Genomic DNA, 56,163 nt, shown 5'->3' with positions numbered 1-56,163 from the left:
ATGAGCCGCGGCTCCTGGAAATTCCGGACCTGGGCCGCCGGCCCAATGGTGGTGATCAGTGCACTGCTCGCCCTCAATCAGCTCGGGTCCAGCCACGGATGGGACCCGGTGTCGTTCTGGCTGTACACGGCCTTGTTCATCATCAGTGTCATCCAAGTGCTGTATCTGCTCCGGGTCCGAAGGAACGACGCACCCTTCTGGGACGAGGACGAGGCCCGCAGAGATGACTGGGACCGGCGCGGACGAAGGCTGTAGCAGATGCGCGCGGGAGAGAAGATGGCGCCATGGGCGAAGAAGGGCAGGCACCGATGAACGAACTCACCCTCAAGCCGACACCCCGCAGCCTTGTCGAGAAAGTCTATGACGCAAATGTCCCGCTATTTCTGGCGGTAGTGCTGCTCATGCCGCTGGTATTGGGCCCTCTTACGGACGCGCTTGGCTATTGGCCCGCCGTTGGCATCGGCGCCATTCTTATCGCTGTCGTGTCGGTGATTCTCAGCCTGCCCGTCATCCCGCTGAGAAGGCGGCGCGTGGGACGCGACGCAGAACAGGGGATCTTCGAGTGTGTGCACAGGGAGCAGGGCACGGCGCTGAAAGGGAGATGGGCCCGGGGGTACGCAAAAGCTGAACCCGGCAGACTCCTCTTCCAGGCTAAGACCGGACTGGCCGGCTCTCTGACCGGTTCCATCGAAATCTACGCCGCGCCGGCTCTGGTCGGTGTGCCGGTCAAGGCCCCATGGTCTGCCTTCCCAAGGGGAAGGATCGCGACCCTGAAGACCGACAGGGGCACCGTCGATCTGGCCGCGACTCCCGCAAGCATTGATCTGCTGGTCAATCGCTTTTTAGGGGGCGGGACTGAGCAGCCGCCGGTGGCGGTAACAGCAGCGGATGGGAGGAGCACGATGGTCGAAGCGGAAACCAAGCGGAGCCTGGGTCGCTACTGGACGCTCGTCCTTGTCGCTTTCGCAGGGGCGTTCGTCGTCGGGTTGGCAGTTGCCTATCTATCGGTCTGGATCATGGGCGGCCGGATGGGGGAGATCCAAGGCGTTGGAAAATACGTCGCGATCGTAGTCTCACTCGTCTGCGCATGTGCTGCGTACGCCATCGTTCTGCGGCAAGCGTTCAAATTCAAGCCCACAAAATAGCGGGCCGCCAGCGCCGAGCAACTAGGCGAATCAGGACCGATGGGCGCTCCGGGATTATCTGTTGGATGAGTTAGGAGGTGGTTCCATGGGCCGAATGGCAACAGCAGTTTCGCGGGCGTCTTGGTGGCAAGTCGCCTTTCTCGTCGCAATGGCCATCGTGAGTTTGCTGGATTTGACCCTGCCACGCGTGGTGGGTGGAGTCGTATTGCTGGCCCTGGCCCTGGTGGTCACTGTGTGCAAGCTTCTTGCCCTGCGTGCGCGGGACGATTTGAGTAGTCCAAGAGGAGAGAGATAGTGAGTGACTTTTGGCCGGGTCCACAAGAGGCAGCCGTTGCCAGAAACGCGGCCAGGAAGATGCCGGCGTCATCAAGAAGACCCACACGCTGAAGGCCGGCCAGCGCTGACCGGGGGTCGCTGGCACGACGCCGCCAGGGCGCTGTCATGGTGGGGGGTCATAAGCACCGGAATTCCGGGGGAGTCGCCGGGGCTTATGACCCCGTGCCGAAAAACCCCGGATTTCCGCGGAAGTTATCCCTCCCGTGCGCTCGATTGCTCCGGGCACCCGGAGAGTACCCGGAGCAATCGAGCGGTTCAGAGCGGTGTCTGAGAGAGGCCGCCGAGACCACATTGCCGACGAGCTGCGCTGGCGACGGGGTCATAACCTCGGCTGGCATTCAGCAAACGATCGCGCCACCGCTATGCGTTGACCGTCAGTGTGACGGGTGACGCTGTCTCCGGCCCGCCACATCCGACTGTTCTGCCGGTCTGCTGCCACGCCAAGGACGTCTTTTGCTCAGCGAGAGTCTTTCCTGTTGAGTCGAGAGCCCGGACGGTCACTGTCCCGGGGGAGTCCATCTCGAACCCAAACCGCCAACTGTCCGAGACGATCTTCTCGACCAGGATGCGACGCGCGGTGGGACCGCCACCGGGCGCGAAACCGAGACCGTTGGCCCCGGTTGGAGTCGCGGTCGCGGATGGAAGTACATCCTGCGCTGCTGGGCTCTCCGTCGCCCGGGAACATGAGTCCGGGGTGCACAACTGAACCCAGGACACGTTGCGGGTGTCTCCATCCAGGACCACAGTCACGAAGTTGGCCCATGCGATGGTCGGGCAAACCCTCGCGCACCCGGCAACCGGCACCAGTGTCGGCAGCAAGACTGTCAGCCAGGCAAGGGACCGCAGGAGTGTCATGCGGCCAGCATAAGTCCGGGTCACGATTAGAAGCTATGCCACTAGGTGGCGGCGCTACACCTCGCTAGGCTGGCGCCATGACAGGCAATGAATCGTCTCAGCCGCCTCGTAAGCGTTGGGCCTATGCAGCGCTAGCCGTTCTTGCTGGCGCCCTTGGTCTATTTCAGATGTCCCAGTTCCTCCACGGGGGACGCCCGGCGGAGGAATACTGGGTGGCGCTAGCCTTGGGCGTGATCTACTTTGCCCTGTGTGGTCTGTTCACTTGGACGTGGCGGACCACCAGCAGGGGCGGCTCCGGATCATTCACCTGACAGGCTACGACGTCGCCGGGGCACCAGCGTGAAGGCGGGGGCATAACACCGTCAATCTGCGGGGTCACCGGGGGCTTATGACCCGGTGCCGAAAATTCTCGGTTTTCCGCGGAAGTCATCGGCTCCCGTGCGCTGAATTGCTCCGGTCACCCGCAAATTACCCGGAGCAATCGAGCGGTTCCGAGCGGTCGGTGCCAGGGTTCGCACGAACCCGGCCCTGATGCGTTACAGGGAGGTTGACCTACCGAGGCATGGAGGGATCAGGTGGACCTTCCAGTTCCTTCCGCTCCTGCCGTGCGGCACGACCGACAGGTATCAGTGCCGCGACCATGATCACGCCCAACAGGATCGTGGTAGGCCAGAAGCCCAACCAGGGTCGAAGGATGGTGGCCACGATCATTGCACCTAAGAAGAGCCAAAGGCAGGTCAGGGCCAGCCGCTTCATTTTCGGCGGAAGGTTCCTGTACTCCTCGGAGCTGCTCATGCCCCACGATAACGCGCAGAAGGAGCGGACGGCGATGGTGGTGTGACCCTGGCGCTGATGCGTTACAGGGCGGTTGACCAGAAGATCAGCAGCAGCGAGGCGGCGGCAAGGGCGAACAGGAGGGCCAGCCCCTTCCCCGCAAGAGAGTATTTGGGGTCACGTACCCACTTCCCCGCACTTTGGTAGAGGACCACGAAGACGCCTGCCAGGCAGCCTATGGCGGCGGTCATTGCCGCAAGCGCAGCCGGACTGAAGCGGCTCGCAACGACCAGGGCAATGACTGTGCCCGCCATGAAAACCCAGCACACGACGATGGCTGCCTTCATGAACCTGGCCACGGGCTGGCGGGCGCGTGCGGTGAGGCTGGTCTTGGGTTCCATCAGCCTCACCCTACCCATTCGCATTCTTGAAAACGATGGGAACACGAGGGCCTATCCAACCCTGAGCGGCCAGCGGAGGTAGTGCGATCTCCCAAACGGGATTAGGCTTCGGCGATGGGGAACATGGGTGAGCGGCCGGTCCCGCTGAATTGGACTGTTTAGTTGTGGCTATTTGCATCGGTCCCGGTTGGTCTGGGCGTCACTTGGATAGTAAGAAACTTCAGCCCGGTAGCTCCGGACGCGCTGTCGATCCCTGTTGCCTGCGCCGTCGTCTTTACGATCGCTGGAGCAGTCTCGTCTCGCAGGGGACCAAGAAGGCTGAGCGGCGATGCGGATTCCACCTCTATGGAGCCGCGGCAAGAATAGGCTGTTGCCTACCGTCTATCGCCAGGGACATTGGTCGAGGGAGACGGGTCAAGGGGTCGCATGCTCCCGGGCAATCGAAAACTTGTTCACATGTGGACAACCCTGTTGAGAACGTGTGTTCGATAAATGTCCAGCATTCGATCTAAAATTGAGCCGTGATCAAGGCTGGCTCTCCCGAGGACATGGACCGGGTGATGGCGCGCATGGACGCCGACAAAGGCCGCCCGATGGATGACCGCTCTCCGATTCGGGACTTCCCGAAGTACGGGCGGCCTCTGGTGCAGGTCGGCAGCATCTACGGCAAAGCGGTGGCCTGGTCACGCAGCTACGGCCTGATCGAGTGGCTGGATTCCTCCGGCAAGTACCACCTGGGCTGGGCGCAGTCAGCGAGCATCAAGCGCGTGACGGCGGAGGAGTGGAAGGGCAACACCGGGCTCTAGCGGGTTTGGTCTACGGCAATGCCATCTTCGGATTTCCACCCGCCTAGCTTTTCCTGCCGAAGATACGTGTGATGGTCTCCCGCTGCCGTTGCTGCTGCAACTCTTGGTTAGGATCCCCGAACAGGTCACTCCGGTGGTCCCGTTACAGCCGCGGATTTAGTCGGCCAGATCCCACAAAATGTCCCCGGCGCCCGGCACCCAAAGCACGCCCCGGGCCGATGAGCTCCCGGGTCCGAGATGCCTGACCTGTGCTGGGCTGGTCGACTCGGGATTTGTGGGTCTTGCCCTGCCATATCATCCGTCCGGGGTGATGCTGGATGAGGTGGATCGGAACATAGTTTAAGCTGACGGTCTTTCGGGTGGGTGCCATGTGGAAACGTGGCGTAGCCGAGGTCGACGTGAATCGCGAAGCACCGGCCCGCGCCGCCGAAAGTGTTACTCGATTGATGGTGGTCGGGGCGAACCCTCATGTGACGGTTGCGAACGTGGCCCCACCGGTCCCGGCCGCACCAGGCAGGATTGATGCTTGGATTCCTCAGGGTTCATCACGACGTTGACCACGATCCCAGGCCGGTACGGGATGGTGAACGGCGGCCACCCTCTAGTGGCCGCACCAAGCTCCGCGGGGAATGCTCGAACCGGATGGCCGGATCAGCCATTCTCTCGTAGGGAGCGTTTGATGCGCGGCGTTCGAATCGGCCAACCAGCGCCGTGGGCCCGCGACGGATCCTCGATTAGTCGGCCGCGGACGACGAAGGCCAGTGGGGGGTCCACCAGGAGGTTTAGTTATGTATGAGAGTAAAGAGCAGAACCATCGCCCGGTGATCGACGGCGGGGGTGAAAGTGCGGACCCCGCCCGCGCGTCAGGACTAGGAATCGACCGTCGCAGGGTCTTGGGATCGGGTCTGGCGATGGCCGCCACGGCGGGTCTGTTGGCCGGTGTCGCTCCTCGGGCAAGCGCGGCAGCCCCCGGTGAGGGTGGCGCGTTCCAGGAAGTCAGCGGCCATGCCTTGTACCTCTTGCCGCAGGACCACAAATGGCACACGGGCGGAATCTACGACACCGGCCATTTCCAGGAGTGGCACTACTGGACCGGCTTCTTCACGGACGACGACACCGGGGAAAAGTTCGGCATTTTCTACAACATCACGAACAACCCGAGTGCTCCCGGGGGCCCTCGCTGTGGCAGCAAGGCGTCAGCTTCTCGTTCGGGGACTTCGCCAAGCAGGAGTTGATCTGGGCGCACGAGCCGACTGCTGTTGGCTCATTGCAGGGGACACGGCCGCCGGACTCGACCTCGCCGGACGACTTCCAGTACAACGCCAAGGGCCAGAACGTGGAATTCACCACGACGTATCGTGCCGAGCCGGACACGTGGCGCTTCCAATTCACTGGCGTTGCCGCAAACAACAACAAGTCACCCATCGTCATGGACATGGAGAACACGGCCCAGTCACCGTACGGCTACATGCCGGTAGGCCTTGGCGGCTTTGAGAACCAGAACATCCCCTGGAACGGGCAGAACCTGGATCCGGCCACCATGTACGCACTGTCCTACTACTACACAGCTCCGATTTCGAAGAGCAAGGGCACCGTCACCATCGGCGGCAAGACCCGCCATCTCACCGGCACGATCTGGTTTGAACACCAGTGGGGGAACTTCAACTCCGTGCAGCAGCCATGGACGACGGCGTATACCTGGGGGGCGCTGACGTTCAACAATGGCACCGTCTTCACCTGGCGCCAGTGGTACGGCGCACCCTACCGATCGGCTCCCCTCCAACCGATTCTGGAAATCGGCCGCAACTCGTATGGGACGCCCAACGGCACACCGGACGGCGCCCTTACCTTCCACGTGGGGAACAACGCGGAGTGGAAAGCGTTGAAGACCTGGAAATCACCGGTAAGCGGGCGCAACATCGCCACTCAGGTACAACTGACCAGCACCTTCGGGACCTGGTACCTCACGAACGTCTTCGACTACTACGAGATGCCCTGGGGCTACCCACCCTACGGGAACAATCCATACAGCTTTGTTGAAGCCGCGATGTGGATCCATACCGGCTCGGTCGACGGGCCGATTGTCGGCCACGCCTTCGAGGAGCAGGCCAACCAGTTCACCCTGTACCAGGGTGTAGTTCCCGGGTAGCGACTGCGGCCGCCTCGCTCGTAGCGGCATCCTTGCTGCACCCAAGGATGCCATCGCCATACTTCAAGCTGTTCAAATCTCGCTACACCGCCACCGGGGGGGGGGCTTGACCGGGCGTGAAATTTCTCGCTCGTCGCGGGAGGTGTGCTTGGTGCGTGCGAGGCGGTAGGAGTCGGTGCCGGTTTCGATGACGGTGCCGTCGAAGGTCAGACGGTGCACGATCGCTGCGCACAGGCGCGGGTCTGTGAAGGTTGAGTCGGGGGACTGACATGCGGCCGGCTGCCGTCAGAAGATTCAGGGAACATTGCAAGCCGAATAAGGACTCACAAGCGCATATCCATTTTTTTGGCCATGGCTTTATGCATGCGGATATGTGAAGCGCACTGAACCCGTATTCGCCCGGCTCCGGCCGGCGTCCGTCCGAACTCGCCGGCCGGCAGCCCATGGCGACAGAAGCGATCCAGCAGGGAACGGGTTGCACGCCAATGGGGACAGCCCAGCTTTGAGCTGTGCGGAGGGCTCCACCTGTCCACAACGGGCGCAACCTTCCGGTCACCGCCGAGGAGGGCGGCCCCTGGTCCTTCCGGCCTGCCAACCGGGAACGGCGGCGTCCAGAAGTTTGACCTTTTCAGCTTCGAGCTCGCCGTGACGGTGTTCTGCCGTTGGGCATGCACCCACACGCCGAGGGTGTGTTCCCGCCCAGAATCGCACTTCTTGTGGCGGGGCCAATCGTTGCCTTCCTCGCGGAAGTCCACGAGCTGGGCCAGCCGTCGGTGCCATCTGACTTCCTCTGCCGCTGTCCTGGGGTTCCAGTCCCATCCGGGGACTCGGGCAAGGCCCTCGCCGTAGCTGCGTACGGACCTGGGGTCCCGCAAGTTATAGGAAGTTCTAGGGGGTTATAGGGATTTTCGTATAACCCCCTAGAACTTCCTATAACTCGGTATAACTGCGGCCTTGGCCCTCCGAAAGCCCTGTGCTGAGAATCTGGTTTGTAGCCGCATGCCGTCCCCTATGGGGACCGCGGGCTTCCGCCCAGGCGGTTTTTTAGGAGCTGGTGCATCGTCCGCCTCGGTGACGCGAAGCCCTTGGCTGTTATGGGCCTCTCGGAGATGATGAATGCAACGGACTGAGAGGGGCCAGGCAATGTCTGATCTGGATCAGGAAGCGCGGGCGTCCAGGGAAGAAGCCATTCTGCGTATACGGAGGGGAATCCGGGCGGCCCAACTTCGGATTACCTTGGATGACCTCCAGGGACGTCAGACGCCGGAGGCGGTACTACGACTGGCTAAGCTGACACCGCCGCTGTTGCCGTCACCCTTTGTCACGTTGAGAACGCCGGACGGGAAGCTCCGAGCGGATCCGGCGTCACGGAGAGTATTGGCTCTGCATGTGCGCCGCAATATCCTGGCCACGCAGCTGAGGGTGGCCTTGGACAAGGAACGGGGCCGGGTGACTCCCGAAGCCGTGACGAGGCTGGCCCAGATGGAGCTTCCATCTCTGAGGTAAGGGATCTCGGCGAGGCCGTCGAGACAGTCGCCGTGCCTCATGCGCGTGCATTAGCATGACCGCCGCGGCAGCAGTTCCCTGAAATGTGCACCAAAAATGCACCACAAAGCTCCTGAGGATGCAGAAAACCCCCGGTCTCCCGGGGGTTTTCATTCGCGGTGACGGTGGGATTTGAACCCACGTTGGCTTTTACACCAAACAACATTTCGAGTGTTGCACCTTCGGCCGCTCGGACACGTCACCAACCTGACTAGGGTACCGGAGGCGGGCACTCATCCACAAAACGAGCCCCAGCGGCGCTCCGACATCGCCCATATCCGGGCGCGGCGGTCTTTCCACCCATCCCGGCAGGGCACTAGATTCGTAAGCACAATGACTATTTCTGAACAGCATGCCAGCGCCACCGCCTATTGGACCGTCGGCCCGGAACAGGGCGAACTCCGGAGCGAGGACCTCCCCGCTCCCGGACCCGGCGAGGCGCTGGTCCGGACCCTGTATTCCGGCATCAGCAAGGGCACCGAGCTCGTCGTCCACCAGGCCAGCGTTCCGGCCTGCGTCGCCGCGGCGATGGCCGCCCCCAACCAAGAGGGGGACTTCCCCTACCCGGTGAAGTTCGGGTACCTCACCGTGGGCGTGGTCGAAGCCGGCCCGGACGACTGGACGGGCAAGACCGTCTTCTGCCTCTACCCGCACCAGGACCGCTTCGTCGTCCCGGTCGAATCACTTACCGTGATCCCCGACGGCGTTCCCGCCCGCCGCGCCGTGCTCACCGGCACCGTGGAAACCGCCGTCAATGGACTGTGGGAAGCCGGTCCCCGGCTGGGTGACCGGGTCGCGGTGATCGGCGCCGGCCTCGTCGGCGGCATGGTGGCCAAGCTCCTGGCGGGTTTTCCGCTGGAGCGCCTGCAGCTGATCGACGTCAACCCGGCAAAGCGCGCGTTCGCGGAGGCCCTCGGCGTCGACTTCTGCCACCCCGACGACGCCCTGCCGGACTGTGACATCGTGATCCACTGCTCCGCCTCGCAGGCAGGCCTCGAACGGGCCCTGCAGCTGGTGGGGGACGAAGGGGACATCATCGAGATGTCCTGGTACGCCGACCGCTCGGTCACCCTGCCGCTGGGCGAGGACTTCCACGCCCGCCGGCTGTCGATCCGCGCCAGCCAGGTCGGGCTGGTGGCCCGGGCCCGGCGGCACCGCCGCACGAACGCCGACCGTCTCGCGCTCGCCGTCTCCCTGCTCCGGGATCCGGTGTTCGACGCCTTCCTCACCGGTTCCTCCGCGTTCGCGGAACTCCCCGGCGTCGTCCAGCGGCTCTCCGACGGGACTCTCGACGCCCTGTGTCACGTCATTGAGTACCCGCCCAGCGGAACCCAGTCCACCGAAATCTCATCCACCGTCCAGCCAACCGAAGCCACGAGGTAATCCGTGTTCAGTCTGACCGTCCGCCGTAACTTCATGATCGCCCACAGCCTCCCGCGGGAGGCCTTTGGCCCCGCCCAGGGCCTGCACGGGGCCACCTTCGTCACGGAGGTGACATTCCGCCGTCGTGAGCTCAACGACGACTCGATCGTGCTGGACATCGGCGCGGCGGGGGACGTGCTGGACGGGGTCCTCGACGGGCTGAACTATAAGAACCTCGACGAACACCCCGACTTTTCCGGCAAGCTGAGCACCACGGAGGCCCTCGCGCAATACATCGCCGACGCGGTGGCGGCGCAGGTCCGCGTGGGCGGGGACGGGCGGGCCCTGGCCGGGCTGGATGTCACCCTGCGCGAGACCCCCGACGCCTGGGCGGCCTACTCGCTCAACTTCGACGCCAGCTAGGCCGCAGATGGTGCCGGCCAGCCTCCGCCTCCGGCTCGTCGTGCCCGGCAACATCCGGCACAATTCCGGCGGGAATGTGTACAACGCCGCCCTGGCGCGCGGGCTTGCCGACCTCGGCGCCGAAGTGGAAACATGCCCGCTCGACGGCGGCTGGCCCGGCGGCAGCGCGGAGGACCGGCGCCGGCTTTCGGGACTGCTGCTTTCGGCGCCCCGGGGGTCTGTGACCCTGGTGGACAGCCTCATTGCCTCCGGCGCGCCCGAGGAGATGGAAGCGGCGGCGGCCGCCGGGCACCCGGCCTGGATCCTGCTGCACATGCCCCTGCCGGACCTTGAACGGGAGGGCCGTGCCATGGCCGCGGCCGCCGGCGTCATCTGCACCAGCGGTTCGGCCGCGGCGCGGATCGCTGCCCGGCACGGCCTGGACAATATCGGGGTGGCCCTTCCCGGCACTGCATCCGCCCCGCTGGCGGCCGGCAGCCTGGCCACCGGCTCCGGCGTCCCGCACTTCATCGCCGTGGCTGCGCTGTTGCCGAACAAGGACCAGGCGCTCCTGCTTGACGCGCTCGCCCAACTCACGGAACTGCCGTGGACGGCGTCCCTCATCGGCTCGGACACCGCCGACCCCGACTACGCCGCATGGCTCCGGGACTCCGTGCAACGTTTGGGCCTGGTGCGCAAGGTCAGTATCCCCGGCGAGCTCCGGGGCGGAGCGCTCGAGGCCGAATGGAGCGCAGCCGATCTCAGCCTGCTGATTTCCCGGGCCGAAGCATACGGCCTGGTGGTCATCGAATCCCTGGCCCGGGGCATTCCGGTGGTGGTCCGCGACGGCACGGGCGCCGTGGAGGCGCTCGCGGCCGGCGGCGGAACACCGCTGCCCGGCCGCGCCGTCGGCCTCGGAACGGACCCGGCCCCGCTCGCGGACCTGCTGCGCCAATGGCTGACCGACGCCGCGCTGCGGGCACGCTGGCGGGACGCGGCCCGGGCTGGGCGGGGCCGGCTGCCCGGCTGGGACGCCACGGCCCGGACCGTGCTGGAGATCGTGGGTGCGCACGGGCGGCCAACGGGGTGGTCGCCGCGACCGTCACAGGCTGGCTCGGCCGGCTGACGAGGCTGCGGCGTTCTCTTCCGCACGTCCTCACCCCGTGACCGGGGTGCCATTGAGCGGCACGAGGAAACGCGGGCTACGGTCTGCTGCGACCCCATCGAGACCACGCCGGCCATACCTGGACTTGCGCTGCCCCGACTGGATTGGTTGGTAGCGGTTTATGTTTCTGCAGGTGCCTCGGGTCCGACGGGCCAACGGAGCAGCGCTGCAATGGTCACCCCGTTGGGAAGTGCCGGCGCAGGAATCAGTTGGACGCGAGCGTCGGTAAGCGCCGCCGCGCGTAGCAGGGCCGGCGGTGCTGGAACTTTGCCCAGGATTTCGGCTCCTAAGGCTTGTTCCTCGGAGTTGGCTATCCATGGCTCGGCGCCCAACGCGAGCAGAGCATGTTCTGAAAGTGCTTGATCATCAAAAATCAGCACGTCCACCTGTGCTTGCTGAAGGGCTTGCACGACGGGACCGATGCCTGTTGCCGACTGCGGATTGGGTTGCCCTTCTTGTTCCGCGAAACGGTCCATGAGCTGCTGCTGATCCGCTGCCCACTGTTGGGCCACCAGGGAATCTATTTCATCGTCAAACTTTTCCCGATCGGAACCTGCAGCCAGCGTGTGGGAGTCGACGGTCCTCAAGATTGCCTTGCTGGCCTCCGACAGCTGATCCGCCACCAGCTGGCGCGCACGAATGTCGCCGGCCAGAACCAGCAGCCGGGCACGGTTTTCCCTGACCACCTTGTCGATCACTTCGACGACCTGATCGGCGTTACGCCGCCAGATCTCTTCAGTGTGATGCTGATACCGGCCCTGTGACCATCCACCGCTGGGGACTTTCTTGAGGGTTTCGTCCGACCCGTGGACGTACTGGCTTTCGTCCGTTTCCTGCTTGCCGGCGCGGTGCAACCGGATCTCGCCTTCGTCGCGGCTGACTTCAGCTACTACATAAGGGAACGCGTCCGGCTGATGGTTCATGAGCGGCAGCAGATCAGGAATGGCGTCCCTGGTGATTCGTTCGCCCCCGACGAGAGGGCCGGGCAGCAGTTCATTAATGACGGTCGCGCCGTCCCTGACAAGAACAAAGCGGCTGACAGGTGACGGCTGGCCCGTGGCAGGTTGTATGGCTTCTGCCATGGCATCCAGGTCCGGTTCGGACGCCTCCTGTGCGGTCAAGGCGTTGCGCACATTGTCTGGCTGGACCTCCGAGGCTTCCAGACTGTCAACAGTGCCCGTGCTCGCGTCGACGTATGCCAGGCACCAGGGGCCGCGTTGGCGGTAAAGATCCGCGTACTTGGTCAGCAGCTCACTCACCGGAGGCCCCTTCGCCTTCGCCGTCTGCCGGGGTGGTCGGTTTCAGTGCCTCACGGACTTCTGCTGAATCGGTCTCGTCAGGAAACGGCTCAGTCTCCCGCCCTTCTTCGACGTGGGCAGGCTGGTTGCCCCGGACCATCCCTTCGGTTTCATGCTGCATTTGATCATCCAGCTGCGATCCGTGCTTGGTGTTTCCGCGTTCAGCCACGGTAATCACCCTTTCTGATTCGTAAACGTGTTGCGTTGACATTCCGAACTGCAATTACCCGGCCGGGGGCAGCGGGTGGGCCCGCAGGGCTGTTGCGGCCGCGAAAGGATTGGCGGCCATTGTCTTGCCTGTGGACTCGGACCATTCGTGAAACCTGGAACGGCGGCCGGCACGGTGTTGGAGGGGGCAGGGGACGCCTTCAGAGTGCAATTCAATACCAAGGCACGCATGCAGTCACCCCTTCCGTTGCGTCGGCCGTCATCGCCCGTCCCGGTTTTCATCACGTTGGCCGGGGTGCCGTCGATGACCCTTTGACCCTAGCCCCGGACAATGAAATCAGAAAGGGTGCTGTGGAAATTTCGGGCATCCGGGGAGGTCGGGCCCGTCACGCCCGCCACGGCGTGAGCCGCGGCCACCACCCCGGGACGTTGCGCCGGTAGTCGAGGTACTGCGCGCCGTAGGTGCTGGTGAGGATCGGTTCCTCGTAGCCCTTCACGAAGGCGACGACGGCGGCGAGGACGATCCCGGCGTAGAGCACAAGCCCCCAGCTGCCGAACAGCAGCGCCTGGCCGAGGATGATCGTGAGCACCGCGAGGTACATCGGATTGCGCACGAATCTGTAGACCCCCGTCACCACTAGCGCCTCGGTGGGAGCGACCGGAGCGGGCGTTCCGCGGTGCAGGGCGAACAGCGCGAAGGCGTGCAGGAGGAAAGCCACCCCGATAGCGATCGCGATCCAGGCGACCGGCTCCACGGCCCAGGCCGCACCGGCCCAGTCGTACCACCGCCAGCCGGAGACGAGCCACGGGATGAAGACCGCGACGACGCCGGGCGCGAGGAGGAGGAAGACGATCGTCCCGATCCAGGCGCGTGCGGGCGAGGCTCTCTGGCCCATGTGCGTCAAACTAGCCTGATTCCTCCGACCGCGCCAGAGGAGCATGTCACTCCAGGAGTCCTTGCCATCCTAACCATCCCGTAATGGCATACCGCTGGCGGAGAAGCTGTTGGAGAATGAGCCCATGAGCACCGAGCCTGCAACGACGACGTCGGCATCGCCAGACGGGCCCGCCACCATGCCGGGACCGCGGAGTCTGACCCGGGAGCGTCTCCGGGCGTGGGCCTGGCACCGGCAGGGCCTGGACGGCTCGCTGGCCGGCTGCACGGCGGAGCAGGTTCTCGCCCGGGCAGGCTGGGCCCGGTCCGTGGGCGGCGCCAATCCCTACATCACGCTCTTCGCCCGTGCCGGAATCCGCCGCGAACAGGTGGACGCAGACGTGCTCGCGCACCGGATCCTCGAACTTCCCGCCGCCCGCGGCTGCACCTACGTCCTGGGCCGGGACGACTTCGCCTGGGCCCTCAGGCTCGGCAAGGACGCAGCCGAAGCCGTGCGCGTGCTGGGCAGGCTCGGCGTGGACCGCGGTGAAATCACGCTGCTGGAGGAGCAGGTGGTGAACACGCTCGCGGAGGCGGAGGGGCCGATGGATCCCCGGCAGCTCAAGGAGGAGCTGGGTGAGTCCGTGCGGAATCTCGGCGAAGAAGGCAAGAAGAAGGGCGCCACCACCACGCTGCCCACCGCGCTGGGGATCCTCCAGTCGCAGGGCAGGATCCGCCGCGTCCCGGCCAACGGGCGCCTGGACCAGCAGCGCTACGCCTACGCGCTCTGGGACCTGCCTCCGAGCACCCTCGACGACGACGCCGCCCGCACTGAGCTGATCCGCCGCTACCTGGGCTGGACCGGGGGAGCCACCCTCAAGCAGTCGCAGTGGTTCACGGCCTTCACCGTGGCGCAAAGTAAGGCAGCGCTCGCCGCCGTCGGCGCCGTCGAGGTGCCCACCGCGCTGACTTCAGAGGGGGGTGACGCGCTGTGGATACTGCCCGACGACGTCGAGCGCCTCGCCGCCTTCGAAGAACCCGATGCCGAACAAATCCAGCTGCTCGCGGGAACCGACTCACTGTTCCTGCTGCGCCGCAACGCGGCGGACCTGCTCGCGGAGGAGGACCAGCACAAACCGGCGCTGGAATCGCTCGCGCTGCAGGCGGACCTCCCGGACCACCCCATCCTGGACCGCGGCAGGATCATCGGACTCTGGCAGTACGAACCGGCCAAGGAGCGGATCGTGACCTGGCTGTTCCATGGCCCCACGCCCGCCGTCACGGCGCGGATTGCCGAGGTGGAAGCCTGGATCCGCGAGGACCTCGGCGATTTCCGGGCCTTCAGCCTGGACTCACCGGCCAGCCGGCAGAAGCGGATCGATGCGCTGGCGGCCTCCGCAGCCGTCTCCGCGGCGTCGTTTGCCCGCGGCGGTACGGCCAGCTAGCCGGAACGGATCAGGCGCGGTGTCCGGCAAAAAAGTCCCGCAGCAGCGCGGCACACTCCTGCTCCCGGACGCCCCCGTACACTTCCACCCAGTGGTTGAGCCGGCGCTCGCGGAGGATGTCGAACACGGAGCCCGCCGCGCCGGCCTTTTCATCCCACGCACCGAACACCACCCGTGGGATCCTGGCCAGGACCACCGCACCGGCGCACATCGCGCAGGGCTCCAACGTGACCGCCAGGGTGCAGTCCTCCAGCCGCCAGCCGTCGTCGCGCCTGCCCTCCGCTGCCCGCCGCGCCCGCAGCCGGGCGGCGGCCTCCCGGATGGCGACGATCTCGGCATGGGCCGTCGGGTCCCCAAGTGCCTCGCGTTCATTGCGTCCGGAACCCAGAACCGAACCGTCCGGTCCGATCACGACGGCGCCGATCGGCACGTCCGCCGTGGTCAGGGCCCGGCGTGCCTCGGCCAGGGCAAGTCCCATCCAGTCGGCATGGCGGGGCTCCGGGGACGTCATGGCTCAATGATAGGTTCAACCATAAGCGTGCTGTGCAGCGCAACTGGGCAGCCCCAAGCATTCGGGAGGCGGCCGTGACTACCGGAGCCGAGAACTGGCTGACGAAACACTGGGGCAAGTGGGTGGTGCCCTACGCCGCGCTGTGGATCACGATGCTCATTGGCGGCATTCTGGTGATATTCCTGGCGCTTTTCGTCGCCGAGCTCTACGACAACGTGGTGGACGACGCCGGCTTCGCGAACCTGGATAAACCCACCCTGGCTTTCATGGAACAGATCCGCAGCCCGGGGCTGGACGCCTTTGTCACCGGGTTCACCAACATCGGCGGCGGAATCGGGATGCCCATCCTGGCCAGCATCCTGACGGCATTGCTGATCTACACCTCCCGCACCTGGCGGCCGCTGATCCTGATCGGCGGTGCTGCCGCCGTCTCCATCACCGCCACGAGCCTAGGCAAGAAACTCATTGGCCGTACCCGCCCCGACCACGCCGACGCCGTGCCGCCCTACGAGAGCTCCCCGTCGTTCCCGAGCGGCCACACCCTGAACACCACAGTGGTGATCGCGCTGGTGGTCTACCTGGCCTGTCTGCAGATCAAGCGCGCGCTCGCCCGGGTGGTCCTCATCACGGCGGGGGTGCTGTTCATCGCCGCGATGGGCATGAGCCGGGTCTTCCTGGGCCACCACTGGATGACCGACGTGATGGTGGGATGGGCGCTGGGACTGGGCTGGGTTGGAATTGTGATCCTTGCCCACCATCTCTTCCATGTGCTGCGGCACCGGGAGCACGCCGGCCCCGCGCCGACCTTCGAACACCCCGCCCACCTGGGTGCGGGCGCCAACGGCACAACGACGGCCGACGGCGGCGGAACGACGGCAGGTACGAACGACGCCGATACGCCGGGACCTGCGGGACGGTCCTCGGCGCCCGGGTGATAGTTTTGACCCATGCGCACTCTCGTTGTGGACCACCCCCTGGTCGCCCATAAACTCACCGTTCTGCGGGACAAGAACACACCGTCCCCGGTGTTCCGCCAGCTCACCGAGGAACTTGTCACGCTTCTCGCCTACGAGGCCACGCGTGAGGTCCGCACCGAGCCCGTGACCATCGAGACGCCCGTCAGCACCACCGTCGGCACGGCCTTCACCAAGCCCACCCCGCTGGTGGTTCCGATTCTCCGCGCCGGGCTCGGCATGCTCGAAGGCATGACCAAGCTGGTCCCCACCGCGGAGGTCGGCTTCCTGGGCATGGCCCGCGACGAAGAGACCCTGGACATCATCACTTACGCCGAACGGCTCCCCGAGGACCTCACGGACCGCCAGATCTTCGTCCTCGACCCGATGCTGGCCACGGGCGGAACCCTGCGCGAGGCCATCAAGTTCCTCTTCAAGCGCGGGGCCTCCGACGTCACGTGCATTTGCCTCCTGGCGGCCCCAGAGGGCCTGGCCAAGCTGGAGGAGGAGCTGTCCGGCGCCAACGTGACGATCGTGCTGGCCTCGATCGATGAGAAACTCAACGAGAAGTCCTACATCGTGCCCGGCCTGGGCGACGCCGGAGACCGGCTGTACGGCATCGCCGGCTAGGGGCGGAGCTCCGCCGGGGATCTTTTCTCTGGGCCGGCGATCCCTTCCGCCGCGCCCTTCCGCATTGGCGCGGCCCGCGCTAGCCTGTGCGCCATGGACTGGAAACTTGAACTCGTGTTTGTCCCCGTGTCCGATGTGGACCGGGCGAAGGATTTCTATGTCAACAAGGTGGGCTTCAACGCCGACTACGACGAGCGCCCCACCGAGGGGCTCCGGTTCGTCCAGCTGACACCGCCGGGCTCCGGCTGCTCGATCGCCATTGGTGAGGGCCTCAACGACGCCCCGCCCGGCACGGCACCGAGCCTGCAGCTCGTGGTCAGCGACATCCAGGCCGCGCACCGCCAGCTCAAGGACAACGGCGTGGAGGTCAGCGACGTCGACGTCCAGGACTGGGGGCACTTCGTCTACTTCGCCGACCCCGACGGCAACAAATGGGCCGTGCAGTACATCCCGAACCGGCCCAACGGCTGAAACCCGGGGAGCGGGCATACGGCAGGATAGGGGCATGAGCCTTCCACCCCGACGCCTTCCCACGACCCTGACCGCGCGTGCCGTCCTGTTCGATATGGACGGCACGCTGGTCGATTCCACCAGCATCGTGGAGCAGGTGTGGACCACTTTCGCCGGACGCTACGGCCTGGACATCGGGGAGATTCTGGCCACCTCCCACGGGGTCCAAGCGATGGACACAGTCCGCAGGTTCGCCCCCGCCGGCGCCGACGTCGGTGCCCTCGCGGCCGAACTGGGCCGGATGGAGCTGACCGAGACCCGCGGCATTGTTGCGGTGCCGGGCGCGCTGGAACTGCTGGCGAGCCTGCCGCCCGATGCCGTGGCGCTCGTGACGTCAGCTTCGCGGGATCTGGCCGAGGTCCGGATGGCCGCCGCGGAGATCGCCGTGCCGGCCGCCTCGGTCACATCGGAGGATGTCCTGCGGGGCAAACCGCATCCTGAGGGATACCTCCGCGCGGCCGCCCTGCTGGGCGTCGACCCCGCCGACGCCGTGGTGTTCGAGGACGCGCCCGCCGGCATCGCCGCGGGAGTCGCCGCCGGCATCCGGACGGTGGCGGTCGGACCCAACGCCGGCGAACTGCCGGACGGCGTGCTCCACATCCCGGACTACTCCGGGGTGTCGGTGACCACGCAGGTCAGCAGCGCCGGCGTCCGCACCCTGTCCTTCACCTTCTAAGGCCCTGGGTGCGGGCGGCCCTGGATGCGGGCCGACCGGGCGGGTCCGGCCGGCATCCGCCCGCCTACCCGGCCAGCAGATAGACACTGGTCCCGCCCACCGTCTGGGCCGTGAACTTCGCCTGCACCCAGGCCGCAATCTGGGCCGCGTCATCGGATCCGCTCTCGCCCTGCATCATCCGCCCGGCGATGAAGTAATGGATCTTGCCGTCGGCCACGTACTGCTGGAATTGTGCCAGCGTCGGCGCCGGGTCCGTGCCGTTGAACCCGCCCACGGCCATCACCGGAAGCTCGGTCGCCAGCTGGTAGCCCGCGGCGTTGTTGGACCCGACGACGGCGGCAGCCCAGGTGAAGTTCCCGGCGTCCGTCTGCAGCGCGGTCACGAGGGCCGCCGACGGCGTGCTGGCCCCGAGCAGACCGCCCATGCCGCCCGCCCCGCCCGCACCCGGGCCGCGGCCGGCGCCCGCACCGTTAGCTGCGGTGCCGTTAGCTGCAGTGCCGTTGGTTGCGGTGGCACCGCCGAAGGCCCGGGGCAGGCCTGCCCCGCCCCGTCCGGACACGGCCGGACCCGCGCTGACGATCGAGCCGCTGTGGGCGCTGGCCGCCGTCGACAATGAGTACGCCAGCGGTCCGGCAAGAGCCGCCGCGACGGCCAGCACCGCCGTCGTCCGCGCCACGATCCTGGACGCTGCACCGGGCCACCTGATAGCAGGGGCGGCCAGCACCAGGCAGGCCGCGGCGAGCGAACCGAGGAGCACCACCCAGCGCAGCCACGGCACGAACGTTGCCGTGCGGCCGAGCAGTTCGGAGCCCATGACCCCGGCAGCCACGATCGCCCCGGCGAGCACCGCGGCCGCCACGGGCTGGTCCCGCCGCTGCCAGAGCAGGACGCCGCCCAGGCCTGCGAGCCCGGCGATCCCGGGGGCCAGCGCCACCATGTAGTAGGGGTGGATGATCCCGGCCATGAAGCTGAACGTCAGGCCGGTCACCGCCACCCAGGAGCCCCAGATGATCACCGAGGCCCGCACGGCATCGGTGCGCGGCGCCCGGCGCCCCAGCCAGAGCAGTCCCGCTCCGAGCACCAGCACCGAGGGCAGGAGCCAGGCGATCTGGCCACCGAACTCGCTGTTGAAGAGCCGGAACAGCCCCGGCGTGCCCCAGCCGTTGCCGCCGCCCACGCTGCCAGTTTCGTCGCCGTTCAGGCGGCCCAGGCCGTTGTAGCCGAGAGTCAGCTCGAGGATGGAGTTGTTCTGCGAACCGCCGATGTAGGGCCGGTCCGCGGCGGGGATGAGTTCGACGGCGGCCAGCCACCACCCGGCCGCGGCGGCCACCGCCGCGCCCGCGGCGAGCAGGTGCAGGAGGCGCTTGCCAAGCCCGGCCGGCGCGGCGAGCAGATAGGCCAGGGCGAAGCCGGGGACAACCAGCAGGACCTGCAGCTGCTTGGTGAGGAACCCGTTGCCCAGCAACGCCCCGGCCAACAGGAGCCAGCGCAGCCGGGCGTCCTGGATGGAGCGCACCACGGCGTAGGCGGCCGCGGTCATCAGCAGCACCAGCAGGGCGTCGGGGTTGTTGAACCGGAACATCAGCACGGCCACGGGGGTCAGGGCCATGACCGCACCGGCGAGCAGCCCGGCCCGGTGGGCCAGCCGCGCATCGGCCGTGGCGGGCGCCGCGGCCCGGCGCACGGCCAGGTAGACCAGCCAGGCCGTGCCGACTCCCATGAGCGCCTGCGGGACCAGGATGCTCCAGGAACTCAGCCCGAAGAGCCGCACCGACAAACCCATCACCCACAGTGACGCAGGCGGCTTGTCCACGGTGATGGCGTTGGCGGCGTCGGACGAACCAAAGAACCAGGCCGTCCAGTCCTGTGACCCGGCCTGTGCCGCAGCGGAGTAGAAGGCATTCGCCCAGCCGGAGACGTTGAGGTTCCACAGGTACAGCAGGGCCGTGGCCAGGAGCAGGCCCGCCAGTTCGAGCTGCTGCCGCAGCGGCCGGGCGCCTGGCCAGGTCCGCCTGGCACCTCCGCGGCGGGCACCACCGCGCAGGGCGCCGGCGGCCCGGGCGCTGGAGGTCCGGGCGCTGGAGCGGCTGGCAGACCGGAACGGCAGGGACCGGGGCCGGTCAGGCGCCTGCAGCGGCGACTGGCCAGCACGGTCCGGCGTCGCGGACGCGCCGGGAGTCAGGGTGTCAGTCATGGCTGCCTAGACCCCCAGCTTGTAGACGGTGGTGTTGCCCACGGTCTGGGTCTGGTAGTTGGCCGCGACCCAGGCTGCGACCTCGGAGTTGCCGCCGCGGCCACCGCCCATGCCGCCGCCGGAAATGAAGTAGCCGATCTCGCCGCGGTCCACCATGGCCTGGAACTGTGCGAGCGTCGGGTAGGGGTCGCCGCCGTTCCAGCCGCCGAGAGCGATCACGCTGGTGCCGGTGGCGAGTTCCAGGCTGGCGGCCTGGGTGGCGCCGGAGACAATCGCGGACCACCTGGTGCCGGAAGACTTCAGCAGGGCGGTCAGCTCTGTCGAGGTCGTTCCCTCGCCCATGCCGCCCATCCCGGCACCCGGGGCGGCGCCGCTGGTGCTGACGTTCCCGCCGTCGCGGGCCGTCCTGCCGGCAGCCCCGAAGCCGCCACCCATTGCGGAGGCCGTGGGCCCGGAGGTGGGGATGGAACCGGAGTGCGGCTGAGCCGCCGTCGCCAGCGTCCAGGCGGTGCTGCCAAGCCCGCCTGCCAGCACGGAGAGGATCACGACGCCGGCGGTGGCGGCCCTGCGGAACCGGGCAGGAAGAGCCGGCAGGCTATCCACGCGCAGGATCACGGCCGCGGCCGCGAGTACGCCCAGGACCACTACGATCAGGCGGAGCGCGGGAAGCCAGGCCGGGTCCCGGCCCAGGAGCACGGCGGACCAGATCGAGGTGGCCAGTATTGTCACAGCCAGGACCGTGCGTGCCGGCCAGTAGGCCCGGCCCCGCCACAGTTCCACGGAGCCGATGCCTGCCAGGGCTGCGACCGCCGGAGCCAGTGCCACGGCGTAGTACGGGTGCACGGTGCCGCTCATGAAGCTCAAAATCACGGCCGTGACGGCCAGCCAGCCGCCCCACAGCAGGAGTGCCGCGCGGGTTCTCGAGGTCCGGGAGTCGCGCCGGGTGAACCACAGTCCGGCGGCCAGCAGGATTAGGGCGGCGGGCAGCAGCCAGGACACCTCGCCACCGAAGCTGGCTCCGAACATCCGGGTGATCCCGGCCGCGCCGCCAAAGCCGACGTTGCCGTTGCCGCCCGGGCCGCCAGCGTTTCCGCCAGCGTTGCCTCCGGCAAGCATGCCGCCGCCGGAACCCGTGATCCGGCCCAGGCCGTTGTAGCCGAACGTGAGTTCCAGGAAGCTGTTCGTCTCAGAGCCTGCCATATACGGGCGGGCCGAGGCCGGGGTCAGCTGGAACAGCACAAGGTAGCTTCCGGCCACCACCATGATCCCTCCGGCGGCGGCCAGCAGGTGCAAAAGTCTGCGGCCGAGGGTGGCCGGCGCCGCCCACAGATAGGCCAGGGCCAGCGCCGGCACGATTAGAAAACCCTGCAGCATCTTGGTCAGGAACGCCAGACCAATCACGGCGCCCGCCGCGGCGAGCCATTTCCAGCCTGCCTTCTCGATGGCTCGGGTGGTGAGATACGCGGCCAGCACTAGGCACAGGGTGAGCATGGCGTCGGGGTTGTTGAACCGGAACATGAGTGCGGCCACCGGGGTCAGCGCCAGGGCGCCGCCGGCCATCAGGCCCGCGGCAGGCCCGGAGACGCGCTTGACCGTCAGGTAGAGGAGTCCGACGGCGGCCACTCCCATGAGTGCCTCGGGAACAAGCATGCTCAGGGCTGAGAAGCCGAAGATCCGTCCGGCGAGGGCAGGGATCCACAGGGCAGCCGGCGGCTTGTCCACCGTGATGGCGTTGCCGGCGTCGAGGGAACCGAACAGCAGGGCGGTCCAGTCCTTGGTTCCGGCCTGGATCGCCGCAGCGTAGAAGGAGTTGGCATAACCGGTGGCTTGCAGGTTCCACAGGTACAGCACGGCGGTGAGGACCAACAGCAGGGCTGCCGACGGCCGCACCCAACGGGGTTGCGAGCCGAACAGGAGACGGTCCTTGCGGCTCCGGGGCGCCGGCGGGAGCGGCGTTGACCCTGCCGCTTCACGCACCTGAGCGGGTGCTTCCTGGACTGCCGGCTGGCCGCTGGCGGGTGAGCCGGGCTGGGCGCCGACCGTGGGACTGATCGTCGTGGTCATTTACTCGGCCGTTTCTGTGCAAGTGGTTCTGTGCAGGGGAGGGAAGCGTCGGGGGCGCCGGGCGCCGGAACAGGCGCCGGAACAGCGGGTGTGGCACCGGGCGCCGGACAAGCCGGGCCGGCCCGGACGCGGAAGACCACCAGCCGGAAGAGCAGGAACTTGATGGCCGTGGCGGCCAAGTTGGCGGCGGTGACGGTGACCAGTTCAAGCCAGCGCTCCGGTGTTCCGCCTGACACGCCGTGAACCAGGGCGAGCGCACCTGACGTCAGGGCCAGCCCAATGCCAAAGACCAGAAGTCCTTCGAAGTGGTGGCGGGCGGCCTGGCTGCTGCCCTGGATGCCGAATGTGAAGCGCCGGTTGGCTGCGGTGTTGGCCACCGCGGTGGTGAGCAAGGCGAGGAAATTGGCCAGCTGCGGGTCCATGATTCCGCGGCAGAACAGGAAGATCACCAGATAGGCCAGGGTAGAGGCCACCCCGATGCTGCCGAAGCGGACGAGCTGGCCGAAGAGGCTTCCGCCGGGACTTTGTTCCTGGGCCCGCGAGGACGCCGGAAGCGGCCCGCGGGCCAGGGCGGCGCGCAGTTCGGGCACCGGGATCCGGCCCGAGACCAGGTCCCGGCTCAGCCGCGCCATGCCGCGAAGGTCCGAGATTGCCGTCTGGACGATGTCCACGCTGGAATCCGGGTCGTCCGTCCAGTCCACAGGGACTTCATGGACGCGCAGGCCGCACTTCTCGGCCAGGACCAGCAGTTCCGTGTCGAAGAACCAGGCGTTGTCCAGGGTGTGGGGAAGCAGTTGCCGGGCCACGTCCGACCGGATTGCCTTGAAGCCGCACTGGGCGTCGCTGAAATGGGCGCCCATGAGGGACTGCAGCAGGAAGTTGTAGCTGCGCGAGATGAACTCACGTTTGGGTCCGCGGACCACGCGCGAGCTGCGGGTCAGCCGCGTCCCGATCGCGAGGTCGGAGTGTCCGGAGATGAGCGGGGCAAGGAGGGGACCGAGCGCCGCAAGATCGGTGGAAAGGTCCACGTCCATGTAGGCCAGGACGGGCGACGGCGAGGCGAGCCACACTTTGCGCAGCGCGTTTCCACGGCCCTTTTCCGCCATGTGGACCACGCTCACCTCGCGGAGCTCACGCGCTACCCGTTCGGCGGTCTTGAGCGTCCCGTCGGTGCTGGCGTTGTCCGCCACCGTGATCCGGAACGAATGCGGGAAGGAGGTAAGAAGATAGGCGTGCAGCCGGCGCAGGCAGGCTTCGAGGTCGCGTTCTTCATTGAAGACGGGGATGGTGACGTCCAGCACCGGCGTGCTGACACGCGTGTCAATGGCTAAGCGGCGGCCGCCCGTATCGGTAATGAGGGGGACGGCCAACGCGCCCACAAGAGGGTCGACAAGAGCTCCGGCAAGCGTGCCCTGGGCGGGCGCCTCGGCCAGGGCCAGCGCGGCCAGCGCGGACGGCGCGGCCAGTGCCGCCGGGCCCGCCGGCGTCGCCGCGGGATGGGGAAGGGTTCCTGAGGCCTGGTCTGTGAACGTCATGGTTCCACTTTCCCGGCGGCCCATATGAAGGCTTTAAGGCGAAGCTGTGCGGGGCCTGTGGAAATCGGGCTCGCCCCGGCTCCGGCCCGCGCACAGGAGGCCCCGGATCACGTGGATCCGGGGCCTCCCTAGGCGCTCTGTGCGCAGGCTGGCTGTTTGGCCGGCCTAGTACCAGTTGTTTGCGAGGTGGAAGTCCAAGGCGCCGCAGGGGGAGCCGTAGCGCGACTTGATGTAGTCCAGTCCCCAGTTGATCTGGGTCCGGTAGTTGGTCATGTAGTCGGCACCGGCGCTCGCCATCTTCGAGGCGGGCAGGGACTGGACCACACCGTAGGCGCCGCTGCTGGCGTTGGTGGCAGTTGTCTTCCAGTCCGATTCCTTGGTCCAGAGCTTCTGCAGGCACGGCATCTGACCGGGGCCCCAGCCGAAGCTGCCCAGCTTGGCGGCGGCGTAGGCCTGTGCTCCGTCGGGGTCGTTGACGGCGACGGGCGCCTTTGCGGGGGCGGGTGCCTTTTTGGGGGCGGGTGCCTTTGCGGCGGCGGGTGCCTTTTTGGGGACGGGCGCCTTTGCAGGGGCAGGTGCCTTTGCGGCGGCGGTCGCCTTTGCCGGAGCAGGTGCGGCGGCCGGTGCTTTGGCGGGCTTGGCCTCGGCGGTCTGGGCTGCCGTGCTGTTCTCTGCTGCAGTCGGTGCGGCGACCAGGACCTGTTCGAAGTTGAGCTTGGGCAGCGGGTCGGCGACGGTGACCGCCTCGGCGCCCGCAACGTTCGACGCGTGGGCACCCGTCACGGCTGCCTGGCCGGCGGCGGCGCCCCCGGCCAGCAGTACGGCGCAGGTGGCTGTCGCGACGGCGGCGCGGCGGCCGGTAATGCTGAACCCGGCGGCCAGCCGGGACAGGGCAGTCGTCTTCTTCGCCGTTTCGGCGCGGTGGCGCGACTTGGCGGTGCGGGAATCGGAAACGCCGTCAGGGCGCGTTTGTACCTGGAATTCAGTCATGATCGCCTCTCATACGCCGGCGGAGTTAGCTGTCGGGTTCGGATGAGGTCATCCGGCCGCACGGAAAATCACGTGTCGGCTTCACCCCGAGGGCGCATGAGTGCAGAATGCCCGGGAACTCTGGGTCCCCCGCCTCTGCCTGTCTGAGCGGAATCCGGGAAGCGGCAGAGTTTGGCGTCCATCCGGATATGCGGCACCAGTGGCGGCCGCACGCTAAAGACGCTACAGGACCCGAATGCTTAAGTCACATTTTGGTAACAAGAGTCACAGTGGCGGGGTGTCGGCTTGTGCAGTTTTTTCAGGTCGCTCGAGTCGGCAGGGGCAGTCCGGAGGAGGCGGCCCGGAGGCTGGCTAAACCGCCGGCGGCACGGCAGGGAGCCGGACAGCGAACTCGGTGCGGCCGGGCCGTGACGTGACTTCGACAGTGCCGCCATGGGCCTCCACGATCGACTGGACAATGGACAAGCCCAGGCCACTCGTGCCTTCGGACGTCGGCGTGGCAGTAGCCGCGCCCGGACCGCCCGGGACGCCGCCGGCCGCACTGCCGCGGCTCCCGGAACCATCACGGGAAACAGCAGCAGAAACAGCCCGGGCGGCCGACCCGGACCGGGCACCCGCCGTCGCCACCGCGGGCCTGGGTGCAGCGTTGGCCGCCGGATTGGTGCGCGCGGCGTCGGCCCGCGCGAAGCGGGCGAAGACCCGGCCGACGAATTCCGGGGCGATGCCGCCGCCGTTATCCGTCACGGTGATCACGGCACTGCCGTCAGCCGAACGCATGACGCCGGTGACCACGGTGGTTCCCGGTGCTGTGTGCTTGCGCGCATTGGACAGGAGGTTGGCGATGACTTGCTGAAGCTGCGTGGCGTCGCCGCGCACCGCCACGGGCTCGTCGGGGAGTTCCAGTTTCCAGACATGGTCCGGCGCCATGACCTTTTCGTCGCTCACCGTCTCGATGGCCAACTGGGTGAGGTCGACGTCGGCCATCTTGAGCGGCTGTCCCTCGTCCAGGCGCGCCAGCAGCAGCAGGTCTTCCACGAGGGTGGTCATTCGCTCAGACTGGCTTTGGACGCGGGACAGGGACCTCTCGCCGTCGGGCGTGAAGTGCTCGGTCATCCGCATCAGCTCCGTGTAGCCGCGGATGGCCGTGAGTGGAGTGCGGAGTTCGTGCGAGGCGTCGGCAACGAACTGCCGTACCTTCGTTTCGCTCTCCTGCCGCGCTTCGAGGGCGTTGGCGACGTTGTCCAGCATCTGGTTCAGTGCGTGGCCCACACTGCCCACTTCCGTTCCGGGATGGGCGACCGACGCCGGGACGCGCACCCCCAGCGCCACTTCGCCGGCATCCAGCGGCAGGCGGGAGACTTTGGTGGCCACTTCGGAGAGCTGCTCCAGCGGTTTCATGGTGCGCCGGATCAGGGCCGTGCCCGCGAGTCCGATCAGCACGAGCCCTCCGGCCGATACCACCACCATGGTCCACACCAGCGAGGTCAAGGTGCTTTGCTTTTCTGCCAGCGGGAGCCCGGTGACAATGACGTCGCCATAGGGTGCGCGCACGGCCGTAAGCCGGTATGCGCCCGCCGAAAGGGTCCGGTCCACGGGCACGCCATTCGGGGTGAGTGCCAGTAGGACAGCGTTGTCGTCGGGGGAGAGGCTCTCGCGGGTGCCGTCACCGGCCAGGAAGCCGGCCCTGCTGACCGCGCCGTCCAGCAGCCGGGCGTTCAGCGTCCCGGCGCCCTGCCCGCGGGCCTCGAGGGGGTCAGGCCGGCCGGCCGGGTTGCCGGCGGCGGGCCGGCCGAACTCGCTCGAGCGGTGAGAGGCCTGGCCGAGCTGGTCATCGAGCTGCCGGGTGAGGAAGAGGTCCATGGAGGCATAGCTGAACAGACCCACCGCGCCGCAGATGGCCACCAGCAGCGCCATTGCGACCAGTACCAGCCGGGTGCGCAGATGCCACGTGGACGGATTGCGCCAGTCGCGTCCGGGAGCCCGGGTCACGCCGGAAAGTGTGGGCACGGATCAGTCCGCCGGCTTCAGGACGTAGCCTGCGCCACGCACGGTGTGGATCATGGGCGCATGGTTGGCGTCGACCTTCTTGCGGAGGTAGGAAATGTACAGTTCCACGATGTTCGCCTGGCCGCCGAAGTCATAGTCCCAGACACGGTCCAGGATCTGGGCTTTGCTGATGACCCGCTTGGGGTTTTCCATGAGGTAACGGAGCAGCTCGAACTGCGTGGCGGTCAGATGGAGCTCCTCGCCGGCCCGGGTGACTTCGCGGGTGTCGACATTGAGCACAAGGTCACCCACCACGAGCTCGGCGGTGTCCATGGCGGCCACTCCGGAGCGCTGGACCAGCCGGTGCAGGCGCAGCAGGACTTCTTCCATGCTGAACGGCTTGGTGACGTAGTCATCGCCGCCCGCAGCCAAGCCGGTGATGCGGTCCTGGACGGCATCCTTGGCGGTCAGGAACAGCGCCGGAACCTCCGGCGCGAACGCGCGGATCCGGTTGAGCAGCTCGACGCCGTCGAATCCGGGAAGCATGACGTCCAGCACCAGCACGTCGGGGCGGAACTCCTTGGCAAGCCGCACCGCTCCAGGCCCATCGCCGGCCACCGCCACAGACCAGCCGGCCATCCGAAGGCCCATGCTCATGAGCTCGGAGAGGCTGGGCTCGTCGTCCACCACCAGCGCACGGATCGGCGAGCCGTCCGGATGCGTGAGCTGGGGAAGGTTGTTGGTCATGGAGTGCGAAGTTGCCATGAGACAACTCTCCGATCTGCCCGTTAGGCGGGGCTTTGGGGACCCTGTGCGGTACCTGTGAATCCCAGCCTAGCGAGCTGGACGGCCCTCCGTGGGCTGGCCGGTCTGCTTCCGATTGCCCGGAACGTCACAGGCGCGGCTGTCGACCCGCACAGCCGAGGCACAGGATCGGTCAGCACGCTGGAGTGAACACCGATCCGCACCCTACGTACTCAATAAGGAGCAACATCATGAGCGGTCAGTATCCCGGAGCCGGTTCCGGGCCCGCCCCCGCATCCTCCCCGGACGCCGCAACGGCGCCCGCGCCCGTGACCGCGCCAGGCTGGGGCGTGCCACCTGCGGCCTCGACGGTTCCGGCAGCTGCCCCTGCCTGGGGCATGCCCCGGCAGGAGCCGACGGCCCCGGCGGCGGCGCCGGGCTGGGGCGCGCCGGGAGCCGGACCCAGGTCCGCGTCCGCCAAACCGTGGACACTGAAGCGCGGGCTGGCCGTGGCGGGAGTCGCAGCCGTCCTGGCAGTCGGGTCTGGGCTTGGCGTCTACGCTCTGACCTCAAGTTCGGCGACTGCCGATGGGACGGCGGCCGGGACGGGCGCGGGCACGGGCACCGGCGGCCAGGGTGTTGCACCGGGCATGCCGGGCTCCGCGCAAGGCGGGTTCGCGGGCGGCGGTATGTCCGGGCAGGGCGGCCCCGGCGACTTCGCCGCCGGCGGGACGGGCGGTCTTTCGGCCGCGGTTCATTCCGACTATGTGGTGCTGCAGGGAAACCAATACGTCACCATGGCCGCTCAGACGGGAACGGTGAGCGAAGTGAGTTCCTCCTCCGTCACCGTCAAAAGCGGTGACGGGTTCACGCGTAGTTACGCGCTGGGTAGCGATCTGGTGGTGAGCAATCTGCAGCAGCGGCGCCAGCAGGCCAGCGGCACGGCGTCCCAACTGACCGTGGCGGACATCGTCGCCGGCGGGACTGTCCGGATCGTGGCGGCCAAGGATGGCTCGGGTTACACGGCTGCATCCGTCATGGTCGCGGCAGCAACCTCCACAGGCTCGACGGGCCAGTCCAACTGACCCCGGCGGACGAGTATTGCCGCCGGGCCTTCGGGTCCGGCGGCGTGCCCACTCCGTGGACAACCGGCTCTCCGGGAGTGAGGTGCCGTGGTTTGGCCGTCACGGAATGCGTTGAATCCTTTTGGCAGTAGGCGCGTGTATCTCGAAGAAAATTCGGGGAGTCAAGCAATTTTACGATCCATCAGACAAAACACTTGTTATTTTATTGCGGTGGTCGAATTGTGATTTGCACTACATCCCGGCGATCCGTCTCACAATGTGGAACCTGCGGTCCTTTGTTACTTGCAAGTTCGCATTGTTACGTTGCACACTTCCAATGTGAACAAGAACTCAACAGCATCTGCAGCCGCAGCTTCCTGGATCAGCACACCCGCTGATACCGAGATGCGCTGTTGTCGAATGCACGCCTAACTTTTACACCCCAGGAGTTTCTAGGCATTCAGCCCCAGCCCAGAGTCGGGCGCCCCTCCCCAGTATTCATTGCGGGGAAAGAAGCATTCGAGCCGCGATGACGGCCATTCACATTGAGGTAAGCATTCCATGTCAGTTGCATCCGGATACGTCCACATCTCCGTCCGTAACGCCAGCAAGGCCAGCCAGACCTCCGGGATCCGCCAGGGCTTTGGCGGCCGTTCCGCTTTCGCCCCCGCCGGCTCCACCGGAACCTTCCCTGCCCCCGGATATGCAGCCCAGGGCTACAACCCTGACTCCTACGGCCAGCTTCGTGCCGTTACCCCCGCCCCGACCACTGCACCCACGCCCGTGATTGCTCCGAGTGCCGGCGGCCCGGTGCGTTCTGCCCCCAGCGATAACGTGGCCCGCGGCTTCGTGCTGTACATGGGGATCGACGAGGAAACCGCAGCCGCGGCCGGCACCTCGATCGCCAAGCTCGCCCAGGAAATCCGTGCCTACGCACAGTCGCTCGTCAGCGGCGCCGAAAGCTACGCGGCCGTCGCCGTCGCGCCGGCCAGCGCCCCGGGCTCAGCGCTGGACGTCGTCCGTTCCACGTTCGGTGACCCCACCGCCGGTGCCCGCCAGCGTCCCGAGACCACCCGGCTGCCGCAGCCGCAGGATCCTCGGCCTTCCGGCGTGCTGATCGACCTCGCCCGCCGTGAAGTGCACCTCGACGGCGAATCCCTGAACCTGACGTTCAAGGAGTTCGAACTCCTGAACTACCTTGTGGAGAACGGCACCCGCACGGTGGGCCGCGACGAGCTCCTCGAAGGCCTGTGGCGGAACGCCGAAGAGGTGCCGAACGAGCGCACCATCGACGTCCACATCCGCCGACTGCGCTCCAAGCTCGGACGCCTCGCCAACACCGTGCGCACCGTGCGCGGGCAGGGCTACCGCTTCTACGAGCACCCTGAGGTTGTCGTCTGGGCCGCTCCGGAATACTCGATCTAGCCCTCATAAATTATTAGCCGAAAGCGTCCGTTCCTCGTTGGGGGCGCGGGCGCTTTCGCTGTCCCGTCACGATGTCCCACGGCTGTTGGACTCTGTTGTGTTTAATGGCTCCGGCGTAGGCTTCGGATCGTTGATTCGACTATTGGGAGGGAACCATGTCTGTTGCACGCATAACCACCCTGAGTGCCAACTCCACGACCTCGTTCGACGCCGCCATCAAAGAGGGTATCGACCGGGCCAATAAAACACTGCGCAACGTCACCGGGGCATGGGTCAAGGAGCAGAAGGTGGAGATCAAGGACGGAGCGGTCGTTGCCTGGCACGTCGTGCTGGAAGTGACGTTCGTCTTGGAGGGCTGAGCCGGCCCCGGGGCGGTGCGCGCCCGTGGCTCACGGCTGCCGCACTAGGATTGAGCCATGAGCGCGCATCACATCAAACGCCTCGTGCTCATGCGGCACGCCAAGTCCGATTGGCCAGGCGGCGTCGCCGATCACGAGAGGCCGCTGGATGAACGCGGCCACCGCGACGCCCCCGTAGCCGGGAAGTGGCTGCTCAAACACGGCGTCGTGCCTGATTTCATTCTGTGTTCCAGCGCCCTCCGGACCCGGCAGACCTGTACCTGGGTATGCCATGCCCTGGGCGACAAGGCGCCGACGCCGAAGCTTGAGGACGGCCTGTACGCTGCCTCGGCTTTGCGGATGTTGGCCGTCATCAACCACGTCCCGGACACCGTCAATACGCTGATGGTGATTTCGCATATGCCCGGCGTGCAGGATCTCGCCATGCACCTGGCGTCGCGCGATTCCGACCACGATGCCTACATGGACGCCGCCACCCGGTATCCGACCAGCGGGCTGACCGTGCTGGAAACGGACAAGTCCTGGGCCGAACTGGATGGGCAGGACGCTCGGCTGACCCGTTTCAAGGTCCCGCGCGGCAAGTGACACCCCGGGCGAGGGTTGGAGCCCGGCGAATCCATAGTCAGCCGCGGCGTTCTGCGGTTTACTGTTGCTGTGACTGATGTGATTTTCGAGTCGTATTGAGACAGAGAATTCAACCCGCAGAAAAAGGTGGAGCAACGTGGATTCAGGGCAGCTCATTGGAATTATTGTCGGCATCGTCGTGGTGCTCGCGATCGTAGCGGTGGCGATCGTGATCAGCCGCAAGCGCAAGGTCGCAGCGGACCGGGACCGGGCTGCCGAACTGCGCGAAAAAGCCAAGGCGGACGAGTTCGGCGCGCGGGAGCGGGAGGCCAAGGCGGCCCGTGCGGAGGCCGACGCACAGCAGGCAGAACTCGACGCCGAGCGTCTGCGGCAGGAAGCCCGCGGACGCCAGGAAGAGGCGGACAAAGTCCGTACTAACGTTCAAGAACAAATGCGCAAGGCCGACGAAGTTGACCCGGACGTGGTCACGTCCAAACGGAAAGACGCTGCTGGGGACACTCAAAACCGCGGGAACGTGCAGCCCGGGCAGGTCACCGATGACCGGACGTCAGCCGACCGGGTTCGCGACGACAATGTCCCCGGTAACCAGAGCAACGAGGATGTTCCCCGCAAAGACACCGTGCAAGGCAGCACGGAGACGAACCCCCGGGATGACAGGCCGCGTAACCTCTGAACCCAAACCCTGCCGGTCCGGAATCCGGACCGGCCTCCCGGCGCCATTAGCGGCGGGTGGCGGCCCGGGTGGGTGCTTTCACGGCGGACGGCTTGACGGGTGGCTTCGGCGCGGGTGGCCGGGCCGGTGACTTTGCCGCAGGCGAGTTGGCGGAAGCCCCCTTCGGCGGCGGTTGGACGGATGCTTTGGCGGCTGGCCGGGCAGCCGTCCGGGGAGCCGTTTGGGGTGCCGCCGGGCGCGCGGCCGTTCCCCGCGCAGCCGGACGCGCAGTTGCACGCACGGTCGAACGCGACGCAGACGGCCGCGGACTTGCAGGCCTCGCCCCCGAGTCCCGCGGCGACGCCGGACGGCGTCCTGAAGCATTGCCGGGGGAGCGGCGGCCGCGGCTCTTGCCGGGCAGGACGGTGCCGGCGAACAGCATCAGCAAGGTGAAGGTTCCGGCGGCCGCAGCCAGGTAAAAGTACATATCCGGGTGCGCGGAATCGACGCGCGTGGACAGGGCATTGGGATCGGGGTTGAAAGCCAGGCCCCACTGGCGCAGGAAGGCGATTCCGAAGGCGATGAAGAGGATGCTGCCCACCCCGCTTGCGGCCAGCGTCTTGTGCCGGCGCCGGACCACGACCTCAGCCACGCAAGCCACGTAGGCCGCGGCGGAAGCGCCAACGAACCACAGGAGGACGGCCTCGTGCAGGGTGATTCCCGTCAGGACCAGGAGCCCCAGGGCGCCGAGGAACGCCCAGATGGCGATCTTGCCGCTGATTCCCATGTGACGCATGGGACTAATCATGCCTGAGGGGACGGCTGCTTCATGACGTAGCCGCGCATGGAGGCCATAATTGCCGCCACGCTCTGCTCCCTGGTCCGCTCGGGGTTGTAGGTCTGGCGGTCCAGGCCCACCACGAAACAGGCCCCAAAAATCGCCGTTTCAAGGCTGCCCCGGGAAATGGTGGGATCGACGGGGTAGACTCCGGCGACGCCGTCGATGGCTGTACCGATCACCGCCAGCAGGCGGCCACGGAGTTCGGCAAAGGTGTCCTGCCATTCGCTGGGGGTCCGCCAGTTTTCACTGACCCACAGCCGGGCGAATGAGGGATACTCCGCCATGAAGTCCATGGCCTGGCCGATCATCTCCTCCATCGCGGCCAGCGGATCGGCGGAGTCGTCCCGGACGCTCAGGAGCCGTGCCAGGAGGATGTCGACGCCGTGGCGCAGCAACTGGGCAATCAGGTCCGACTTGCTGCCGAAGTTGTAATACACCGTGCCCTTGGACACCCCGGCGGCCGTCGCGATCTCGTCCACGGTCACCCCCGCCGCGCCGCGCTCTCCGATCAGTTCCATGGACGCCTCGAACAGTTTCTGCTTCGTGGCATTGGTGCGGCCCGGACGGAGCTTCCTCGCCGTGTCCCCGGATTCTTCCGGGCTGTCGCCGCTGTGGCTGGTGGTCATACGGCGATCTCCGGTTTCAGCGTCTTGAGGGTCCAGTATTTGTTCTTGCGGACGGCTGCGGTCGACATCGCCAGCCCCAGCACAGTGTAGCCAACCAGGCCCAGCACCGTGGGCAGGATCGTGGCGAGGTCGGCGCCGTAAATCAGGTGCCGCATGCCGCTGACCACGTAGCCCATGGGCAGGACCTGGTGCACGACGTGCAGCGGCTCGGGCGTGGTCTGCCAGGGGAAGGTGCCCCCGGACGAGACCAGTTGCAGCACCAGCAGGATGAGCACCACGAACTTGCCGGGCGAACCCAGCAGGGCCACGACGCCCTGGATGATGGCGCTGAACGCCATGGCGGCCGCCAGCATGAGGAACCACATCAGCACCGGATGGGCGGGGTTCAGTCCGAGGCCTGCGTCCACCACGAGGGTCAGCAGGCTCGCCTGAACGGCGGAGACCGCAAGGAACGGAAGCCAGCCGCCGACGGCAATTTTCCAGGCCGGGGCGTTGGAGGCCAGCGCGCGCAGGGTGACCGGGCGCATGGCCTGCACCAGCATGAAGATGCCGATCCACAATGCCAGCGTGAGGAAGAACGGTGCCAGCCCGGCGCCGTAGGAACCGGCCTTGGCCTGCGATACATTGCTGACGGCGACGGGGTCTGCCATGACCTTGGAAAGGCTGTTCTTCTGGGCATCGTCAGGGCTGGGGATCTTGCCGGCGCCCTGGGCGAGTTCGCGGGCCAGGGTTCGTGCGCCGTCGGAGGCCGTTGCCGCGCCGCTCTCCAGCTGCGCAGCGCCGTCGTCTAGTTTCTGCGCTCCCTGCACGAGCCTACCGGCACCGTCGACGGCGTCCTGCTGGCCGGCAGCCAGGGCCGCCGAACCGCCGGCAAGCTGGTCAGCACCCGCTGAGGCCTGGCTGACTGCTGCGCTGAGGCCGGGTGCGGTGCCGGCCAGTTGTGCGGCGCCGGCGCTGACGGCGGCCGAACCGTCGGCCAGCTTCTGCACCTGCGCGGCCGCGGCCTGCAGCTTGGACGCGGCAGCGGATGGGGCTGACGCGGGCGGCGCGGCGGTGGCGTCGACGTCGGCCACTACAGCTTCCGCCTGCTCCTGGCTGAGGACTCCGCCGGCGACCAGCCGGCCGGTGGATGCCACCACCCGGCTCCGCTGGGCCTGCGCGGCCGCTTGCTGTGCGGACTGTTCCGCGGCGGCGAGCTGTCCGGGGATGGCCTGCACCTGGGCGTTGAGCGCGGCGTTGCCGGCGGCCACCTGGGCGGCGCCATCAGCCAGCTGCCGCGCGCTCGCCGGCAGGGCCGCCGTCTTGTCCTTGAGCTGGGCTAGACCTCGGCTGAGCTGCCCGGCGCCGTCGTTCAGGGAATTGGCGCCGTCCCGGAGCTTGACCTCGCCGTCGTACAGTCCGGCGGCGCCGGTCCTGAGCTCGCCGGTGCCCTGGTGGAGGGTCGCTGTACCGTCGTGGAGCCGGGCGACGCCGTCGGCCAGCTGCCCCGCGCCGTCGGAGGCCTTGAGCATCTGTGTGTGGATGGTGCCGAATCCGGTGAGGAGCCGGTTGGCCGTCTCCTCGCCCACCTCCTTGGCCACTGTCGCGTGCACGGCAGTGGTGAGCTTGTCCACGATTGTGCCGAGGAGGTAGTTGTTGGCGTCGTTGGTGGTCACGTTGAGCATGGCCTGGTTGGCGGCGTCGAAGCTGCCGGGGGAGGCCAGGTTCGCGGAGAAGTCCTCCGGGATCTTCAGGGCGAACGCGTACGTGCCGTCGCTGACGCCCTGGTCCGCTTCCGCCGCGCTGGTGACCGTCTTCCAATTGAAGACGTGGCCGTCCACAAGGTTCTCGGCCACCTTCCGGCCGGCCTCCAGCCGGGTGCCGTCGGCGGACGTAGCACCGGAGTCCCGGACCACCAGGGCGGCATCGATCTGGTTGAGCCTGCCGTACGGGTCCCAGTTGGCGTACAGGTACACGGCGCCGTAGAGCAGCGGGACGAGTGCCAGGGCCAGGACGGTCAGCTTGGGCAGCAGGCCGCCGGTCATGCGTTTGAGCTCGGAGCGGGCCAGCCGCAGCACAGTCACTTTGCGTCCTCGGTTTCAGGTAGCAGGGTTTCAGGTAGCAGGGTTTCAGCGGGGAGGGGTTGTTCGGCCGGCGGGATGGCATTGCCGATCATTGCGGCAGGCCCCGACCAGCCGTCCGGAAGGCGCGTTACGGTGGCGACGACGGCGAGCGGCCGCCCGGTGTCGTGCGCCAAATACTCCAGCCACGGCAGCCAGTCGGCGGCATCGCCGCTGTGCCGGTCGGGGGAGTCCACCACGAGCAGGCCCGTGTCCGGATCGGTGAGGGCGAGGGCGGTGAGGAGCTCGATCCGCCGGCGGGCCGGCAGCTGCTCCGTCCACAGCCCGGCGACGTCTTCGAAGTCGTTGAGCTTCAACCAGGGTGTGCTGCGCAGGGCACCGCGGTGGCGGCGGGGAACCAGGGCCAGATCCTCCGTGACGAGGTCGCGGACGCTCAAGTGCTGTTCCGGCTCATTGACGCCGGGGGCGTCGACCACGCTGGCCGCTTTCCGGAGCACCTTGATCCGTGGGCTCCCATCCCAGCCGATGCTTCCCGAGGAGGGCTTCATGCGCCCGCTCAGGGTCAGGGCCAGCGCGGTTCGCTGGTCCTGGCGGGAACCTGCAACGACCAAGAGTTCACCCCGCGCGGCCTGCAGCGAAGTTGGCGGCAGCAGGTCATCGCGCCGACCGATGACGGAGAGCTGTTGTACGCAGAGCAAGGCAGGCCTTTCGCAGAATCAATGTCTGCGTCAAGGCTAACTAAACTGACTGGTCAGTTCAAATAGACGCGGGGCGAAGCTGGTGCCGGTGGTTCACAGGCCGTATTCCTCCAGCAGCCGGAGCCAGACCTCGCTGATGGTCGGATAGGAGGGCACAGCGTGCCACAGGCGGTCCAGCGGCACTTCCCCCACGACGGCAATGGTGGCGGAGTGCAGGAGTTCTGCAACATCGGGGCCGGCAAAGGTGGCGCCCAGCAGCACTTTGCGGTCTTCATCGATGACCAGTTGCGCCCATCCGTCGTAGTGCTCCGCGTGCAGGGAGGAGCCAGCCACCGCTATGGGAAGCTCCACGGTGGAGGCCCGGAATCCGTCCTTCTCCGCCTGCGCCAGGGTTCTGCCGACGTTCGTCAGTTCCGGGTCGGTGAAGACCACGTTCGGAACCGCGTGGTCATAGGCGGTTTGGGCGAAGGCGGTCCACGGTGCCGGCTCGCCGGTGAGCTCCCCCTTGGCCCGGGCGGCAATGGCGTCGCCGGTGGCCCGGGCGCCGTATTTGCCTTGGTGGGTCAGCATGACCCGTCCGGCGGCGTCCCCTGCCGCGTAAAGCCAGGGGGACGTCTCGTTCTCTGCCGCCTGGTGGACTAGTCCAGTGGAGTCGGTGCTGATCCGCAAGTGCTTTCCCTCGGGCGCCGCGAGCCCGACGCTGTCCAGGCCTAGCCCGTCGAGGGCCGGGTGTCTGCCGGTGGCGACGAGCAGTTTGTCCACAGTCAGGGTCGTCTCCGCGGCAGGGCCTGATCCCGGGCCGGTTCCCTCCGGCCCGCCCGCGGCGCCACCGTCGAGCAGCACCGTGAGCGAACCGTCGTCGTTCTTGCTGATGCTTCGCGTACCGGTGTTCAGGCGGAGTTCGACGCCGTCGGCGCGCAGGCCCGCCGCCACGAGTTCGGCGGCCTGCTCCGGGAACATACCGAGGAGGCCATGGCGGGCCACGAGCGTCACGGATGCGCCAAGGCGGGCGTAGGCCTGTGCCAGTTCGACGCCCGCCACTCCGCCGCCGAGCACCGCGAGCCGTGCCGGAACTTCGCGGGCGGACGTCGCCTCCCGGGTGGTCCAGTATTGGATGTCTTCAAGCCCCTCGACGGGCGGCCGGGTGGGGGTGGAACCCGTGGCGAGCACCACGGCGTGCCGGGCCGTGAGGGCGTAACGGTTGCCGTCCCGCCCGGCCACCTCCACGCGCCGCGGAGCGGTGATCCGGCCGCGGCCCCGGATCAGCTCTATCCCGGTGTCCTCCACCCACTTGATTTGGCTGTCGTCCTTCCAGTTCGAGGTGAAATGGTCGCGGCGCTTGAGCACGGCCGCCACATTCAGGGTGCGGGTGACAGCTTCCTTGGCCCCGGGAACGGTCTGTGCGCCATGCAGTGCAGTGCCCGGCCGCAAGAGCGCCTTCGAGGGCATGCAGGCCCAGTAGGAACACTCGCCGCCGACCAGTTCCGCCTCGACCAGGACTGCCGTCAGGCCGCCGCGGACCACCCGGTCCGCCACGTTCTCGCCCACGGCCCCCGCGCCAATGACAATGACATCGATTTCCCGTTCCAGCTGTGCCGTCATGCCAACAGCCTACGCCGGGGTCATGGCAGGATCTGGGCGGTCGGCATCGGAGTCCCGGCACCGTTTACGCCGGATCCTTCGCGAAATCTGCCGCGCGCTCTTTGCAGGACCAGCGGCCATGGCTACTGTTGGGACAATAGTTGGGGGAGGAGTCGGCCATGGCCGCAGGCAATATGACAGCAAGCAAGATGACACCGGTGGCGAGGTTCAGTGCGCAGGCCCGGCTGCGGGCGCTACAGACGGACATTCTGGAGCTGATCCTGGAGCGCGATCTAATGCCCGGGGACCCGTTGCCCACGGAAAGTGAGCTCACTGCAGCGCTGGGCGTGGGACGCAACACGCTGCGGGAGTCGCTGAAGGCGCTCCAGGCGGTGGGCGTCATTGAGATCCGGCACGGCTTTGGCATGTTCGTGGCGGAAAGCAATTTCGAGGCCCTGACCGACGGGCTCATGTTCCGCGCCCGGTTGTCCCTGCGGCACCACGGGGAGGAAGCCATGCAGCTCGTGGATGTGCGGCAGGCGCTCGAATCCGGTCTCATCGGCGCTGCCATGGACAAAATCACGCCCGAGCAGCTGGCCGCGGTGGAGGAATCTTTGCAGCGGATAGAAACGGCGGCCGCAGCCGGGGAGCCCTTCATCGAAGCCGACGCCGAGTTCCACCGCAGGCTCTTCGAGCCCCTGAACAACGCGCTGTTGATCAGCCTGATGGACGTCTTCTGGAAGGTCTACCGCCGGATCCACCTCGAAGTCGGCGGCCCGTACGACGTCAACCTCGGGGACTTCGCGACGCTGCACAGGGAGATCTACGAGGCCGTCGCCTCGGCGGACAAGGCCCGCGCCGCCGAGCGGCTCAGCTGGCATTTCGACGAGATCCGCAACATCATCGCCCAGACAACGTCCTGACCTGGGGGAGTCATGGCCCTGCGGTCGTTAAAACAAAAGATCCGTCCCGGCGTACCGGGACGGATCTTCTTTATCTGTGCGCCCAAAGGGATTCGAACCCCTGACCTTCTGTTCCGTAGACAGACGCTCTATCCAGCTGAGCTATGGGCGCATTCTCGGCTCTGGAGAACTTCTCGCTCCCCGAACCTCGAATTACTTTACGCGAGCCCGGGCCCAGTTACAAATCGAGCAGGGTGTAATCTGGCCGACTAGACCGGTCTACGTGACCTTAGTCACAAAACGTCCGTGCTGGCACCCGGCGTTTCCTTGATTTTCCGCGGTTTTTGATTTGGACAGCTCCAGTCATCCCACGTCCGGCCCCGAATTTCGACCAGCGCCGAGCCCTAGCATTTAGGACACACCACTGAACCCGAAGAAGGGAACTGTAATGGGAGATCTGGCCCGACTGCCGTTGCTTGAAAAAGCACCCACCACACATGCCGGCCTGCTGGCCTGGGTCGAAGAGGTGGCTGAACTGACTCAGCCGGACCGGATCTACTGGGTTGATGGTTCGGAAGAGGAGCGGAAGCGGCTCACTGATGAACTCGTTGCCGCAGGCACCCTGACCCGGCTGAACGAGGACTTGTTCCCCAACTCCTTCGCCGCATTCTCCGATCCCGCTGACGTGGCCCGCGTCGAAGAGCAGACCTTCATCTGCTCGGAGAAGGAACACGATGCAGGCTTCACCAACAACTGGATGGCCCCGGCGCAGATGAAGGAAAAGCTGCGCGGCCTGTTCGCCGGCTCCATGCGCGGCCGCACCATGTATGTCATCCCCTTCGTGATGGGCCACCTCGACGCCGAGGATCCCAAGTTCGGCGTCGAGATCACCGACAGTGCCTACGTTGTCGCCTCCATGCGCATCATGGCCACCATCGGTACCAAGGTCCTGGACAAGATCACCGCCACCAACGCCTTCTTCGTTCCGGCATTGCACTCCGTGGGCGCGCCGCTGGAGCCCGGCCAGGCCGACGTCGCCTGGCCCTGCAACCCGGACAAGTGGATTGTGCACTTCCCGGAGGAGCGCTCCATCTGGTCGTTCGGCTCCGGCTACGGCGGCAACGCCCTGTTGGGCAAGAAATGTTTCGCCCTGCGCATCGCCTCCGTGATGGCCCACGACGAGGGCTGGCTTGCCGAGCACATGCTCATCCTGAAGCTGACGTCCCCGGAGCAGAAGACGTACTACGTCTCGGCTGCCTTCCCGTCCGCCTGCGGCAAGACCAACCTGGCGCTGCTCGATCCCACCATCGAGGGCTGGAAGGTCGAGACACTGGGTGACGACATCACCTGGATGCGGTTCGGCAAGGAAGGCGAGCTCCGTGCCGTCAACCCCGAGGCCGGACTCTTCGGCGTGGCGCCGGGCACCGGCTGGGGCACCAACCCCAACGCGATGCGCGCTATCGCCAAGGGCAACAGCATCTTCACCAACGTGGCGCTGACCGACGACGGCGGTGTGTGGTGGGAGGGCATGACCGAGGAAGTGCCCGCGCACCTGACCGACTGGCAAGGCAACTCCTGGACCCCGGACTCGGACAAGCCCGCTGCCCACCCGAACTCCCGCTTCTGCACGCCGATCGACCAGATCGACATGCTGGCCGAGGAGTACTACAACCCGGACGGAGTGGAGCTGTCCGCCATCCTGTTCGGCGGGCGCCGCAAGACCACCATCCCCCTGGTCACCGAGGCGCGCAGCTGGACCAACGGCATCTTCATGGGCTCGACCCTGTCCTCTGAGACCACGGCCGCGGCGGCCGGCGCTGTCGGCGTGGTCCGCCGCGATCCGATGGCCATGCTGCCCTTCATCGGCTACGACGCCGGCGATTACCTGAACCACTGGGTTAACCTCTCTGCCAAGGCCAACCCCGAGCGTTTGCCCAAGATCTTCCTGGTCAACTGGTTCCGCCGCAATTCCCAGGGCGGCTTCGCCTGGCCCGGATTCGGTGACAACTCGCGTGTCCTGAAGTGGGCCATCGAACGCCTCGAGGGCAAGGCTGACGCGGTGGAGACCCCCATCGGGTTCGTCCCCACCGCTGACGCGATCGACCTCAAGGGCCTGGACATGACCCCCGCCCAGGTTGAAGAAGCGGTTCGGGTTGACCCGGCCGAGTGGGCCGCCGAGCTGGCCTCCATCGAGGAATGGTTCGCCAACTTCGGCAGCTCGCTGCCCGAGGCGCTGCAGGCTGAGCTGCAGACCCTGAAGGCCCGGCTCAGCTAATCCACCCGCAGAGTACGACGGCGGCGCCGCACCCTTGGAAGGTGCGGCGCCGCCGTCGTACGTTTCAGGCAGTCTCGCTTTAGGCCGGCGGGACTTTGGTCCCTAGGCCGCACCACCCCTGATCCCTAGGCTAGTCCGCATTCAACAGCCGGGCCCGTCCGCCGACTGGAGAGGGTGCTGGGGCATTCCAGGTGCCTGCAGCCGTGCCCCCGACCTGTCCGCTGAAAAGCGGGAGTTCAGGAGTTCATCATGCTGGTCAACGACGACGTCCATGTCCTGTCCGCGGCCGTCAGCGGCATCGTGGCGGTGCCGGACAGCCCCGGCTTCACCGAGGAAACGTTCGCGTTCAACGTAGCCACGGTCCACCGCCCGGACGTTGTCCTCGGTGCAGCAGACGCGCAGGACGTCGTCGCCGGCGTGAAGTGGGCGGCCGAACACCGTCTTCCGGTGTCCGTGCAGTCCACCGGTCACGGCGCAAATTCCGCGGTTGACGGCGGCCTGCTCATCACCACGCGCCGGCTGCAGGAGCTGCAGATCGATCCAATCGCGCGGACCGCCAGAGTGGGAGCCGGCGTGAAGTGGCGCAGCGTCCTGGAGGCGAGTGTCCCGCACGGGCTGATCGGACTGCACGGCTCAAGCACCGACGTCGGCGTGGTCGGATACACGCTCGGCGGCGGACTCCCCGTGCTGGGCCGCGCTCACGGGTTCGCGGCAGACCACGTGCGCGGCATGGAAGTGGTCACCGCTGACGGCGTGCTGCGCCGGATCGACGCCGACACCGAAGCCGACCTATTCGCGCTGATGTGCGGAGGTAAGGGCAATTTCGGGATCGTCACCGCGCTCGAGTTCAATCTCTTCCCGTTGGCCGATTTCTACGGTGGCGGGATCATCTATCCCGGGGCGGATGCGGTTGGCGTCCTGGCGGCGTTTCGGGAGTGGCTGCCGACGCTTCCTGACGAAGCGTCCCCGTCGATCTCCCTGCTGCGTCTTCCGGATATGGAATTCGTTCCCCCGCCGCTCCGGGACCAGTTCGTGGTGCATCTGCGCTTCGCATTTCCCGGGAACCGCGAGGAAGGCGACGCGCTTCTTGCCCCGATGCGCGCGGTCTCGACTCCTATGATGGACACCGCCGGCCCCATGGACTACCTGGACGTCGATCAGGTCCACATGGATCCGGTGGATCCGCTCCCGTACACGGAGGGCGGGGTGCTCCTGAAAGACCTCGGGGAAGAGGCGGTGGCGGATCTGCTCAAGCTCGCCGGCGAAGGCTCGGGCTGCCCGCTGGTCATGGTCGAAATCCGTCCGCTCGGCGGCGCCTTGGCCACGGGCCGGGCCCTGCCGGACGCCGTGTCCGGACGGGACGCCGCGTTCCTGCTGTTCCTGGTGGGGCTCGACACGCCGCCCGTGGCCGAGGCGTCCATCGCGTCAATCCGGGCCATCCTTACGGCGATGGTCCCGTACTCGACTGGATATACGCTGGTCAATTTCCATGGCGCGCCGGGGGATGAGGCGGATCGGGCCAGGGCATGGTCACCCGCCGTCTACGAGCGGATGCGCGCGGCGAAGGCCAGTTACGATCCCGGCAACCTCCTGCGCTTTGGCCACGCAATCACCGGGGTGCCGTCACAATGAGGCGCCTAGTAGACATGGCGACTAGTAGACATGTCATACTCGGCTCATGATCCTTGCGCGTCTCATCCTGGGCCTGCTCAGCTTGGCCCCCATGACCGGTTACGAACTTAAAAAGCATTTCGATGCCACCATCAGCCACTTCTGGAATGCGGACAAGGCCCAGATCTACCGCACCCTGGCCTCGCTGGTCCGGGACGGCTTCGCCGCCGTCGAGACGGTCGAGCAGGCCGGGTACCCGGCCCGGCAGGTGCACCGCATCACCGACGCCGGGCGCGCTGAACTCGCCGACTGGCTGAGGTCGGAGCCGCAGCCGGACACCGAACGCAATGCCTTCCTGGGCCGGGTGTTCTTTGCCTCCCAGCTCAAGGACGCCGACGCCAGGAGGCTCTTGGCCGCGCGCAGGGACGCGGCGACGCAATACCTGTCGGAGCTGCAGGAACAGCTGGCGGGCCGGGGCGCGGCGTCGGTTGGGGACCCGCGGTATTTTCAGCTGGCCACGCTTCGCAACGGCATCCGCCACGTCCAGGCCGAGCTCGAGTGGCTGCAGGAAATCGAAGGAGAGCTCCAGTGAACCAGCGCCCCGAAGCCTTTGCCGATGCTCTGGTGCCGGACAGCTATCCGGAAATCCATCCGCGTGCCGGCCGGCCGGAGACCCGGGAGGAATCCGCAACGGCGGGCAGCGGCACCGGCACGGTGGTGTTCCTGCACGGCGGGAACGTTGCCAACTGGATGTGGGAATCACAGGTCCGCGCCCTGCCCGACTTCCAGGTCCTCACTCCCAACCTCCCCGGCTTCGGCACGCGCACGGACGAGCAGTGGGATTCCCTTGAGGCGACGGCCGACGACGTTGCAGCCTTTGTCGCCGAGCATGCCGAGGCGGGACCGGTCCACCTGGTGGGCCTTTCGCTGGGTGCCGTGGTGGCGCTGCAGGTTGTGGCTCGCCACCCGGAACTTGCCTCTTCGCTGCTGGTCAGCGGCGCCGTCGTGTCCAGGGTTGGCGGGCTGCCCCGGGCGCTGTCCGCACTGCAGCTCGCAGGTTGGGAGCGGGAATGGTTCTGGAGGGCGCAGGCCCGGGCATTCCGGCTGCCGGCGGATTCGGTAGAGCTGTATGTGCGGCACGGCCTGTCGGTCCAGCGCGGCAACGCCCAGCGGATGTTGGCCCAGGTGTATGCCGGTTCCCTGCCTGCGGGCCTCGGGCGGTACGGCGGCCGCGTTCTGGCTGTTGCCGGCCAGAAGGAGCCGGGTGTGGTGGCGAAGTCCTTCGCAGTGCTGCGCGGGCAGCTTCCGGCGGCCCACCTTCGGCTGGCGCCGGGGATGCACCACGTGTGGAACGTCGAGGACGAAAGCCTCTTCAACGCAATGGTGCGCCAGTGGGTTTCCGGCTCGGTGCACCCGGGTCTGATCAACCCGGCCTGAACGACCCCGGCTTGACGACCGGGCGTACATGATTAGGGGCCCCGGGCTGGTCAGTGGCGTGGGGGAGGAAACGCGTGGCGGCGCCCGGTGATCACGATGATGAGGGCGATGACGAGCAGCGCGAGTGTCGCCCAGGCAAGGGATGGTGTGCCCAGCGAGCTGAGGAGCGCACCTCCGATTATCCCGCCGCCGGCGATGCCGATGTTCCAGCCCGTGACCATGACGCCCTGGGCCGCGTCCACGGCGGTGCCCGCGGCGTTCATCATCGCCGTTTGCAGCAGGCTCGCGGCGCCGCCGAAAGCCAGGCCCCACGCTGCTGCGCTGGCGTACACAACGACGGGGTCCCCGGCGAGGAATCCCAGGGCGAGCATGGCGATAGCGAACAAGGCGCTGCTGATGATCATGAGGGTTCGCAGGTGCCGGTCGATCAGGGCGCCGGTGATCGCCAGGCTCAGCAGCGAGGCAACACCGAAAACCAGCAGGACCGCGCTGACAGCCCCGCCCATGCCCACAGGTGCCAGGAAGGACGCAATGTAGGTGTACAGGAGGTTATGCGCAGTGACATATTGAACCGCGGTGATCAGCACAGGAACCAATCCGGGCAGGGTGAACACACGGCGCACCGGGGTCCGTTCACCCTTCTCCTGACCAGGCAGGGCGGGCAGGACCAACAACACCCAGCCGATCAGGGCTGCGGCGAAGACCGCCGTCGCGACAAAAGTGAACCGCCAGCCAATCAAGCCCGCGAGCAGCGTGCCCGCTGGCGTACCAACTGCCAAAGCGATCGGGGTGCCCGCAAGAGCGATCGTCAGGCCGCGGCCGCGCTGATCTTCGCTTACCAAGCGGCCCGCAATGCCCGCGACAATGCCCCACAGCACACCCGCAAAGACACCGGCGACGAAACGGGCCCCCAGCGCGAGCGCGAAGCTCGGTGAAACAGCCACGATCAGGCTCGTCACGGCGTATCCCGTCAGGGCAGCAAGGAGAAGCCGTCGGCGGGACCATGCCATGGTCGCGCTGATGATCGGGATCGCCCCCACAATGGAACCAATGGCATACGCCGAGACGAACTGACCGGCAGCAGACTCGGTCACCCCAAGTCCTTGGCTTATCTCGGGAAGGATGCCGGCAGGCATGGTCTCCAGCATGATGGTCAGGAACCCACTCGCGGTCAGCGCGAGCAGGCTCCACAACGGCAGGCGCTGCGGGCCGCGCGTCTCGAGTGGGGTGTGCTGTACTAGTGTCATGAACCTTACGGTAAATGGTTGACACTAGTGTGAAGGTCAAACCGGATGCCGATCAACTCCGCCCGAAGGTGCATGACATGCGAATTGGCGAGCTCTCGAAACTCTCGAACACCCCGACCAGATCCCTCCGGTACTACGAGGAGCAGGGCCTGATCGTCCCGCGGCGCCTGGAGAACGGCTACCGGGAGTACGACCCGTATCTGATCGACCGTGCGATCCAGATCCGCGGCCTGATCGACAGCGGCGTCCCCACCAAGATCATCGCCCTGATCCTCCCGTGCCTGGACAAACCCCGCGGCATTGTCCCCGACGACATCCAACCCGAACTGCTCGCAATCCTCCGCGACGAACGCGAAAAGATGACCCAGCGCATCGACTTCCTCACACGAAACCGCGACTCGATCGCCACCTACATCGATGCAGCAGATGCGGCGCTAGCGCGCCGCACTGCCGGCACGGCTGCCTAAGCCACCACACTCGTTCTCCTCAGCCTTAGCCTTCGATGAGGACCCTCACGTCCCAGGCACCGAGGGGGAGGATATCCCCGGCCTCGTACTTCTGATCACCAAGTAGATCTGTGACAGCTGCCGGAAGGACAAAATCCGATGGCGTCCAGGACCAGTTGTGCAAGAAACGCAACCGCCTGCCGTCGCGTGATCGGGCGCCCGTGACGGTCTGCGAGGCGATGGCGGGCTTCCACCCGCCATTCGTTTGCCTTCTGGTTGCCCAGCGGGCGATGTCGGCAGCGAGCACCGGGTTGGGCACGGTGCCGACGTAGGTGACGGCGCCCGCACCATGTGGCCGAGAGGTGAGGGCCGGCCATCGGGAGAATTGCGGGTGCTCATAGCCGAGCAGGTGCTCCGCACCGGTGCTCTGCAGCCCGTCTATCCAGTTCGTGGCCATAGCGCCTGGGCTCGGCGCAAAGGCTGACCCAAGGATTGCTGTCACCGGGATGGGTTCACGGAGGGTGGAGAATTCGTCGTAGTAGACGCCCGATGCGACGTCCAGGAGGGCCGGTTTGCGTTCCTTGCGGGCTCGGGCCTCATGGTCCTGGTAGCCGGTCCGAATGCCCATGATGAGGTGGCCACCGGCGGCGGCGTAGTCGTCGTACCAGCGCAGCTCGTCGTCCGTCGTGATGGCAAGCCCGGCGGCGATCAGCACCGGCTGGGCGGCTGCGAAAGCCGCCGGATCCATCCCGGCGAGCTGGGACTGATGGACGATTCGGGACTGCAGTCCGGCGTCGAACGCTCCCCGGTAGAACGAGTCGAAGATCGTCTGGAACGACCGTGTGTCGGGGACGTCGTTGTGGGCAAGCTGTGGCGCTTCTTCCAGCGCCCATTTGGTGTCATTGGAGTAGACGAGGGCGACGTCGGCGTCGGGAATCAGGCCGGCCACCAACGGGCCTGCAGTCTCGAAGTCCTGACCAAGCTGGGCGATCTGCCGGTAGACACGCCCGGGTTCCAGACTGTGGGGAAGTACGCCGCCCCAGTAGGTTTCCGCGCCGAAGTGGAGGGTGTGCCAGTGCCAGTACTCGATCATCGTGGCACCGCGGGACACCAGTGCCCAAGCTGCCTGGCGCCACTGGCCGTCATAGGCGGGTTCGTTCTGGTGTGAATGGCCGATCGCCTGGGCATTGGTTTCCGTGACAAGAAACGGTGCCTGTTTCGAGGAAAACATGCGGTCAGCCGTGGCGTAGAGGGACCAGGTGCCCTCGGTGGTCCACTCCTGTTTGAGGGGCTCGATGGCAGGCAGCGCGAGGTAGTCCTGCATCCGGTAGTACGGGTTGCCGGCGGTGATATCCAGCTTCTTGGTCAGGGCGTCATCCTGGGCAGTTTTGCGTTCATAGGAGATGCACGTGGTGACGAACTGGTCCTCGCGGGCATATTCACGGACAATCTCTGCCTGCCAGTGGATAAAGTCCGTGGTGAGTTGGGCCTGGAACCGTCGCCAGGCCAGCGCGTACTGCGGCTGCGCGTTGCCGTCGGGAGTCCAAAGGTCGGACCAGCTGGACAACCGATGGGACCAGTATGTGAGGCCCCATTCGGTGTTGAGTTTGTCCACGGTGCCGTACGTGTGGCGGAGGTGGTCCACGAACTTTTGGAAGACACCATGGTTGAAGAAGATCTCGTTTCCCGGTTCGTTGTCCACCTGGAATCCGATAACGGCGGGGTGCCCGGCGTAGCGATCCATGATCTTGCGGATGATGCGCTCGGCATGGAACAGGAATGCCGGGTGCGTGAAGTCGATTTCCTGGCGGGCGCCCCATCCGGCCGGCTGGCCTGTGGCGCGCTGGGCGTTGATTTCCGGGTAGGCCCGCGCGAGCCATGGGGGTGCTGCATATGTTGGGGTCCCCACGATCACGCAGATGCCGCGAGCGTGGGCCGCGTTCAGGACGGGTTCCAGCCAGTCCAGGTCGAATACCCCGTTTTCCGGCTCCCAGGTGGACCACACGGACTCCCCGACACGGATCACCGTGAAGTGGGCCTGTTGCATCAGGTCCATGTCTTCTTCGAGCCGCCTTGAGGGCTGGTATTCGTGGTAATAGGCGGCGCCAAAGAGGATCCGCTCAGACAGGTGGGTCACAGGAAGCCTTTCGAGGGGTGCCTGTCCATCCTCGTGCAGAACGTCGGTGACCAGGGAGCTGTTTTCATTAGGTGGAAGGCAGCATTCAATCTGGTCGAATCGGCGGCGCCGCACCCTTCAAAGGTGCGGCGCCGCCGTCGCTCTTAAGGCCACCTCCCTTTAGGCCGGCGGGACTTTGGTCCCTAGGCCGCATCGCCGCCCGTCCCTAGGCGTGTCCGCATTCATCAGGTGGGTGGGGACTAGCTGGCCAGCCAGATGTCCGGGCCGAAGACCTCGTAGTGGATCTTCGTGGCCGGGATGCCGGCGTTGATGGCCTCGTTGCGGATGTTCTTCATGAATGGCAGCGGACCGCACAGGTACAGCGACGCGTTGGCGGGAAGGTCCACCTCGCGCAGGGTCATGTTGCCGGACTTGGACCCGGCTTCCGGCTGCTCGAGCCAGAGCTGGAGGTCGGCGCCGTCGAGGCGTTCGACGTCGTCCGTCATCTGTGAGCGCAGGGCCCAGCTGTCCAGGGTGCTTTCCGCGTGCAGGACCAGGACTTGACGGTCAGAGCCGGAGTCGGCGAGGGAGCGCAGGATGGACGCCGTGGGCGTGCAGCCGATGCCGGCCGAGGCCAGGACGACGGGACCGTCGCCCTCCTTGAGCGTGATTTCGCCGTAGGGGTTGGAGATGTCGATGATGTCGCCTACCTCCACACTGTTGTGCAGCACGGGGGAGACCTCGCCGCCGTCGTCAAGCTTGGTGGTGAAGCTGCGGCTGGTGCCGGCGTCGCCGGAGAGGGAGTACTGGCGGACCTGGCGGAGCCCATCCGGCAGGGCGACCTTGACGCTGACGTACTGGCCGGGCAGGGCTTCGGTGACGGGGGTGTCGTCGGCCGGTTCCAGGGTGAAGGTCATGGAGCCGGTGCCGGCGGGGGTTTTGGCGGCAACTCGCCAGGGGGTCCACATCACGCCGTTGGCCTGCGCGGCGTAGAGGCCCTTCTCAAGCTTGATCAGCGCGTCCGCCATGAGCCAGTAAACCTCGGTCCAGGCCTCGGCGATTTCCGGGGTGATGACCTCGGCAAGGTCCTCCGCGATGGCCGCGAAGAGGTGCTCGTACACCACCTGGTACTGCGGTTCGGTGATGCCGAGGGAGGCGTGGCGGTGCGCGATGCGGGACAGCACGGTCTCGGGCAGGGTGCCCGGATTGGTCACGAGGTGGCTGGCAAAAGCGGCGATGCTTCCGGCCAGAGCCTGCTGCTGGGCCCCGTTGCGCTGGTTCGATCGGCTGAAGAGCCCGTCCAGCAGTTCCGGGTGCGCCGCGAAGAGCCGGGCGTAGAACTTGGGAGTGATCTCGCCGATCCGGGAACCGACGAGCGGGAGGGTGGCCTCGATAACCGGGAAGGACTTGTCCGAGAGCATGCTGACTCCTGAGTTAGTGGCCCGGGGTCTTCGACCGGACCGCGATCTAAATACTGTCATTTGAAATACCAATATTTATAAGCCAGTTCTACATGCTGTAGAAATTGGATGCAAATCGGGCGGCGGGTCGGCCCGCGCAGGCCTTGGCGCCCCGGTTTAGGGTTCCGGCATGGCGTGCCTTAGAGCCCCGGGCGCAGCCCGATGGCCTGGAAGACGGGCGCCATTTGCCGGGACGTCGGCAGTGAGGCGATGACAATTCCGTCGAGTTCGGCATAGAAAGCCTCGCGGGCCCGGGCCAGCGCGGCCCGGAGGCGGCACTCTGCGATCAGCGGGCAGGTCCCGGCCGCAACGACGCAATCGGCGGGGTCCTGGCGGGTGTCGAGCTGGCGCAGCAGCTGGCCAACCGTGGCGTTCCGCCCGGCGCTGCTGAGCCGGGAGCCGCCGGTGCGGCCGCGTTCGACGTCGATCATGCCCAGTTCGCGCAGCTTCGCCATCGCCTTGCTGACGTGGTTGTATGGCGTGCCGACGGCGTCCGCGACACTCTGCGTGGTCAGGAGAGCGCCGTCGGGAGCGGCTGCGAGCACCATCACGGCGCGCAGGCTCACATCAGCGAAGGCATTGATCTTCATGTCGCTAGCCTAGGGACGGTCTAGTCCACCCACACGGCGGGTTCGTTGGTATCAGCCGCGAGCTGGCCGAATTCGAGTTCGCGCGTCGCGGCGTTCGGGGCGTAGGGCAGGACCGCCGCGAAAAGGGAACCGTCCTGGTGCTCGGCCGCGACGTGGATGGCGTCCGAGTCCTCCTCGAGCAGGGTGATGTCGCACACCACGGCGGCGGCCCGGAACTCGTCCCGGTGCTGCCGGAGCAGTTCGTGGAGGTCCCGGATCATGGTGTCGGCGTCGAAGTGGCCGTCTGATCCGTCGGCCGGGTCCGCGGGTGTCACGGCAACCAGCCGGACTTCGTCGTCTTTCTGCACCACCAGGGCGAAGGGCAGGAAACCGCCGTTGCGCTCCAGCTGCTCCTGCGCGGCGCCGACGCCGGTGCCTAGCAGGTTCTCCAGGTCCGTTGCGCTGGCCTCCGGCACTGAATCGCGCCAGGAGCCGGCGTTTGATGCCTCTTCAGGACTGGCTGCCACGGCTAGCCCCGGACCAGGGCCAGCACACGGTCGCGGACGCGTTCCATGGTGGCGGCGTCAGTGGCTTCGACGTTCAGGCGCAGGAACGGCTCGGTGTTGGACGGACGCAGATTGAACCAGTAGCTGCCGTCGAGGGCAATGAAGGTGCTGCCGTCGAGGTGGTCGACCTCGACGTCGTCGTCCTGGAAGTCCCGGCGGACGCGCTCGACTGCGCCGACCTTGTCCTCGATTTCGGAGTTGATCTCCCCGGAGGACCGGTAGGGCTCGTATTCGCGGCCGAGCTCGGAGAGCGGGCCGTCCTGCTCGCCCAGGGCGGCCAGGACATGCATGGCTGCCAGCATGCCGGTGTCCGCGTTCCAGAAGTCACGGAAGTAGAAGTGGGCCGAGTGCTCCCCGCCGAAGACGGCTCCTTCCGCAGCCATGTCGGCCTTGATGAAGGAATGCCCCACGCGGGTGCGGACGGCCCGGCCTCCGTGGCGTTCCACGAGTTCCGGAACGGCGCGGGAGGTCAGCAGGTTGTGGATGATGGTCGGAGTGTCTTCGCCGAGGCCCCGGGCGCGGGCGATTTCGCGGCGGGCCACCATGCCGGTGATGGCCGACGGCGAGACGGGCTCGCCCTTTTCGTCAATCACGAAGCAGCGGTCAGCGTCGCCGTCGAAGGCCAGTCCGATGTCCGCGCCGTGCTCGACGACGGCGGCCTGCAGGTCGCGCAGGTTTTCCGGCTCCAGGGGGTTGGCCGGGTGGTTCGGGAACGAGCCGTCCAGCTCGAAATACAGCGGCACGATCTCCAGCGGAAGCTTGGGCAGCAGCGCATCGCCCAGCACGGCGGGAGTGGTGAGGCCGGCCATGCCGTTGCCGGCATCCACCACTACCTTCAGCGGCCGGGAACCGCGCAGGTCCACCAGGCTGCGAAGGTACTCCGCGTAACCCTTGAGGACGTCGTGCACCCCCACCAGGCCACGGGTGCCGGCGGCAGGGATGGTGCCGGCGTTGAGGTATTCCTCGGCGCGGGCCTGAATCTCCTTCAGCCCGGTTTCGGATGAGATCGGCACGGCCCCGGCCTTGGCCATCTTGATGCCGTTGTATTCGGCCGGGTTGTGGCTGGCCGTGAACGTGGCGCCGGCAGCGTTCAGGGCGCCGCACGCGTAGTACAGCTCGTCGGTGGAGATCAGGTCCAGCAGCTGGACCGCGGCGCCGCGCGTCGCGGCGCCGTTGGCAAAGGCTTTGGCGAACTCGGGGGAGGAGGGGCGCATGTCGCCGCCCACCAGGACGGTCTGCCCGGCCAGGTCCAGAACGTCAACGAAGGCAGCACCGACGGCTTCGACGATATCCGGGGTGATGGATTCGCCCACGATTCCCCGCACGTCATAGGCCTTGAACGCGGCCGAGAGGTCAAAAGTCTTTGTTTTGTCCGTAGTCACGCGTCTTATCTTACGTTGCAGCACTGTGGCGCTGGGGTTGTGTTGCCCGGGGTTGTGTTGCCCCCGGCTCCGTTGCATTGGTTCTGTAGCCGCGGCCTGGTGTTGCCCGCATCGTGGGATTGTGCACATAGCGGGTTCCGGCTGCGCCGGTGTCGGGGGTGGCTGGGATACTGAAGCAATGGCCAGTAACCAGAACGCCCTTTCCAGCCCCGCCGTTTCGAACACCGCAGTGTCGAACACCGCCGTTTCCAGCATCGCGGTCTCCACCGCTTCCTCCTCGACGCGGGAGCAGGCCCAGGATGTGCTGCGCGAGCTGGTGGGGCACCCGGAGGCACAGTTCCATGACGGCCAGTTCGAGGCCATTGAGGCACTGGTCGACGGCGGCCGGCGGGCCCTGGTGGTGCAGCGCACCGGCTGGGGGAAGTCGGCCGTGTACTTCGTCGCCTCCCTGCTGCTGCGCCGCCGCGGCGCCGGCCCCACCCTGATCGTGTCCCCGCTGCTGGCGCTGATGCGCGACCAGGTGGCCGCCGCGGCCCGGGCCGGCGTTCGCGCGGTTGCGATCAACTCGGCCAACCAGCTCGAGTGGGACACCGTCCGCGGGCAGCTCGCCGCCGATGAGGTGGACGTCCTGCTGGTCTCCCCGGAACGCCTGACCAACCCGTCCTTCCGGGAAAACCAGCTCCCCGAGCTCGTCCGCCGGACCGGGCTTCTCGTGATTGACGAGGCCCATTGCATCTCGGACTGGGGCCACGATTTCCGCCCCGACTACCGGCGCATAGCGGACCTCATCACGCAGCTGCCGGAGACCGTCCCGGTGCTCGCGACCACGGCCACGGCCAACTCCCGGGTGGTGCATGACATCGAGGAACAGCTCGGCAAGAACGTGCTGACCATCCGCGGCGCACTGGGACGGGAATCGCTGCGGCTGGGCGTCCTGACCCTGCCGGATTCCCGCGAACGGCTGGGCTGGCTGCTGACCCACCTGCAGGACCTGCAGGGCAGCGGCATCATCTACACGCTTACGGTGTCCGCGGCGGAGGACACCGCCCGGCTGCTGGCCGAAGCCGGCCATGAGGTGCTCGCCTACACCGGCCGCACTGACCCCGCGGACCGGGAACGCGCCGAACAGCTCCTCAAGGACAACCAGGTCAAGGCGCTCGTGGCCACGTCCGCCCTCGGGATGGGCTTCGACAAGCCGGACCTCGGCTTCGTGGTGCACCTTGGCGCGCCGTCCTCGCCTGTGGCGTACTACCAGCAGGTGGGCCGCGCCGGCCGCGGCGCCGCGAACGCGGACGTCCTGCTGCTGCCCGGCTCGGAGGACCGCGACATCTGGCAGTACTTTGCCACCGCGTCCATGCCGTCCGAGGAAAAAGCCGCCGCTGTCCTGACTGCCCTGGCCGAGGCCGGTACCGCGGTGTCCACGGTGGCCCTCGAGGCCCGGGTGGACCTGCGCCGGACCCCGCTGGAACTGCTGCTGAAAGTGCTGGCCGTGGACGGCGCCGTCGAACGTGTCGGCGGCGGCTGGCGCTCCACCGGGCAGCCCTGGAGCTACGACGCCGAGCGGTACAGCAGGATCGCCGAGGCCCGGGTGGATGAACAGGATTCCATGGTCATCTACCAGGACACCGCCGGCTGCCGGATGGAATACATCACCTCGGTGCTGGACGACGAAACGGCCCGCGCCTGCGGCCGCTGCGACAACTGCGCGGGCCGCTGGTTCCCTGCCGACATCGCCGAGGCCGCCACCGAAGCCGCGGGGCAGACCCTGCGCCGTGCCGGCGTCGTCCTGGAACCGCGGCTGCAGTGGCCCAGCGGTATGGACCGCCTCGGAGTGCCCGTGAAGGGCAAGATCAAGCCGGATGAAGCCCTCGCAGAGGGCCGGGTCCTGGCCCGCCTCACGGATCTTGGCTGGGGCGGCGCCCTCCGCGAGGCCTTCGGCGCCGGCGCGACGGACCGGACCGTGGACCCCGGCATGCTGCAGGCCTGCGTCCAGGTGCTCCGGGAATGGGGCACGGGAGACGCGCGGACCCCGGGCTGGAGCGGTGCCGGACGCCCCGCCGCGATCATCAGCCTGCCGTCCCGCGGGAAGCCCGCCCTGGTGGAGTCTCTGGCCCGCGGGATCTCCGAGATCGGCCGCATCCCCTACCTGGGCCAGCTGCAGCTCCACCACGGTGGCCCCACCGGAGGCCGGGGCGGCAACAGTGCCTACCGCCTTGCCGGGGTCTGGGACCGGCTGGTGGTGGGGCCCGAGCTGGAGGAAGCTTTGGCCGGAATCCGGGGCCAGAGCGTGATGCTCATCGACGACCTCGTGGACAGCCGCTGGACCCTGACCGTCTCCGGGCGGGCCCTCAGGCTCGCCGGCGCCGGTGCCGTTCTGCCGCTGGTGCTGGGCCAGGCCGGCTGACCTCGGCGCCCGCGTGGCGCGGGAGGGCCAGGCTGTCCACCGTGCTCAGGAGCATCAGGACGGCGATGGCCACGAACGCGGCCCGGTACGGCGCCGCCGGATCGCCGGCCGCGGCGGGCCAGAGGCCGCTCGCCTCGAAAACCCGCAGCAGGAGCGCGCCCACGGCGATCCCTGCCGCGGTGGCGAGCTGCACGAGTGTGGCGGAGACGGCGTTCGCGGACGGCAACTGGGCCGGGACGACGTCGGCGTACTGGACAGACGCGTAGGCCGAGAACCCGATGGACCGGAACGCTCCGCTGGCCACCAGCACGGCGATGATCAGGGCCTCCGGGGTGCCGGCGTCGAGCAGTGCGCACAGCGCAAACGTGGCTGCGGAAGCGAGCGACGCAAACACCAGGACGGGCTTGAACCCGAAACGCCGGATCAGCGGCGTCGTCGCGGGCTTGATGCCGATGTTCCCTATGAACACCGCGGACACCATCGCCCCAGCGCGCAGCGGGTCCCACCCGAAGCCGGCCTGGAACATCAGCGGCAGCAGGAACGGCACGGCGCTGATGGTCAGGCGGTACACAAAGCCGCCCGTAGCCGTCGCGCGGAAGGTCCGCGCGCCGAACACTGACAAATTGAACAGCGGCGTGCTGGAGCGCCGCATCCAGGCCACGGCGGCAGTGAGGAACAGCAGGCCCGCCACGATCCCCGCGGCCGCCGCGATCCCGGCGTCGCGCCCGCCCATGAGTTCCAGTCCGACCAGCAGCGAGCCCACCCCGAGCGTGGTCAGGGCGAGCCCCAGCCAGTCAAGGCGGCGCCTGCCATCGCCGGCGACCGCCGGGACGAGGCGCAGGGCGGCGAGGAAGGCTGCCAGGCCCAGGGGCAGGTTGACCAGGAAGATCCAATGCCAGGACAGGTAGGTCGTCAGCGCGCCGCCCACCAGCGGCGCCAGGACCGGTGCCAGCAGCCCAGGCCACACCAGGAAGGCCGTGGCCCGGAGCAGGTCCTTCTTCGGGGTTCCGCGGAGCACCACCAGAGTGCCCACAGGCACCATCATGGCCCCGCCGGCGCCCTGCAGGATCCGGCTCAGGGTCAGCATGGTGAGGTCCTGGCTGAGCGCGCAAAGCAGTGACGCCGCGGTGAAGATGGCGATGGCGAGGCAGAACACCCGGCGTGCACCGAGCCGCTCCGCCAGCCAGCTGCTGAGCGGAATGCCCATCGCCACCGTCATCAGGTACGCGGTCATGGTGATGTTGACGTCCGCGGCCGGCACCGAGAAATCGGCGGCGATACTGGGAATGGCCGTGGTCAGGACGGTCCCGTCGAGGAATTCCATGAAGAACGTCGCCGCCACCAGCAGGGCCAGCCGCGGGCTCCAGCCGCCCTCAGCAGGGACGGCGCCGCCGGCGGAAACTTTCATTTGCGGGTCACCGAGTTCCGGTTCACGCATGGCCAGGCGCCAGCTCGGATTCCAGCACGGCCATGGCAGCGTTGTGGCCGCCGATCGCGCTGACGGCGCCGCCGCGCCTTGCCCCGGAGCCGCACAGCAGGATCTGCGGATCGTCCGTTGCCACGCCCCAGCGGCGCGCCGGGGTGTCCAGCGGGTCGCCGTCTTCCACGAACGGCCAGTCGAGGCCGCCATGGAAGATGTTGCCGCGGGGCATGCCGAGGGCGCGTTCGATGTCCAGGGTGGTCTTGGTTTCGATGCAGGGGCGTCCGTCCGGGCCGGTCAGGAGCAGGTCCTCGATGGGTTCAGCCAGGACAGAATTCAGGGATGCCAGGACGGCGGCCTGCAGTGCAGTCCGCCGGGCCTCGTTGTTCCCCGCCGTGACCAGCCGGTCCGGGACGTGTAGCCCAAAGACCGTCAGCGTTTGGGCGCCGGCTGCCTGCAGTTCCGGGGACAGGATGCTCGGGTCGGTCAGCGAATGGCAGTAGATTTCGCAGGGCAAAGGCGAGGGCACGGATCCGGCGGCGGCACTGAGGTAGGCGGCGTCCAGTTGGGACCAGGTTTCGTTGATATGGAAGGTCCCGCCGAAGGCCGCCTCCGCGTCAACGGACCGGTCCAGCAGCCGGGGGAGCCGTTTGAGCAGGAGGTTGACCTTGACCTGCGCGCCCTCGCGCCGGTGGTTCGGGTTGTCCTTGCCGGAGGCGGTCCGGCCCCGCAGGCCGTCCAGGACGGCGGGCGCCACATTGGAGAGGACCCACTGCGCGGAAGACGAGCGGTCCTGGCCATCATGGCGGTAGTCCACGACGCCGCCGGGCAGGACCGCCGTGACGTCCGCCGAGGTCAAAATGGTTGCGCCGGCGTCGCGGGCGGCGCGCTCCAGTTCACCGGACACCGCGCCCATGCC

At 67.1% G+C, this 56,163-nt stretch carries 51 protein-coding genes, 2 tRNA genes, 1 pseudogene and 1 riboswitch (2 of these 55 running past the window's edge); of the genes and pseudogenes, 27 read left to right on the top strand and 27 right to left on the bottom strand.

The window, feature by feature from the left end; translation table 11 throughout:
• The 4 genes from BM372_RS08050 to BM372_RS08040 form a co-directional block, all read left to right on the top strand.
• Positions 1–255, top strand: partial view of a hypothetical protein gene (locus BM372_RS08050; RefSeq protein ID WP_090953958.1) — the 3' portion only. It extends 39 nt beyond the left edge of the window; only the last 255 of its 294 coding nucleotides appear in the window; its start codon lies off the left edge, out of view; the stop codon is at positions 253–255.
• A 53-nt stretch (positions 256–308) separates the two neighbouring features.
• Entirely contained in the window at positions 309–1,145 is an 837-nt protein-coding gene (locus BM372_RS08045) for a hypothetical protein (RefSeq protein WP_177235936.1), read from the top strand.
• Positions 1,146–2,503: 1,358 nt separating this feature from the next.
• Positions 2,504–2,647 (top strand): hypothetical protein, encoded by a 144-nt coding sequence (locus BM372_RS20630; protein ID WP_177235935.1) that lies wholly within the window; start codon positions 2,504–2,506, stop codon positions 2,645–2,647.
• Positions 2,648–2,976: 329 nt separating this feature from the next.
• Entirely contained in the window at positions 2,977–3,177 is a 201-nt protein-coding gene (locus BM372_RS08040) for a hypothetical protein (RefSeq protein WP_090953954.1), read from the top strand.
• Between the two features lie 16 nt (positions 3,178–3,193).
• Here BM372_RS08040 and BM372_RS08035 read toward each other — a convergent pair whose 3' ends face one another.
• Positions 3,194–3,511, bottom strand: coding sequence for a hypothetical protein (locus BM372_RS08035; protein WP_090953952.1), 318 nt, complete (start codon positions 3,509–3,511; stop codon positions 3,194–3,196).
• A gap of 521 nt (positions 3,512–4,032) precedes the next feature.
• Here BM372_RS08035 and BM372_RS08030 point away from each other — a divergent pair.
• The 3 genes from BM372_RS08030 (at position 4,033) to BM372_RS08025 (ending at position 6,466) form a co-directional block, all read left to right on the top strand.
• Positions 4,033–4,317: a hypothetical protein gene (locus BM372_RS08030; protein ID WP_090953950.1), complete on the top strand. Its 285-nt coding sequence runs from the start codon at positions 4,033–4,035 to the stop codon at positions 4,315–4,317.
• A 788-nt stretch (positions 4,318–5,105) separates the two neighbouring features.
• The gene (locus BM372_RS20625) at positions 5,106–5,552 is read left to right on the top strand and encodes a hypothetical protein (protein ID WP_177235934.1); all 447 of its coding nucleotides are present in this window, start codon (positions 5,106–5,108) and stop codon (positions 5,550–5,552) included.
• A 32-nt stretch (positions 5,553–5,584) separates the two neighbouring features.
• Entirely contained in the window at positions 5,585–6,466 is an 882-nt protein-coding gene (locus BM372_RS08025; RefSeq protein ID WP_177235933.1) for a lipocalin-like domain-containing protein, read from the top strand.
• A 72-nt stretch (positions 6,467–6,538) separates the two neighbouring features.
• Here BM372_RS08025 and BM372_RS20995 read toward each other — a convergent pair.
• Together BM372_RS20995 and BM372_RS08010 are read right to left on the bottom strand one after the other, a co-directional pair.
• A pseudogene (locus BM372_RS20995) lies at positions 6,539–6,718 on the bottom strand (hypothetical protein); the annotation flags it as partial.
• 1,410 nt (positions 6,719–8,128) lie between these two features.
• Positions 8,129–8,215: transfer RNA gene (locus BM372_RS08010), tRNA-Ser, on the bottom strand.
• A 129-nt stretch (positions 8,216–8,344) separates the two neighbouring features.
• Here BM372_RS08010 and BM372_RS08005 point away from each other — a divergent pair.
• From BM372_RS08005 to BM372_RS07995, 3 genes are read left to right on the top strand one after another with little or no spacing between them, the layout of a single operon-like run.
• The gene (locus tag BM372_RS08005) at positions 8,345–9,394 is read left to right on the top strand and encodes a dehydrogenase (protein WP_090953944.1); all 1,050 of its coding nucleotides are present in this window, start codon (positions 8,345–8,347) and stop codon (positions 9,392–9,394) included.
• 3 nt (positions 9,395–9,397) lie between these two features.
• Positions 9,398–9,796: a 6-pyruvoyl trahydropterin synthase family protein gene (locus BM372_RS08000; RefSeq protein WP_090953942.1), complete on the top strand. Its 399-nt coding sequence runs from the start codon at positions 9,398–9,400 to the stop codon at positions 9,794–9,796.
• Between the two features lie 7 nt (positions 9,797–9,803).
• The gene (locus BM372_RS07995; protein ID WP_090953940.1) at positions 9,804–10,901 is read left to right on the top strand and encodes a glycosyltransferase; all 1,098 of its coding nucleotides are present in this window, start codon (positions 9,804–9,806) and stop codon (positions 10,899–10,901) included.
• 158 nt (positions 10,902–11,059) lie between these two features.
• Here the strand turns inward: BM372_RS07995 and BM372_RS07990 are convergent, their stop codons facing one another.
• The 3 genes from BM372_RS07990 to BM372_RS07980 form a co-directional block, all read right to left on the bottom strand.
• The gene (locus tag BM372_RS07990) at positions 11,060–12,199 is read right to left on the bottom strand and encodes a baeRF2 domain-containing protein (RefSeq protein WP_090953938.1); all 1,140 of its coding nucleotides are present in this window, start codon (positions 12,197–12,199) and stop codon (positions 11,060–11,062) included.
• Complete coding sequence (locus BM372_RS07985; RefSeq protein WP_090954545.1) at positions 12,192–12,407, bottom strand: hypothetical protein; 216 nt, start codon at positions 12,405–12,407, stop codon at positions 12,192–12,194. Before BM372_RS07985 ends, BM372_RS07990 begins: the two co-directional genes overlap by 8 nt.
• Before the next feature lie 385 nt (positions 12,408–12,792).
• Positions 12,793–13,302 carry a methyltransferase family protein gene (locus BM372_RS07980; RefSeq protein ID WP_090953936.1) on the bottom strand — a complete coding sequence of 170 codons (510 nt, stop codon included), beginning with the start codon at positions 13,300–13,302 and terminating at the stop codon, positions 12,793–12,795.
• A gap of 124 nt (positions 13,303–13,426) precedes the next feature.
• On the opposite strand from BM372_RS07980, the gene BM372_RS07975 reads away from it, so the two are divergent.
• Complete coding sequence (locus tag BM372_RS07975) at positions 13,427–14,725, top strand: DNA glycosylase AlkZ-like family protein (RefSeq protein WP_090953934.1); 1,299 nt, start codon at positions 13,427–13,429, stop codon at positions 14,723–14,725.
• Positions 14,726–14,735: 10 nt separating this feature from the next.
• On the opposite strand, the gene BM372_RS07970 is transcribed toward BM372_RS07975, so the two are convergent.
• Positions 14,736–15,236 (bottom strand): nucleoside deaminase, encoded by a 501-nt coding sequence (locus tag BM372_RS07970; RefSeq protein WP_090953932.1) that lies wholly within the window; start codon positions 15,234–15,236, stop codon positions 14,736–14,738.
• 74 nt (positions 15,237–15,310) lie between these two features.
• Here BM372_RS07970 and BM372_RS07965 point away from each other — a divergent pair, with 74 nt between their 5' ends.
• The 4 genes from BM372_RS07965 to BM372_RS07950 all read left to right on the top strand — a co-directional run bounded on the left by BM372_RS07965 (position 15,311) and on the right by BM372_RS07950 (position 18,005).
• Positions 15,311–16,171 (top strand): phosphatase PAP2 family protein, encoded by an 861-nt coding sequence (locus BM372_RS07965; protein WP_256214118.1) that lies wholly within the window; start codon positions 15,311–15,313, stop codon positions 16,169–16,171.
• A gap of 12 nt (positions 16,172–16,183) precedes the next feature.
• Positions 16,184–16,819: a uracil phosphoribosyltransferase gene (upp, locus tag BM372_RS07960; protein WP_013599856.1), complete on the top strand. Its 636-nt coding sequence runs from the start codon at positions 16,184–16,186 to the stop codon at positions 16,817–16,819.
• Positions 16,820–16,912: 93 nt separating this feature from the next.
• Positions 16,913–17,290, top strand: coding sequence for a glyoxalase superfamily protein (locus BM372_RS07955; RefSeq protein WP_090953930.1), 378 nt, complete (start codon positions 16,913–16,915; stop codon positions 17,288–17,290).
• Between the two features lie 34 nt (positions 17,291–17,324).
• On the top strand, positions 17,325–18,005 hold the full coding sequence (locus BM372_RS07950) for an HAD-IA family hydrolase (protein WP_090953928.1): 681 nt from the start codon (positions 17,325–17,327) through the stop codon (positions 18,003–18,005).
• Positions 18,006–18,069: 64 nt separating this feature from the next.
• Here BM372_RS07950 and BM372_RS07945 read toward each other — a convergent pair whose 3' ends face one another.
• The 6 genes from BM372_RS07945 to BM372_RS07920 form a co-directional block, all read right to left on the bottom strand.
• A complete protein-coding gene (locus tag BM372_RS07945; RefSeq protein WP_256214115.1) occupies positions 18,070–20,199 on the bottom strand; it encodes an ArnT family glycosyltransferase in 2,130 nt (709 codons plus the stop codon).
• Positions 20,200–20,205: 6 nt separating this feature from the next.
• Entirely contained in the window at positions 20,206–22,263 is a 2,058-nt protein-coding gene (locus BM372_RS07940; RefSeq protein ID WP_090953926.1) for a glycosyltransferase family 39 protein, read from the bottom strand.
• Positions 22,260–23,798 (bottom strand): bifunctional glycosyltransferase family 2/GtrA family protein, encoded by a 1,539-nt coding sequence (locus BM372_RS07935; RefSeq protein ID WP_090954539.1) that lies wholly within the window; start codon positions 23,796–23,798, stop codon positions 22,260–22,262. Before BM372_RS07935 ends, BM372_RS07940 begins: the two co-directional genes overlap by 4 nt.
• A 165-nt stretch (positions 23,799–23,963) precedes the next feature.
• Positions 23,964–24,788: an aggregation-promoting factor C-terminal-like domain-containing protein gene (locus tag BM372_RS07930; protein ID WP_090953924.1), complete on the bottom strand. Its 825-nt coding sequence runs from the start codon at positions 24,786–24,788 to the stop codon at positions 23,964–23,966.
• Positions 24,788–24,975, bottom strand: a riboswitch (cyclic di-AMP (ydaO/yuaA leader). (Overlaps the previous gene by 1 nt.)
• Positions 24,976–25,139: 164 nt before the next feature.
• Positions 25,140–26,702 (bottom strand): sensor histidine kinase, encoded by a 1,563-nt coding sequence (locus BM372_RS07925; protein WP_090954537.1) that lies wholly within the window; start codon positions 26,700–26,702, stop codon positions 25,140–25,142.
• Between the two features lie 96 nt (positions 26,703–26,798).
• Positions 26,799–27,539, bottom strand: a complete 741-nt coding sequence (locus tag BM372_RS07920; protein WP_090953922.1) for a response regulator transcription factor — start codon at positions 27,537–27,539, stop codon at positions 26,799–26,801.
• 230 nt (positions 27,540–27,769) lie between these two features.
• On the opposite strand from BM372_RS07920, the gene BM372_RS07915 reads away from it, so the two are divergent.
• From BM372_RS07915 to BM372_RS07895, 5 genes are all read left to right on the top strand, one after another.
• Positions 27,770–28,603 (top strand): hypothetical protein, encoded by an 834-nt coding sequence (locus tag BM372_RS07915; RefSeq protein WP_256214111.1) that lies wholly within the window; start codon positions 27,770–27,772, stop codon positions 28,601–28,603.
• A gap of 540 nt (positions 28,604–29,143) precedes the next feature.
• Positions 29,144–30,007, top strand: a complete 864-nt coding sequence (locus BM372_RS07910; protein ID WP_090953920.1) for a winged helix-turn-helix domain-containing protein — start codon at positions 29,144–29,146, stop codon at positions 30,005–30,007.
• A gap of 155 nt (positions 30,008–30,162) precedes the next feature.
• A complete protein-coding gene (locus BM372_RS07905) occupies positions 30,163–30,366 on the top strand; it encodes a dodecin family protein (protein WP_090953918.1) in 204 nt (67 codons plus the stop codon).
• A 57-nt stretch (positions 30,367–30,423) separates the two neighbouring features.
• Positions 30,424–30,951 (top strand): SixA phosphatase family protein, encoded by a 528-nt coding sequence (locus BM372_RS07900; protein WP_090953916.1) that lies wholly within the window; start codon positions 30,424–30,426, stop codon positions 30,949–30,951.
• A gap of 136 nt (positions 30,952–31,087) precedes the next feature.
• Positions 31,088–31,624 (top strand): hypothetical protein, encoded by a 537-nt coding sequence (locus BM372_RS07895; protein ID WP_090953913.1) that lies wholly within the window; start codon positions 31,088–31,090, stop codon positions 31,622–31,624.
• A gap of 46 nt (positions 31,625–31,670) precedes the next feature.
• Here BM372_RS07895 and BM372_RS07890 read toward each other — a convergent pair whose 3' ends face one another.
• The 5 genes from BM372_RS07890 to BM372_RS07870 all read right to left on the bottom strand — a co-directional run bounded on the left by BM372_RS07890 (position 31,671) and on the right by BM372_RS07870 (position 37,430).
• The gene (locus BM372_RS07890; RefSeq protein WP_143111447.1) at positions 31,671–32,399 is read right to left on the bottom strand and encodes a hypothetical protein; all 729 of its coding nucleotides are present in this window, start codon (positions 32,397–32,399) and stop codon (positions 31,671–31,673) included.
• Between the two features lie 8 nt (positions 32,400–32,407).
• A complete protein-coding gene (locus BM372_RS07885; RefSeq protein ID WP_090953909.1) occupies positions 32,408–33,070 on the bottom strand; it encodes a TetR/AcrR family transcriptional regulator in 663 nt (220 codons plus the stop codon).
• The gene (locus BM372_RS07880; RefSeq protein ID WP_090953907.1) at positions 33,067–35,133 is read right to left on the bottom strand and encodes a YhgE/Pip domain-containing protein; all 2,067 of its coding nucleotides are present in this window, start codon (positions 35,131–35,133) and stop codon (positions 33,067–33,069) included. Before BM372_RS07880 ends, BM372_RS07885 begins: the two co-directional genes overlap by 4 nt.
• Positions 35,130–35,828, bottom strand: a complete 699-nt coding sequence (locus BM372_RS07875) for a P-loop NTPase family protein (protein WP_090953905.1) — start codon at positions 35,826–35,828, stop codon at positions 35,130–35,132. Before BM372_RS07875 ends, BM372_RS07880 begins: the two co-directional genes overlap by 4 nt.
• A 93-nt stretch (positions 35,829–35,921) precedes the next feature.
• Entirely contained in the window at positions 35,922–37,430 is a 1,509-nt protein-coding gene (locus BM372_RS07870; protein ID WP_090953903.1) for a dihydrolipoyl dehydrogenase family protein, read from the bottom strand.
• A 173-nt stretch (positions 37,431–37,603) separates the two neighbouring features.
• Between BM372_RS07870 and BM372_RS07865 the strand changes: the two genes are divergently transcribed.
• A complete protein-coding gene (locus tag BM372_RS07865) occupies positions 37,604–38,332 on the top strand; it encodes a FadR/GntR family transcriptional regulator (protein ID WP_090954533.1) in 729 nt (242 codons plus the stop codon).
• A gap of 77 nt (positions 38,333–38,409) precedes the next feature.
• Here the strand turns inward: BM372_RS07865 and BM372_RS07860 are convergent.
• Positions 38,410–38,483 (bottom strand) — tRNA-Arg (locus BM372_RS07860).
• 276 nt (positions 38,484–38,759) lie between these two features.
• On the opposite strand from BM372_RS07860, the gene BM372_RS07855 reads away from it, so the two are divergent.
• The 4 genes from BM372_RS07855 (at position 38,760) to BM372_RS07840 (ending at position 43,634) form a co-directional block, all read left to right on the top strand.
• On the top strand, positions 38,760–40,586 hold the full coding sequence (locus BM372_RS07855) for a phosphoenolpyruvate carboxykinase (GTP) (protein WP_090953901.1): 1,827 nt from the start codon (positions 38,760–38,762) through the stop codon (positions 40,584–40,586).
• 249 nt (positions 40,587–40,835) lie between these two features.
• Positions 40,836–42,218, top strand: coding sequence for an FAD-binding oxidoreductase (locus BM372_RS07850; protein ID WP_090953899.1), 1,383 nt, complete (start codon positions 40,836–40,838; stop codon positions 42,216–42,218).
• A gap of 46 nt (positions 42,219–42,264) precedes the next feature.
• Complete coding sequence (locus BM372_RS07845) at positions 42,265–42,789, top strand: PadR family transcriptional regulator (RefSeq protein ID WP_090953897.1); 525 nt, start codon at positions 42,265–42,267, stop codon at positions 42,787–42,789.
• On the top strand, positions 42,786–43,634 hold the full coding sequence (locus BM372_RS07840) for an alpha/beta fold hydrolase (protein WP_218160857.1): 849 nt from the start codon (positions 42,786–42,788) through the stop codon (positions 43,632–43,634). The genes BM372_RS07845 and BM372_RS07840 overlap by 4 nt, the downstream gene beginning before the upstream one ends.
• A gap of 50 nt (positions 43,635–43,684) precedes the next feature.
• Here BM372_RS07840 and BM372_RS07835 read toward each other — a convergent pair whose 3' ends face one another.
• Positions 43,685–44,881, bottom strand: coding sequence for an MFS transporter (locus BM372_RS07835; protein WP_090953896.1), 1,197 nt, complete (start codon positions 44,879–44,881; stop codon positions 43,685–43,687).
• Positions 44,882–44,958: 77 nt separating this feature from the next.
• Between BM372_RS07835 and BM372_RS07830 the strand changes: the two genes are divergently transcribed.
• A complete protein-coding gene (locus tag BM372_RS07830; protein WP_090954529.1) occupies positions 44,959–45,348 on the top strand; it encodes a MerR family transcriptional regulator in 390 nt (129 codons plus the stop codon).
• A gap of 25 nt (positions 45,349–45,373) precedes the next feature.
• Here the strand turns inward: BM372_RS07830 and BM372_RS07825 are convergent, their stop codons facing one another.
• From BM372_RS07825 to BM372_RS07805, 5 genes are all read right to left on the bottom strand, one after another.
• Positions 45,374–47,464 carry a beta-galactosidase gene (locus BM372_RS07825; RefSeq protein WP_090953895.1) on the bottom strand — a complete coding sequence of 697 codons (2,091 nt, stop codon included), beginning with the start codon at positions 47,462–47,464 and terminating at the stop codon, positions 45,374–45,376.
• A gap of 239 nt (positions 47,465–47,703) precedes the next feature.
• Positions 47,704–48,864: a globin domain-containing protein gene (locus tag BM372_RS07820; protein ID WP_090953894.1), complete on the bottom strand. Its 1,161-nt coding sequence runs from the start codon at positions 48,862–48,864 to the stop codon at positions 47,704–47,706.
• Between the two features lie 179 nt (positions 48,865–49,043).
• Complete coding sequence (locus BM372_RS07815; RefSeq protein WP_090953891.1) at positions 49,044–49,493, bottom strand: RrF2 family transcriptional regulator; 450 nt, start codon at positions 49,491–49,493, stop codon at positions 49,044–49,046.
• Between the two features lie 20 nt (positions 49,494–49,513).
• Positions 49,514–49,999, bottom strand: coding sequence for a hypothetical protein (locus BM372_RS07810; protein ID WP_090953889.1), 486 nt, complete (start codon positions 49,997–49,999; stop codon positions 49,514–49,516).
• Positions 50,000–50,001: 2 nt separating this feature from the next.
• Positions 50,002–51,420, bottom strand: a complete 1,419-nt coding sequence (locus tag BM372_RS07805; RefSeq protein WP_090953887.1) for a phosphomannomutase/phosphoglucomutase — start codon at positions 51,418–51,420, stop codon at positions 50,002–50,004.
• Positions 51,421–51,598: 178 nt separating this feature from the next.
• Between BM372_RS07805 and BM372_RS07800 the strand changes: the two genes are divergently transcribed.
• Positions 51,599–53,824: a RecQ family ATP-dependent DNA helicase gene (locus BM372_RS07800; RefSeq protein ID WP_090953885.1), complete on the top strand. Its 2,226-nt coding sequence runs from the start codon at positions 51,599–51,601 to the stop codon at positions 53,822–53,824.
• Here BM372_RS07800 and BM372_RS07795 read toward each other — a convergent pair.
• Positions 53,769–55,232: an MFS transporter gene (locus tag BM372_RS07795; RefSeq protein WP_090954527.1), complete on the bottom strand. Its 1,464-nt coding sequence runs from the start codon at positions 55,230–55,232 to the stop codon at positions 53,769–53,771. The two genes, BM372_RS07800 and BM372_RS07795, sit on opposite strands and share 56 nt — an antisense overlap.
• Before the next feature lie 22 nt (positions 55,233–55,254).
• Positions 55,255–56,163, bottom strand: the 3' portion of a protein-coding gene (locus tag BM372_RS07790) for a phytoene desaturase family protein (protein ID WP_090953883.1). 702 nt of this gene lie beyond the right edge of the window; 909 of the gene's 1,611 nt are visible here — the last part of the coding sequence; its start codon lies beyond the right edge, outside the window — the gene reads right to left on this strand; it ends in the stop codon at positions 55,255–55,257.

It is taken from the genome of Arthrobacter sp. ov118 (assembly GCF_900116495.1).
Lineage (GTDB): Bacteria > Actinomycetota > Actinomycetes > Actinomycetales > Micrococcaceae > Arthrobacter.
The sequence above is the reverse complement of the archived record's forward strand: the minus strand, read 5'-3'. Positions and strand labels throughout refer to the sequence as shown.

What these genes read in the sequence shown, in the direction of transcription:
- BM372_RS08045 (WP_177235936.1), top strand. Translation starts at nt 309, where the DNA reads ATGAACGAACTCACCCTCAAGCCGACACCCCGCAGCCTTGTCGAGAAA.
- BM372_RS20630 (WP_177235935.1), top strand. Translation starts at nt 2,504, where the DNA reads ATGTCCCAGTTCCTCCACGGGGGACGCCCGGCGGAGGAATACTGGGTG.
- BM372_RS08040 (WP_090953954.1), top strand. Translation starts at nt 2,977, where the DNA reads ATGATCACGCCCAACAGGATCGTGGTAGGCCAGAAGCCCAACCAGGGT.
- BM372_RS08035 (WP_090953952.1), bottom strand. Translation starts at nt 3,511, where the DNA reads ATGGAACCCAAGACCAGCCTCACCGCACGCGCCCGCCAGCCCGTGGCC.
- BM372_RS20625 (WP_177235934.1), top strand. Translation starts at nt 5,106, where the DNA reads ATGTATGAGAGTAAAGAGCAGAACCATCGCCCGGTGATCGACGGCGGG.
- BM372_RS08005 (WP_090953944.1), top strand. Translation starts at nt 8,345, where the DNA reads ATGACTATTTCTGAACAGCATGCCAGCGCCACCGCCTATTGGACCGTC.
- BM372_RS07995 (WP_090953940.1), top strand. Translation starts at nt 9,804, where the DNA reads ATGGTGCCGGCCAGCCTCCGCCTCCGGCTCGTCGTGCCCGGCAACATC.
- BM372_RS07980 (WP_090953936.1), bottom strand. Translation starts at nt 13,302, where the DNA reads ATGGGCCAGAGAGCCTCGCCCGCACGCGCCTGGATCGGGACGATCGTC.
- BM372_RS07975 (WP_090953934.1), top strand. Translation starts at nt 13,427, where the DNA reads ATGAGCACCGAGCCTGCAACGACGACGTCGGCATCGCCAGACGGGCCC.
- BM372_RS07970 (WP_090953932.1), bottom strand. Translation starts at nt 15,236, where the DNA reads ATGACGTCCCCGGAGCCCCGCCATGCCGACTGGATGGGACTTGCCCTG.
- upp (WP_013599856.1), top strand. Translation starts at nt 16,184, where the DNA reads ATGCGCACTCTCGTTGTGGACCACCCCCTGGTCGCCCATAAACTCACC.
- BM372_RS07955 (WP_090953930.1), top strand. Translation starts at nt 16,913, where the DNA reads ATGGACTGGAAACTTGAACTCGTGTTTGTCCCCGTGTCCGATGTGGAC.
- BM372_RS07950 (WP_090953928.1), top strand. Translation starts at nt 17,325, where the DNA reads ATGAGCCTTCCACCCCGACGCCTTCCCACGACCCTGACCGCGCGTGCC.
- BM372_RS07945 (WP_256214115.1), bottom strand. Translation starts at nt 20,199, where the DNA reads ATGACTGACACCCTGACTCCCGGCGCGTCCGCGACGCCGGACCGTGCT.
- BM372_RS07940 (WP_090953926.1), bottom strand. Translation starts at nt 22,263, where the DNA reads ATGACCACGACGATCAGTCCCACGGTCGGCGCCCAGCCCGGCTCACCC.
- BM372_RS07935 (WP_090954539.1), bottom strand. Translation starts at nt 23,798, where the DNA reads ATGACGTTCACAGACCAGGCCTCAGGAACCCTTCCCCATCCCGCGGCG.
- BM372_RS07930 (WP_090953924.1), bottom strand. Translation starts at nt 24,788, where the DNA reads ATGACTGAATTCCAGGTACAAACGCGCCCTGACGGCGTTTCCGATTCC.
- BM372_RS07925 (WP_090954537.1), bottom strand. Translation starts at nt 26,702, where the DNA reads ATGGCGCTGCTGGTGGCCATCTGCGGCGCGGTGGGTCTGTTCAGCTAT.
- BM372_RS07920 (WP_090953922.1), bottom strand. Translation starts at nt 27,539, where the DNA reads ATGGCAACTTCGCACTCCATGACCAACAACCTTCCCCAGCTCACGCAT.
- BM372_RS07915 (WP_256214111.1), top strand. Translation starts at nt 27,770, where the DNA reads ATGAGCGGTCAGTATCCCGGAGCCGGTTCCGGGCCCGCCCCCGCATCC.
- BM372_RS07910 (WP_090953920.1), top strand. Translation starts at nt 29,144, where the DNA reads ATGTCAGTTGCATCCGGATACGTCCACATCTCCGTCCGTAACGCCAGC.
- BM372_RS07905 (WP_090953918.1), top strand. Translation starts at nt 30,163, where the DNA reads ATGTCTGTTGCACGCATAACCACCCTGAGTGCCAACTCCACGACCTCG.
- BM372_RS07900 (WP_090953916.1), top strand. Translation starts at nt 30,424, where the DNA reads ATGAGCGCGCATCACATCAAACGCCTCGTGCTCATGCGGCACGCCAAG.
- BM372_RS07890 (WP_143111447.1), bottom strand. Translation starts at nt 32,399, where the DNA reads ATGCGTCACATGGGAATCAGCGGCAAGATCGCCATCTGGGCGTTCCTC.
- BM372_RS07885 (WP_090953909.1), bottom strand. Translation starts at nt 33,070, where the DNA reads ATGACCACCAGCCACAGCGGCGACAGCCCGGAAGAATCCGGGGACACG.
- BM372_RS07870 (WP_090953903.1), bottom strand. Translation starts at nt 37,430, where the DNA reads ATGACGGCACAGCTGGAACGGGAAATCGATGTCATTGTCATTGGCGCG.
- BM372_RS07865 (WP_090954533.1), top strand. Translation starts at nt 37,604, where the DNA reads ATGACAGCAAGCAAGATGACACCGGTGGCGAGGTTCAGTGCGCAGGCC.
- BM372_RS07855 (WP_090953901.1), top strand. Translation starts at nt 38,760, where the DNA reads ATGGGAGATCTGGCCCGACTGCCGTTGCTTGAAAAAGCACCCACCACA.
- BM372_RS07850 (WP_090953899.1), top strand. Translation starts at nt 40,836, where the DNA reads ATGCTGGTCAACGACGACGTCCATGTCCTGTCCGCGGCCGTCAGCGGC.
- BM372_RS07845 (WP_090953897.1), top strand. Translation starts at nt 42,265, where the DNA reads ATGATCCTTGCGCGTCTCATCCTGGGCCTGCTCAGCTTGGCCCCCATG.
- BM372_RS07835 (WP_090953896.1), bottom strand. Translation starts at nt 44,881, where the DNA reads ATGACACTAGTACAGCACACCCCACTCGAGACGCGCGGCCCGCAGCGC.
- BM372_RS07830 (WP_090954529.1), top strand. Translation starts at nt 44,959, where the DNA reads ATGCGAATTGGCGAGCTCTCGAAACTCTCGAACACCCCGACCAGATCC.
- BM372_RS07820 (WP_090953894.1), bottom strand. Translation starts at nt 48,864, where the DNA reads ATGCTCTCGGACAAGTCCTTCCCGGTTATCGAGGCCACCCTCCCGCTC.
- BM372_RS07815 (WP_090953891.1), bottom strand. Translation starts at nt 49,493, where the DNA reads ATGAAGATCAATGCCTTCGCTGATGTGAGCCTGCGCGCCGTGATGGTG.
- BM372_RS07800 (WP_090953885.1), top strand. Translation starts at nt 51,599, where the DNA reads ATGGCCAGTAACCAGAACGCCCTTTCCAGCCCCGCCGTTTCGAACACC.
- BM372_RS07795 (WP_090954527.1), bottom strand. Translation starts at nt 55,232, where the DNA reads ATGAAAGTTTCCGCCGGCGGCGCCGTCCCTGCTGAGGGCGGCTGGAGC.